Origin of the sequence: Paenibacillus sp. LK1 (assembly GCF_002750415.1) — a bacterium.
GTDB classification, from domain to species: Bacteria; Bacillota; Bacilli; order Paenibacillales; family Paenibacillaceae; genus Paenibacillus; species Paenibacillus taichungensis.
This window is the reverse complement of sequence record NZ_PEII01000017.1, coordinates 1-57671: the sequence shown is the minus strand read 5'-3', so window position 1 is coordinate 57671 and position 57671 is coordinate 1. Positions and strand designations below refer to the sequence as shown.

50 protein-coding genes and 1 riboswitch (1 of these 51 running past the window's edge) are annotated in these 57671 nt (G+C 47.1%); of the genes, 9 read left to right on the top strand and 41 right to left on the bottom strand.

Features of this window, described 5'->3' with window-relative positions:
• The 7 genes from CS562_RS28665 to CS562_RS28635 form a co-directional block, all read right to left on the bottom strand.
• Positions 1 to 652, bottom strand: the 5' portion of a protein-coding gene (locus CS562_RS28665) for an alpha/beta hydrolase (protein ID WP_257219637.1). It extends 167 nt beyond the left edge of the window; 652 of the gene's 819 nt are visible here — the first part of the coding sequence; the start codon lies at positions 650 to 652; its stop codon lies beyond the left edge, outside the window.
• Positions 649 to 1827 (bottom strand): 8-amino-7-oxononanoate synthase, encoded by a 1179-nt coding sequence (bioF, locus tag CS562_RS28660; RefSeq protein ID WP_099858990.1) that lies wholly within the window; start codon positions 1825 to 1827, stop codon positions 649 to 651. The genes CS562_RS28665 and bioF overlap by 4 nt, the downstream gene beginning before the upstream one ends.
• A gap of 13 nt (positions 1828 to 1840) precedes the next feature.
• Positions 1841 to 2839: a biotin synthase BioB gene (gene bioB, locus CS562_RS28655; protein ID WP_326101881.1), complete on the bottom strand. Its 999-nt coding sequence runs from the start codon at positions 2837 to 2839 to the stop codon at positions 1841 to 1843.
• Positions 2840 to 2841: 2 nt separating this feature from the next.
• On the bottom strand, positions 2842 to 3576 hold the full coding sequence (gene bioD / locus CS562_RS28650) for a dethiobiotin synthase (RefSeq protein WP_099858987.1): 735 nt from the start codon (positions 3574 to 3576) through the stop codon (positions 2842 to 2844).
• Complete coding sequence (gene bioA, locus CS562_RS28645; protein ID WP_099858986.1) at positions 3573 to 4931, bottom strand: adenosylmethionine--8-amino-7-oxononanoate transaminase; 1359 nt, start codon at positions 4929 to 4931, stop codon at positions 3573 to 3575. Before bioA ends, bioD begins: the two co-directional genes overlap by 4 nt.
• 332 nt (positions 4932 to 5263) lie before the next feature.
• A complete protein-coding gene (locus CS562_RS28640; RefSeq protein WP_099858984.1) occupies positions 5264 to 6043 on the bottom strand; it encodes a sirohydrochlorin chelatase in 780 nt (259 codons plus the stop codon).
• 2 nt (positions 6044 to 6045) lie between these two features.
• Entirely contained in the window at positions 6046 to 6336 is a 291-nt protein-coding gene (locus CS562_RS28635; RefSeq protein WP_017690665.1) for a YerC/YecD family TrpR-related protein, read from the bottom strand.
• 449 nt (positions 6337 to 6785) lie between these two features.
• Between CS562_RS28635 and CS562_RS28630 the strand changes: the two genes are divergently transcribed.
• The gene (locus tag CS562_RS28630; protein WP_099858983.1) at positions 6786 to 7421 is read left to right on the top strand and encodes a hypothetical protein; all 636 of its coding nucleotides are present in this window, start codon (positions 6786 to 6788) and stop codon (positions 7419 to 7421) included.
• Positions 7422 to 7598: 177 nt separating this feature from the next.
• Positions 7599 to 8690 carry a DNA alkylation repair protein gene (locus CS562_RS28625; RefSeq protein ID WP_099858981.1) on the top strand — a complete coding sequence of 364 codons (1092 nt, stop codon included), beginning with the start codon at positions 7599 to 7601 and terminating at the stop codon, positions 8688 to 8690.
• 365 nt (positions 8691 to 9055) lie between these two features.
• Here the strand turns inward: CS562_RS28625 and corA are convergent, their stop codons facing one another.
• From corA to CS562_RS28605, 4 genes are all read right to left on the bottom strand, one after another.
• Positions 9056 to 10015 carry a magnesium/cobalt transporter CorA gene (gene corA / locus CS562_RS28620; RefSeq protein ID WP_076291604.1) on the bottom strand — a complete coding sequence of 320 codons (960 nt, stop codon included), beginning with the start codon at positions 10013 to 10015 and terminating at the stop codon, positions 9056 to 9058.
• 352 nt (positions 10016 to 10367) lie between these two features.
• Positions 10368 to 11357 (bottom strand): inorganic phosphate transporter, encoded by a 990-nt coding sequence (locus CS562_RS28615; RefSeq protein ID WP_076291603.1) that lies wholly within the window; start codon positions 11355 to 11357, stop codon positions 10368 to 10370.
• A 14-nt stretch (positions 11358 to 11371) separates the two neighbouring features.
• On the bottom strand, positions 11372 to 11989 hold the full coding sequence (locus CS562_RS28610) for a DUF47 domain-containing protein (RefSeq protein ID WP_062327047.1): 618 nt from the start codon (positions 11987 to 11989) through the stop codon (positions 11372 to 11374).
• Between the two features lie 216 nt (positions 11990 to 12205).
• Positions 12206 to 13273, bottom strand: coding sequence for a DUF3048 domain-containing protein (locus CS562_RS28605; protein WP_099858980.1), 1068 nt, complete (start codon positions 13271 to 13273; stop codon positions 12206 to 12208).
• Between the two features lie 339 nt (positions 13274 to 13612).
• Here CS562_RS28605 and CS562_RS28600 point away from each other — a divergent pair, with 339 nt between their 5' ends.
• Positions 13613 to 14152: a DoxX family protein gene (locus CS562_RS28600; protein ID WP_064642274.1), complete on the top strand. Its 540-nt coding sequence runs from the start codon at positions 13613 to 13615 to the stop codon at positions 14150 to 14152.
• A gap of 157 nt (positions 14153 to 14309) precedes the next feature.
• The gene (locus tag CS562_RS28595; RefSeq protein WP_076291601.1) at positions 14310 to 14522 is read left to right on the top strand and encodes a hypothetical protein; all 213 of its coding nucleotides are present in this window, start codon (positions 14310 to 14312) and stop codon (positions 14520 to 14522) included.
• A 180-nt stretch (positions 14523 to 14702) separates the two neighbouring features.
• On the opposite strand, the gene CS562_RS28590 is transcribed toward CS562_RS28595, so the two are convergent.
• The 3 genes from CS562_RS28590 to CS562_RS28580 form a co-directional block, all read right to left on the bottom strand.
• A complete protein-coding gene (locus CS562_RS28590; RefSeq protein ID WP_099858978.1) occupies positions 14703 to 15488 on the bottom strand; it encodes a DODA-type extradiol aromatic ring-opening family dioxygenase in 786 nt (261 codons plus the stop codon).
• Between the two features lie 180 nt (positions 15489 to 15668).
• Positions 15669 to 16499 carry an alpha/beta hydrolase gene (locus tag CS562_RS28585; RefSeq protein WP_076291599.1) on the bottom strand — a complete coding sequence of 277 codons (831 nt, stop codon included), beginning with the start codon at positions 16497 to 16499 and terminating at the stop codon, positions 15669 to 15671.
• Between the two features lie 239 nt (positions 16500 to 16738).
• Complete coding sequence (locus CS562_RS28580; RefSeq protein WP_076291598.1) at positions 16739 to 16975, bottom strand: hypothetical protein; 237 nt, start codon at positions 16973 to 16975, stop codon at positions 16739 to 16741.
• 414 nt (positions 16976 to 17389) lie between these two features.
• Here CS562_RS28580 and CS562_RS28575 point away from each other — a divergent pair, with 414 nt between their 5' ends.
• Positions 17390 to 18223, top strand: a complete 834-nt coding sequence (locus CS562_RS28575) for a DUF1129 family protein (protein ID WP_099858977.1) — start codon at positions 17390 to 17392, stop codon at positions 18221 to 18223.
• A 327-nt stretch (positions 18224 to 18550) separates the two neighbouring features.
• Here CS562_RS28575 and CS562_RS28570 read toward each other — a convergent pair whose 3' ends face one another.
• Together CS562_RS28570 and CS562_RS28565 are read right to left on the bottom strand one after the other, a co-directional pair.
• Positions 18551 to 19459: an AraC family transcriptional regulator gene (locus tag CS562_RS28570; RefSeq protein ID WP_099858976.1), complete on the bottom strand. Its 909-nt coding sequence runs from the start codon at positions 19457 to 19459 to the stop codon at positions 18551 to 18553.
• Between the two features lie 438 nt (positions 19460 to 19897).
• Positions 19898 to 23053 carry a copper amine oxidase N-terminal domain-containing protein gene (locus tag CS562_RS28565; RefSeq protein WP_180287238.1) on the bottom strand — a complete coding sequence of 1052 codons (3156 nt, stop codon included), beginning with the start codon at positions 23051 to 23053 and terminating at the stop codon, positions 19898 to 19900.
• 288 nt (positions 23054 to 23341) lie between these two features.
• Between CS562_RS28565 and CS562_RS28560 the strand changes: the two genes are divergently transcribed.
• Positions 23342 to 24307 (top strand): hypothetical protein, encoded by a 966-nt coding sequence (locus tag CS562_RS28560; RefSeq protein WP_099858973.1) that lies wholly within the window; start codon positions 23342 to 23344, stop codon positions 24305 to 24307.
• A gap of 89 nt (positions 24308 to 24396) precedes the next feature.
• Here the strand turns inward: CS562_RS28560 and CS562_RS28555 are convergent, their stop codons facing one another.
• From CS562_RS28555 to CS562_RS28545, 3 genes are all read right to left on the bottom strand, one after another.
• A complete protein-coding gene (locus CS562_RS28555; protein WP_099858971.1) occupies positions 24397 to 25002 on the bottom strand; it encodes a GNAT family N-acetyltransferase in 606 nt (201 codons plus the stop codon).
• Complete coding sequence (gene ilvA / locus CS562_RS28550; protein ID WP_076291595.1) at positions 25002 to 26294, bottom strand: threonine ammonia-lyase IlvA; 1293 nt, start codon at positions 26292 to 26294, stop codon at positions 25002 to 25004. The genes CS562_RS28555 and ilvA overlap by 1 nt, the downstream gene beginning before the upstream one ends.
• Before the next feature lie 63 nt (positions 26295 to 26357).
• Positions 26358 to 27248, bottom strand: coding sequence for an alpha/beta fold hydrolase (locus tag CS562_RS28545; RefSeq protein WP_099858970.1), 891 nt, complete (start codon positions 27246 to 27248; stop codon positions 26358 to 26360).
• Between the two features lie 195 nt (positions 27249 to 27443).
• Between CS562_RS28545 and CS562_RS28540 the strand changes: the two genes are divergently transcribed.
• Entirely contained in the window at positions 27444 to 28124 is a 681-nt protein-coding gene (locus tag CS562_RS28540; RefSeq protein WP_257219636.1) for a stalk domain-containing protein, read from the top strand.
• 124 nt (positions 28125 to 28248) lie between these two features.
• Here CS562_RS28540 and CS562_RS28535 read toward each other — a convergent pair whose 3' ends face one another.
• The 21 genes from CS562_RS28535 to CS562_RS28435 all read right to left on the bottom strand — a co-directional run bounded on the left by CS562_RS28535 (position 28249) and on the right by CS562_RS28435 (position 53099).
• The gene (locus CS562_RS28535; RefSeq protein ID WP_099859048.1) at positions 28249 to 28854 is read right to left on the bottom strand and encodes an alpha/beta hydrolase; all 606 of its coding nucleotides are present in this window, start codon (positions 28852 to 28854) and stop codon (positions 28249 to 28251) included.
• Positions 28855 to 28868: 14 nt separating this feature from the next.
• Complete coding sequence (locus CS562_RS28530; protein WP_373561770.1) at positions 28869 to 29819, bottom strand: ring-cleaving dioxygenase; 951 nt, start codon at positions 29817 to 29819, stop codon at positions 28869 to 28871.
• Between the two features lie 298 nt (positions 29820 to 30117).
• Positions 30118 to 31200, bottom strand: a complete 1083-nt coding sequence (locus CS562_RS28525; RefSeq protein WP_099858968.1) for a hemolysin family protein — start codon at positions 31198 to 31200, stop codon at positions 30118 to 30120.
• A 276-nt stretch (positions 31201 to 31476) separates the two neighbouring features.
• On the bottom strand, positions 31477 to 32814 hold the full coding sequence (locus CS562_RS28520; protein WP_099858967.1) for a hemolysin family protein: 1338 nt from the start codon (positions 32812 to 32814) through the stop codon (positions 31477 to 31479).
• Between the two features lie 726 nt (positions 32815 to 33540).
• Positions 33541 to 34806 carry a phosphoribosylamine--glycine ligase gene (gene purD, locus CS562_RS28515; RefSeq protein WP_076291589.1) on the bottom strand — a complete coding sequence of 422 codons (1266 nt, stop codon included), beginning with the start codon at positions 34804 to 34806 and terminating at the stop codon, positions 33541 to 33543.
• 130 nt (positions 34807 to 34936) lie between these two features.
• Positions 34937 to 36484, bottom strand: coding sequence for a bifunctional phosphoribosylaminoimidazolecarboxamide formyltransferase/IMP cyclohydrolase (gene purH, locus CS562_RS28510; protein WP_076291588.1), 1548 nt, complete (start codon positions 36482 to 36484; stop codon positions 34937 to 34939).
• Positions 36485 to 36824: 340 nt separating this feature from the next.
• Positions 36825 to 37442, bottom strand: a complete 618-nt coding sequence (gene purN, locus CS562_RS28505; RefSeq protein WP_099858965.1) for a phosphoribosylglycinamide formyltransferase — start codon at positions 37440 to 37442, stop codon at positions 36825 to 36827.
• Positions 37442 to 38482 (bottom strand): phosphoribosylformylglycinamidine cyclo-ligase, encoded by a 1041-nt coding sequence (gene purM / locus CS562_RS28500; RefSeq protein WP_099858963.1) that lies wholly within the window; start codon positions 38480 to 38482, stop codon positions 37442 to 37444. Before purM ends, purN begins: the two co-directional genes overlap by 1 nt.
• 284 nt (positions 38483 to 38766) lie before the next feature.
• Positions 38767 to 38982, bottom strand: a complete 216-nt coding sequence (locus CS562_RS33240) for a hypothetical protein (RefSeq protein ID WP_125477343.1) — start codon at positions 38980 to 38982, stop codon at positions 38767 to 38769.
• A gap of 911 nt (positions 38983 to 39893) precedes the next feature.
• Positions 39894 to 41372: an amidophosphoribosyltransferase gene (purF, locus tag CS562_RS28490; RefSeq protein ID WP_076291584.1), complete on the bottom strand. Its 1479-nt coding sequence runs from the start codon at positions 41370 to 41372 to the stop codon at positions 39894 to 39896.
• A complete protein-coding gene (gene purL / locus CS562_RS28485) occupies positions 41357 to 43600 on the bottom strand; it encodes a phosphoribosylformylglycinamidine synthase subunit PurL (RefSeq protein ID WP_076291583.1) in 2244 nt (747 codons plus the stop codon). Before purL ends, purF begins: the two co-directional genes overlap by 16 nt.
• Positions 43578 to 44267 (bottom strand): phosphoribosylformylglycinamidine synthase subunit PurQ, encoded by a 690-nt coding sequence (gene purQ / locus CS562_RS28480; RefSeq protein WP_024633543.1) that lies wholly within the window; start codon positions 44265 to 44267, stop codon positions 43578 to 43580. The genes purL and purQ overlap by 23 nt, the downstream gene beginning before the upstream one ends.
• 4 nt (positions 44268 to 44271) lie before the next feature.
• A complete protein-coding gene (purS, locus tag CS562_RS28475) occupies positions 44272 to 44517 on the bottom strand; it encodes a phosphoribosylformylglycinamidine synthase subunit PurS (protein WP_024633544.1) in 246 nt (81 codons plus the stop codon).
• Positions 44518 to 45117: 600 nt separating this feature from the next.
• Positions 45118 to 45990: a phosphoribosylaminoimidazolesuccinocarboxamide synthase gene (locus CS562_RS28465; protein WP_099858959.1), complete on the bottom strand. Its 873-nt coding sequence runs from the start codon at positions 45988 to 45990 to the stop codon at positions 45118 to 45120.
• Positions 45991 to 46221: 231 nt separating this feature from the next.
• Positions 46222 to 47520, bottom strand: a complete 1299-nt coding sequence (gene purB / locus CS562_RS28460; protein WP_063568205.1) for an adenylosuccinate lyase — start codon at positions 47518 to 47520, stop codon at positions 46222 to 46224.
• Positions 47517 to 48719 (bottom strand): 5-(carboxyamino)imidazole ribonucleotide synthase, encoded by a 1203-nt coding sequence (gene purK, locus CS562_RS28455; protein ID WP_099858957.1) that lies wholly within the window; start codon positions 48717 to 48719, stop codon positions 47517 to 47519. The genes purB and purK overlap by 4 nt, the downstream gene beginning before the upstream one ends.
• Positions 48716 to 49201 carry a 5-(carboxyamino)imidazole ribonucleotide mutase gene (purE, locus tag CS562_RS28450; protein ID WP_063568218.1) on the bottom strand — a complete coding sequence of 162 codons (486 nt, stop codon included), beginning with the start codon at positions 49199 to 49201 and terminating at the stop codon, positions 48716 to 48718. Before purE ends, purK begins: the two co-directional genes overlap by 4 nt.
• Positions 49202 to 49386: 185 nt before the next feature.
• A riboswitch (purine riboswitch) is annotated at positions 49387 to 49488 on the bottom strand.
• Between the two features lie 270 nt (positions 49489 to 49758).
• Positions 49759 to 50193, bottom strand: a complete 435-nt coding sequence (locus CS562_RS28445; protein ID WP_024633549.1) for a universal stress protein — start codon at positions 50191 to 50193, stop codon at positions 49759 to 49761.
• A gap of 187 nt (positions 50194 to 50380) precedes the next feature.
• Positions 50381 to 50644 carry a DUF1294 domain-containing protein gene (locus CS562_RS28440; protein WP_063568208.1) on the bottom strand — a complete coding sequence of 88 codons (264 nt, stop codon included), beginning with the start codon at positions 50642 to 50644 and terminating at the stop codon, positions 50381 to 50383.
• 129 nt (positions 50645 to 50773) lie between these two features.
• On the bottom strand, positions 50774 to 50911 hold the full coding sequence (locus tag CS562_RS33140; RefSeq protein ID WP_162842470.1) for a hypothetical protein: 138 nt from the start codon (positions 50909 to 50911) through the stop codon (positions 50774 to 50776).
• Between the two features lie 58 nt (positions 50912 to 50969).
• Positions 50970 to 53099, bottom strand: coding sequence for a DNA topoisomerase III (locus CS562_RS28435; RefSeq protein WP_099858956.1), 2130 nt, complete (start codon positions 53097 to 53099; stop codon positions 50970 to 50972).
• Between the two features lie 384 nt (positions 53100 to 53483).
• Here CS562_RS28435 and CS562_RS28430 point away from each other — a divergent pair, with 384 nt between their 5' ends.
• Positions 53484 to 55418, top strand: coding sequence for an amidase family protein (locus CS562_RS28430; protein ID WP_099858954.1), 1935 nt, complete (start codon positions 53484 to 53486; stop codon positions 55416 to 55418).
• 236 nt (positions 55419 to 55654) lie between these two features.
• Here the strand turns inward: CS562_RS28430 and CS562_RS28425 are convergent, their stop codons facing one another.
• A complete protein-coding gene (locus tag CS562_RS28425; RefSeq protein ID WP_099858953.1) occupies positions 55655 to 56650 on the bottom strand; it encodes a ketoacyl-ACP synthase III in 996 nt (331 codons plus the stop codon).
• 299 nt (positions 56651 to 56949) lie between these two features.
• On the opposite strand from CS562_RS28425, the gene CS562_RS28420 reads away from it, so the two are divergent.
• Positions 56950 to 57504, top strand: coding sequence for an NADPH-dependent FMN reductase (locus tag CS562_RS28420; protein ID WP_099858951.1), 555 nt, complete (start codon positions 56950 to 56952; stop codon positions 57502 to 57504).
• Positions 57505 to 57671 lie beyond the last annotated feature (167 nt).

The window sequence follows — 57671 nt, the reverse complement described above, 5'->3', positions numbered from 1 at the left end:
AAGGACATATCCTATCCTCAGTCCCATGAATAAGAAGAACCGGACAATCGATATTGGGCAATTGAGACAAGCATTCCTCGCTTCGTAAAATCTGAAGGCCTGCCAGTAGTGATTGCGTTGTCCAGCTACCTGTATGAGGTAGACGTTCAGCAAGACCCGCCTCCCATTCTTGCTCCGTAAACATAATCTTTCGAAAATTGGCTTCAACTGCGTGTTGATCCTTTAAAATCCCTTTGATCATCTGCCTAACGTATGCATCTGCCAAGCCGCGGTCAAACTCTTCTTTTGAGCGGGTAAAACGAGCCGTTGCACCGAACAGCACAAGGCCATCGGCGTAACCTTTAACCGCTAGTCTGAGCGCCAGTAAACCTCCAAGCGACCAACCTGATATTAGAAGCGGACCTTGGGAAACTCTCTCCCTGCAAGCTATTCCTTCAATGCATAACATATCTCTAACTGATGTTTCAGTTAAATACAGCATTTCCTCTGGAGAATCCGCAGCACTATAATCTACAGAAATATGTCGAAAATCAGGCAATAACAGGCGAAGACGGTCAAACACCGCATCAGGCATGCTCCATCCCGTTAACCATAATATGGTTCCGTTTGTCTCCCGCTCTATTTGCAGTGAATTATTATCCGAGGCATTCATGAGCTCAGCACTCCTAACTGCAGTCCGATTTTGCAGATTTGTGCACTGGCATCATTCAGTTCCTTAGGAGTATGGTCGGCTGATAAGGAGAAGCGGATTCGCGCTGTGCCATCAGGAACGGTAGGCGGTCGGATGGCGATTCCAGCAATACCGCCTGCTTCAAGTGCCTCACTGAAACGAAGAGCCCTTTCATTCTCACCGACAATTATCGGCACAATAGGGGAGTCCCCAGTCCCAACGTTAAATCCGGCATCACTAAGCGAAGAACGAAATAATTGACTTGCCGAGTTGAGGCGTTCGCGGCGCCAATGATCCGCTTTTACCAAAGTTAACGCTGTTGATATACCAGCTACGAGAGAAGGCGGCAATGCCGTTGAATAGATAAGTGGTCTTGCTTGGTTAACGAGAAAGCGGATTAATGTTCGGCTGCCGCAGATATAAGCTCCATATAAACCGAATGATTTGCTAAACGTCCCCATATGCACATCCACATCATGATGCAGACCAAGCTTAAAGCAAAGTCCTTCCCCCCGTTTCCCGTAGATGCCCCCGCTGTGCGCCTCATCCACCATCAGCATTGCCCCGTATTCTTGTTTTAGCGCAACGAGCTCTTTCAAGTGTGCTTGATCACCATCCATTGAAAAGACGGCATCCGTGACAATCAACTTACGTCGTTTATCCCGATGTTTGTTCAATAATAGCTTTAGATGTTCCATGTCATTATGTCGATACCGGGCATGCTCCGCGCGGCTCAGGACAATACCGTCCACGATGCTGGCATGGTTTAATTGATCACTAAAAACGACATCACCCCGGCCCACGAGTGCACGAATGACACCAGAATTAGCCATATAACCATTTGCAAAAACAAGCGCAGCTTCACTATGCTGCCAAGTGGCCAGCGCTTCTTCCAGACGGCCATAAAGCGGTCGATTCCCAGTCACAAGGCGAGATGCGCCCGAGCCTCCTCCTTCGGTAAGAAGCGTCTCGCGAATTGTATCGATGATAGCGGGATGTCGAGCAAGTCCCAGGTAGTCATTGGAGGCCAGGTTGAGGAGCACCCGGTCTCCTCTCCACGTATAACCAGGGCTATCTGGAACCGCGGCACTATCACGTAAGTAACGTTCATTGGAGGCATCAGCCAATAACGCAAGTTCTTTTTCCATCCAATTCATAGTCCGTACCGCCTTAAAGTGCATTTAACTCAATTTCAAAACCCAAATCTTCAATCATTTGATGATCATTCGATATTTCCTGACCTGCTGTCGTTAAATAATCACCTACAAAGAGTGAATTTGCAGCATACAGTGACAAAGGTTGCAATGTACGGAGGTTGATCTCGCGTCCACCCGCAACACGAATCTCTTTAGACGGACATATGAGCCGAAATAGTGCCAGTACCTTGAGCGCCTTCATAGCCGGAGTGCGTCCAGCTCCTTCCAGAGGGGTCCCCGGTATCGCATTGAGAAAATTAATTGGAATTGAATCTGCATCAAGCTTACGGAGTGCCAAAGCCATCTCGACAATTTCCTGATTACTTTCACCCATACCGATAATGACACCGGAACAGGGGGACATGCCGTATGCTTTTACCTTTTCCACGGTTTCAATTCGCTGGTCATAGGTATGCGTCGTGGTTATCGATGGATAATTGGCCTTGCTTGTGTTCAAGTTGTGATTGTATCGGTGCACACCTGCCTCAGCCAAACGTTCTGCTTGACCGTCCTTCAAGATTCCTAGACACGCACAGATTTTAAGTGGCATCGTTTCACGGATTTCTTTTACCGCTTCTACCACTTGATCCAGCTCCTTATTCGTGGGACCTTTGCCTGAAGCTACAATGCAATAGGTTCCTGCTTTACGCGCCATAGCTTCATGTGCTCCTGCAAGCAACGTTTCTTTGTCGAGCAAGCTGTATTTTTGGATGGGCGCGGTGGATACGATAGATTGTGAGCAATAACCACAGTCTTCGGGACAAAAGCCGCTTTTGGCGTTGATGATCATATTCAGCTTCACTTTTTTGCCGTAAAAATATTGCCTCACTTGGAAAGCCGCGTGCATTAGCGGCAGTACCTCATCGTCGTTTGCTTCAAGTACGGCAAGTCCCTCTTCAATCGATAAACATTCGCCATTCAACGATCGTTTCGCAAGCGACGACCATTCTAAATTAGTTACCGTTGTTTTCAACTTCATTCCCCCTCCATGGATTGAACTGTTAATGCCTGTCTGATTGGTGTTAACTGGATCTTCTCTCGAATGACCTGGATCAACATTTCCGTATTCATTTCGTCCATCAAGCGGGGAAAACGTCCAAGAAAGGGTATCCCGCAATAACGTTCAATCAGCTCCGCGTTTGTTGTGATGCTGGAGTCGTTATTAATCTCGTCAGATTCACCATCGTTCAGAATAAAACCTACGACCTTAATCCCATGCTGCTGCAGGTATGACACTGTAAGAAGTGTATGATTAATCGTACCTAGACCTGTCCGCGCAACGATCAGGGCCGGTGTTCGAAGCTCCGAGATCAAATCTACTACAAGAGAGTCTTCGGTCAGTGGAACAGCGACGCCGCCTGCCCCTTCAATGAGTACCGACTCGTATCGATTTGCCAGTGGCTGACCCGCACTGATTATTTCCTGTAGCGTAATTTCCACCCCATCCTGCTTGGCAGCTATCATCGGGGTCAGTGGAGCTTGGAACGTAAATGGCGCCACATGCTCGGCACGCTCATCAATTCCGGTGTATTGCAACAGGCGTTCTGCATCGGTTTCTCCACTGCCAAGAAGTGCACCCGATTGTACAGGCTTCCAGACGCCTATATTCCGTTTTTCAGCACGAAGCGCAGCAACAAGAGCCCCTGTAACAATTGTTTTCCCAACCCCTGTGTCCGTACCTGTTACGAATAATCCGCGAAAACCATTCATGATTCCAAACCACCTTCGGTGACGTCAAAAATGGATTGCATCAAGATATCAATCATGGCTTCAAGCTCAGCCTCTGTGCTAGCAAGAGGAGGAATGAACACAACAACATTGCCAAGGGGTCTCGTAAGCATGCCAAGCTCTCTGGCCCGCTCCGTTACCCGAACGCCGATTCGTTCAGCCCAATCGTACGGTTCCCGAGTTGCTTTATCCCGTACAAGCTCAATTCCTAACATCAATCCCTTCTGCCTGATATCCCCGACGTGTGGAGAATCTTTAAGTACTGAGAGCTTCTGCTCAACAAAAGCCGCCTTTGCTCTTACGCCTTCCACCAGGTTGCGCTCTTCAAATAGTTTCAAGTTAGCCAAAGCAACAGCGCAGCCGAGCGGATTACCTGTGAAGGAATGACCGTGGAAAAATGTTTTTTGCTCCTCATAATCGGCATAAAATGCGCTGTACACCTCATCTGTTGCCAGTGTCGCTGCCACAGGTAAGTAGCCGCCTGTAAGGCCTTTGCCTATCACCATCAAATCAGGTGACACTTCTTCGAGGTCACAAGCAAACATAGCACCTGTTCTACCGAAGCCTGTCGCCACCTCATCGGCTATGAACAGTACATCATATGTACGGCAAAGTGCTGCCATCTCGCGCAGACAGCCGTCTGGCATAATGAGGATGCCGCTAGCTCCTTGCACAATCGGCTCCACGATAATAGCCGCGATTTCATCTGCACTAGTTTCAAGTACATTACGTAATGCGGTTAACGTAGCTTCCATGGCTTCCCGCTCGCCATCCTCATGTCGATAAACGTAAGGATACGGAATGACATGAGTAGGAAACAGCATCGGACGGAACACATCATGGTACAACGGAATTGCACCGACACTTACCGCACCAATCGTATCTCCGTGATAGGCTTGATTCATCGTGATAAACTTCGTTTTACCGGTTTCTCCTCGGTTCTTCCAGTATTGAAACGCCATCTTCACTGCGATCTCGACACCGGTTGCTCCCGAATCAGAATAAAATACTTTATTTAATCCCTCTGGGGAAATCTCTACCAGTTTCTCAGCAAGTTCAATTGCTGGCACATTAGCCATTCCGAGTAACGTAGAATGTGCAACACGTTCCAACTGATCCGTTATGGCTTGGTTCAGCTCAGGTATGTTATGTCCGTGAACATTAAGCCAAACCGAGGCGAAGCCATCATAATAAGCACGTCCCTGGACGTCATAGAGCATGACGCCTTCGCCCCGTTCAATGATGAGAGGATCGGAGTTATTGTAATCTTTCATCTGCGTAAAAGGGTTCCATAAATGGGCCTTATTTATAGCCGCAAGCCGTTCATAATGTGTCACAAGATATCACCTTCCGTTAGATTATTTCAATTGTTAACCAAAATATTTTTTTGAGGTTAACAATTGAATGTTGACATCTTATCAGACAAAAACTTTCCTGTAAAGAGAATCATTTCAGAGTTAGAATCCTCACCCTCCACTCTGTCTCCGCGGATTGAACCCGAGATTTCGCCTCGTAGAGGGTTTTGCCTAATAAAAAAAACACGCCTGATTCGGCGTGTTGGGTCTAAAGTATATGCAAAAACAAAAAAAACGGCATCTCTGCCGTTTGTGTTTAAGCTATTGTTAGAGATAACGGGAATAATCGCTAACTGCGACCTGTTTTCTCTGAATTAAACCTTAACCTCATTACATCTTTCCAGTAAAAGTTGAATTTGGCGCTCCAGCCATGTTCCTAATAACGGATGTGGAAGCAGCGTCTCACCACTATATGCGTAATCCAGTTCCTTCAATCGGCCCGGGATCACCTTCATGGTGAAATAACCGGCACTCAAAAACAGCGGCGCCACAATAACCCGGCTCCCCCGCTCTTCACTCCAGTATTTCGCCTTATCGTACACACTATCCGGATTAAGCAGCGCATAATCGGTATGAGCAACACCGCTGACTTCCTGCACCCGCTGCGCGAGTGAAGAAATACCCGCTTCCCAGCGCTGACGGAATCCATCGTGAATACTCCCATGTCCAACTAGCAGAATCGTCTCCTGTTCTGGTTGCTGCGACAGGGCCTTTACCTTGTCCCAGACCATGACCGCAATATCCGGGTCGTTATCCACAGGATAACCGAAATGAATTTGTGCTTTCACCTCGAAGGGTTCCAGATCAGTCTCACGCTCCGGAGCGCCTTTGGCACCGATGGCATACTCAATCTCATCCACATGTGTACTACCGGACGAAACAAACAGAGGCACTACCAGTATGTCGGTTACGTCCTGTGCTTCCAGTCGGTTGATACCGTCCTGGATCAGGCGTCCTTCCACAAGTTCAAGAAACCCGGCTTCAACGGGCAAGGGTTTAGGCAGATTCAACCGGGAGACCGCGTCATCGACGGATTCTACCCAGGTTTTCTCCTGAGAACCGTGACTAATGATGAGTACACCCGGTTTCTTCATCCTTAACGACCCAGGCGTTCCAGCGTCATTTTATAACCGTCATTACCGTAGTTCAGGCAGCGTTTTACACGAGAGATCGTGGCTGTACTTGCACCTGTCTCAGCTTCAATCTGGTTATAGGTATTTCCTTTGCCAAGCATACGTGCTACTTCCAGTCGCTGGGACATGGATTGAATCTCGTTTACCGTGCAGAGGTCATCAAAAAACACATAACACTCTTCAATATCTTTCAGAGTTAGAATAGCCTCAAATAATTGTTCAATGCTTTTATCATTTAGCTTTTTCAGCTGCATTTCATCATCATCCCCTAGCGGTTACTGTGTACCTTCATTGTACCCAGCCTGAGTTGGTATTTCAAGCGTTAACGATTTCACGCACTACAGAATAAAAATACATGTTACCGCTTTCATATAGCATTAATGTCCTCCCTGCGCGTACAATCCCCCTCTATCTCACGATTTATCCCATTTTTCACCGTATATTTCCGATTAATTATGTAGGAATTATCTTGTTTAAAATGTGACAAATTTGTGTCCGATCTATATAATTCCACTGCGAAGCTATCATCCTCTCCTGCGCCCAAATCCGCAAATATCCCGTTTTGCGGGATACTCGCCTACGCCGTCTCTCCGCTAATGACATACAGTATAGCAAAAGGGAGTTCCAACTCAGTCTGTTATGCACGTCCAGTCGCTGAAGGAACGCAATTCCGAAATCCAACATAGAAGGAACGTGATAGTTCATGCCACAGCATTATTATCACCGTCAGCCCGCTCCACGGCAGCGTCCGTCTTCCCATACGCAACGGCAGGCCCATACTTCTGCCTATATGCCGCCACGGGCATTGAATGAGGCACAGGTTCAGCCCATGTATCCTGGTGTAGAACCTTATTATCCTCCCCAATTCCAAGAGGTTGAAGCATCCGGACTTGTACCTTATAGTCCAGGTGGTCCGGGGGGACCTGGTGGAAACTTTTTCGGCGGGGGAGCTCCTGTTGCTTCCCCTGTTCCGGTGGAAACGCCTGCGTCTTCCTCAGGCTTTTCCCTGGCCAATCTCGGGGAATTAAAAGGAATGATCGACCGTTTTGGTGGAATCGACGGCATCGTGAACGGAATCGGCAAAATGCAAAAGGTCGTTGGTGGCTTCCAGCAGATGGCCCCAATGATGAAGCTGGTGATGGGGATTCTGCCTTTTGGAAAAGGAAAAAAAGGTAGCAGTCTTGCGGATAAAGATTATGAAGAGTATTCGCCACCTCGCTCACGCAAACGTCGTAAAAAAACGACCTCTGCTCCGCGCAAACGGAACACGAGTAGTAAAACGGGCCGGAATAAATCCAATACCACCAAACGTCGTCCCAAAAAAAGCAAAAAGCTCTAACACTTTTCCCAGGCGCCCTCTTACATAAGGGGGTGCCTTAATCCACTTCCATCTTCTTTCTCTTCAATCCACTCAATCGTTCATATAAGAGAATATTCATTACCAATTTCTTAGGAACCTATGTTCTTATTCCCGTGAATTGAGGTATACTGAGTTTATAGATAAAGGAGGCGGACTATGGAACTATTTAAAGACAAATATACTCCCGCATTAATCGACCGGACAGGAGAATGGTTACACCAATTCTACCCCAAGTTGGACAAGCAGCAATTTCGTGAACTTGTATTTGCCGAAGGCTGGGGAGAACTGGAATTCAAAGCTCGTATCCGCCGCATTACGTCGGCATTGACCGAAGTTCTGCCTGACAACTATGAAGAGGCATTACACGTGATTGAGCAGGCAGCACCACAGATGCGAGGGGTCGAGTATCTGTTCGTTCCCGATTTTATTGAAGTCAACGGACTTGCGCCGGAAAACTACGAACTATCCATGAAGTACTTGACCCTCTTCACACCTTATTCCAGTTCCGAGTTCGCGGTACGCCCGTTTATTGAACGCTACCCGATCGAAACGATGAAACGCATGATGGAATGGACGGCAAGTCCCAATGAACATATACGCAGGCTTGCCAGTGAAGGCAGCCGTCCACGTCTTCCATGGGGTTCCAAACTTCGGGGATTCATCACCGATCCAACACCAGTACTTCCCATTCTGCATGAATTGAAGCAGGACGAGTCCCTGTATGTCCGGAAAAGTGTAGCCAATCACCTGAACGACATCTCGAAAGACCATCCAGAACTGGTCCTGGATTTGGCCTCAAGCTGGTACGGACAACATGATCATACGGACTGGATCGTTCGTCATGCAAGCCGCTCATTGCTGAAAAAGGGGCATCCGAAGGCGCTGAGTCTCTTTGGTTATGTCGAGCAGGATGCGACACATATCGAGCATCTTCAGCTTGCAAGAGATACCGTTGCCATCGGGGAAGATCTTCATTTTTCCTTTAATGTCGTTAATGAAAGTGGTCAGTCACAGATGCTTCGAATCGAATATGAGATCGGATATATGAAAGCAAATGGCAAGCAGGCACCCAAGCGGTTCAAGTGCTCTGACAAAACTTTCCCTACCGGGAGAACCAAGGTTGCAACGAAGCAATCGTTCAAAGTCATTACGACGAGAAAGCATCATGCCGGTTTGCATACGCTAACGATTGTCGTTAATGGACAACCTACCGCTACAGCCACATTTGTATTGGAGCAAACAGAGTAACCTAATTCGAATGGAGCCATCCAACTTATTATGAAAACGTAGCAGGGTTCATTTCACGATAAGAATCTCATGTTAAAATTCAGCTCATGGAATCCATTCCTTGAGAAATTCCCCAAGGCATCTTCAGTACTCTTCAGTACTGAAGATGCCTTTTACTTTTTCCACCCTGTTCGTAACAGCCAAATTCCCCTAAGCCAAGTTATGCACATGATGCTTCTTCATTTATTTTATCCACATGTGGACATCTATTCCGAAAATGAATCTATATGTACTCCTATTTGCCCTCTTATACACATCATACACAGGCTAAAGAAGCGATCTGTGCAGATCGCTAACTCTTCACTTGCTATAGTTTCTATTCTTCCTTACTTAAACCAGCCCCGCTTCACAAACCAGGCCACCATGCTTCCGCCCAGAACAAACATCAACAGCAGCACCGCTCCATACCCAAACTTCCATTGCAGCTCAGGCATATAAGCAAAGTTCATGCCATAGATCCCCGCGATCAGCGTCAGTGGCATAAAGACTGTTGTAATCACGGTGAGGGTCTTCATAATCTGGTTCATACGGTTGGAATTCAGCGAAATGTAACTGTCGCGCAGGTCTGCCGTCATTTCCCGATCAGCTTCAATCATGTCTGTCAGCTTCAACAAATGGTCATAGATATCGGTAAAATATACGGTATGCTCCCCTGTTCGCTGCACATGCTGAGAATTGACTACCCGATAGAGCAGATCCCGCATGGGTACTACCGTCCGTCTAAGCTTCAGCAATCGACTGCGCAAGTCGAACACTTGATTCATCAGGTCTTCCACCGACTCCCTGCCGCCCCGGTTCTCCAGTTCAGCCAGCTCATCCTCAATGGTAAACAGAGACGGGAAATAATGATCGACCAGCTTGTCCATCACTGTATATGCCGCTGCCACCGGGCCCCGGGCCCAGATGGTTCGTTCGTGCGCATGATGCAGCAACCTCTCCCAAGCTTCATCGACTTCCTCCAGTGCCCCGTGATGAAAGGATACCAGGAAGTTCGCACCCAGAAACAGGTCCACCTCTTCCGCTTCCAATGTGTTCGGATTCAGTGCATGCAGCACGAGAAACTGTAAATTGTCATAATAATCGAGCTTGGGTCGCTGCAATACATGCATACAATCCTCAATAGCTAATGGATGAAAATGAAAATATGTATCCAGCAACTGGCTTTCCTCTTCGGAAGGCTGATTGAAATCTGCCCATACCCAGGCGTAATCCTGCAGATCCAGCTGTGTAAGCGGTACATTTACAGATACCTGATGATCCCGTGAGATGGCGAGTGTACGAATCATAAATTAGACCACGTCCTTGTCTTGTATCCTTTACGTTATTGTACAACTTTAACCATTGAACCGTCTCCTGCAACAGCCCATTATACACACGTTATCCTGCAAACGCGACAACAAAAAAAGCCAACCCTGTTGGCTTCTCTCATTTCCCTATCCACAGTCTCCTGTATCCACAGGAATATCTTCTTTTGGTTTATCATTCCACGGATGGCTATCCACATATCCAGCCTGTCCACACGTTCATGCACAGGCGTCTCTTCTTTTTGGTTGTATAATTGTCCACATATCCCGATATTCACAATGTTATGAACAGTTTGTCTGAAACCCAGATTTAGTCCAGGAACACTTTTTCGAATTAGAAAATGATCCAGTACAACAATCCTGCCAGCGCCCCGGTAATCGGAATCGTAATGAACCACGTAATAATGATACGTCCAGCTAGTCCCCATTTAACGGCTGAGAAACGTTTCGCGGAACCAACACCCAGAATGGCAGATGTGATAGCGTGAGTTGTACTCACCGGCAGGTGGAGCAACGTTGCCGAGAAAATAACAGATGCGGCTGATAGATCAGCTGCAAACCCGTTAATCGGTTCAATTTTGAAAATTTTGGTTCCCATCGTTTTGATGATTTTCCAACCACCGATGGAAGTACCGAGAGCCATCGCTGTTGCCGCAGAGATTTTAACCCACAACGGAACATCCAGATGATCCTGTACGCCTGCTGCGACCAGTGCAAAAGTAATGATACCCATTGCCTTCTGCGCATCATTGGTACCGTGCGTAAACGCCTGAAGCGCTGCTGTGAAAATCTGTACCGTACGGAAACCTTTGTTCACGTTATGCGGACTGCGTTTGGCAAAAATATATTTGAGAATGGTCATGACCACATAACCGATGGCAAATGCGATCAGAGGTGATAATAACAATCCTCCGACGATGTCAATAAATCCACTCCATTTGACTTTATCAGCCCCTGCGCCAACAAGTACAGCACCAGCAAGAGCACCAATCAGTGCATGCGAGGATGAAGAAGGAATTCCGAACCACCATGTAACGAGATTCCAGATAATCGCGGCGATCAAGGTGACTATGACGACCTCAATCCCGTTATCCAGCTTGGTGGGGTCTGTTACACTCCCCCCGATCGTCTTCGCTACTCCAGTAAACATCATGGCACCGACAAAGTTCATCACGGCAGCCATAAGGATTGCCCGGCGAGGAGTCAGTGCTCGTGTCGAGACCGAAGTTGCAATGGCATTCGCCGTATCGTGGAATCCGTTGATGAAGTCAAACGCCAGTGCAAGGAAGACGACTATACCCAATACCCAAATCGTTGTTTCCATTATTCTCTGGCTCCTTAAGAATTACGCATGATGATGGATTCGAGCACATTCGCTACGTGTTCACATGCATCCGTTGTCGTCTCAAGACGTTCGTAAATTTCCTTGCGTTTGATCAGTTCAATCGGATCAGGCACAGTAGCAAAAAGATTCTTGATACAGTTGCGCAGCACTTCGTCGCCCTGGTTTTCCAGATCGTTCAGACGAATCGTGTACTCGCGGATCGCCAGCAATTTTTTCTGAGACAGCAAATGAATGGCCTTCTGAATTTCGTAAGCTGATTGGCGCAAAATTTCAGCGAATTGAACGATATATTCGTCCGGGTCAGTCAGTTGGTACATATAGAAACGGGAAGCTGTTGCTTCGAGTCCGTCCAATACGTCATCAAGTGTCGTTGTCAGTTCCATAATATCATCGCGTTCGATCGGCGTGATAAATGTCTTGTTGAGCTCTGTAATGATGGTATGAACATAATCATCACACTGGGACTCGTACTTCTTCATTTCATTGGCAAAAAGAGTCACATCCTGAAGGTTGGAAACATGTTGGGAGAAATAATCAGCCGCTTGCACGACCGTATCTGCCATGTTCTCTAGTGTCTCAAAAAATATATCCTTCTTCTTCTTAAGCTTCATAGCTCTATCCCCTTTACGAGAAATTGCCGATAACCGATGAAACATGAAATGACAACCTTTGATATCTTATCATAAATGTTTCACGGTTTGTACATAAGGCATGATCCTTTTTTATATTCTTATCACATAAATCTGAAATGAATCTTAATTATTTGGAATGGCTGGAAAAATGATGTTGAAATTTTACACTGCGTTTACATTTCTCTTCAAATTGGATTAATTTTCAATTTCGATATGCCCCGCAAAGTCAGGCTGATTTGGAACGATACTGATAAAAGTCTTGCCAGGAACAAGCGCAACTTCGGACCCATTTTGCACAAATCGAATAATATCACCCGTTTTTTTGATCCACTGGCCTCGAACCATCTTGCCTTTTTGAAACAGCATGGCTTCACCGCCCTGTTCCAAATTAACGGAAAGTCTGCCCACATTGTCGAGCACCTTGTGATCCGCACCCGCTACAATAATATTGGCCGCTCCAATGGGATTGCCATTATCCAGATCCTGATCTGCCTTTCCGTTCACCAATCTCATATATCGTCCGCTAACTTCATCATAATCATACGTGACCCGGTAACTCTCCAATAAATAATGAATATCGAACTGCTTGGCCAACTCTCCGGCGGACGTGGCACCTTCTTCGTTATACATATATACAGGGGACTTAAAGTCATGACTATAGCCTTTGGTGTCCGCACCTTCTCTCAGCTTGTCCGCCGACGTGTACAGATTGTGCGGTGCTTTACGATCCGAGGAACGCCAGAAATAAGGGCCGCTATTCGATATCTCATCCATATGCTGTTTCTGCTGCTTTTGTAAAATGGAATAGGCATCCGGGCTGCCACCCGCATGTACCAATACCCCATCGTAACTCTCACCAAGCTCGATCAGATACGGACGGATACTGCGCACGGGCCCAACCGTATCTGCCCCGCCTTCACTTTGGAAGATGGCAATAAAACGAGTAATACCGCCCTCAGCGAGCACTTCGATAATAATATCTGCTGCACTCAGACCGGATTGAGGCCGCGCTGCAGGAGCATTGTTAATCATAACAGCCAGTGGGCGACGCGTAATTGCTTCATCAACAGGCAGACCCGTCAGCGGTGCTGTGTAGAGCGACGTGGCAGGTTCTTCCGTCTCTTGTTCTTCCTGTATGGGTGTAGGAACGGACTCCGGCTTCGGAATCTGGACCATCTCCTTATTCTGGCAAGCGACCAGACTCAGGGCCAGAATAAGCAGCGACGCCGCTGACGTCGTTTTGTTCCATTTCAATTGCTTCAATATATGTACCTCCTGAACGATATGGCTGAAATCTAGGCTGTAGTTGCTCTTATGTAAGTGACCATTTCACGTATTTCTTTCCATTTAATCACACACAGCACCATTTGTCTTCGATAAGGAGAGCATTTTCTACCCTTCATTTCACGTTTGAAACTTGAGGCAGACTGAAAAATATGTCCTAAATGTGAACTTCTCAAACCTTACTTAAAATTTGAACTAGATTGTGATTTTAATCACAAACAGAATGACTTTTGAACTATACAATAAAGACATCAAAGGTGATCACTTAGAAAAACAAAAAAAACAACACACACTAAATTCCATGAAGGAGTGGTTTATATGTTCAGCTTCAACCAATGGCTTAGAGAAAACAAAGTGGCAATGTGGATTTTGACAGTACTTCGGGTGTATATCGGTTACGACTGGATGACACACGGCTGGGGCAAATTAACAGGTGGATTCCAAGCTGGCGGATTCCTTGCAGGCGCTGTAGGAAAAGCAACGGGTGAAAACCCAACCGTTCAAGCTTGGTGGGGAACATTCCTTGAGAACTTCGCGGTACCAAATGCAGGACTGTTCGACTTCATCATCCCGCTGGGTGAATTCCTTGTAGGTCTGGGTCTCATTCTTGGATGCTTTACAACACTTGCAGCACTGATGGCGATGGTCATGAACTTCGCGTTCCTCTTCTCGGGAACAGTAAGCACGAATGCTCAATTAGTTCTGATGGAAATCTTCCTTGTAGTCGCTGGTGCGAACGCTGGTAAAATCGGTTTGGATCATTGGGTAATGCCTTACCTTCGCGGATTGTTCACTCGCAACAAAGGAAGTCAGCCTAAAGACACACCAACGATAAACCATACGCACAAAACAGCCTAAATCGTAAATAGACATTTCCGGTCCTGCTCCCCTCCCCCTGGAGAGCAGGACTTTTTTGTTTTTTTATATATGCTTGTAGGTCATCTGACTTGCCCATCGACAGAAACACGTATTATGATGAACATATCGATCGACTACAATTAAAGGAGTACATGACATGCCAACCCAGCGCCGTCTTGAGACCGATGCCGACTTCCAGGAAGCTATGGAAATGAAGCATAAAGTCCGTGTTTTCAAAGATAATCACCAGATTGATTCCGGTGGCGTCATTATCCGTTTTGACAGTAATACCGTTGTGGTTCAGTCCAGTGTAAGTGAACTGGCATATCACTCGCGTACAGCATGTGAGCTTTTCGAGATTCGCAAGTGATTATACTAATTTGCAGAATGCTCAAGTTATAGAAAAAGGTTCCTGAGGCCCATTACGCTGGCCGCAGAAACCTTTTTTGGTTCAGCTCATTCATAACCTAAGTCTGGCTGGTCGATGAACTAGGTATTATTTGCAAAGTAAAACTCAAAGACTTGTTCACATACTCTTGTCTGTTCCAAGTTATACGCCGTCACCAAACTGCCAGCAGTTTAAACTGAGCGTACCGTAAGGATACGACTGGAATAGACGTTTTGCAGATCGTGACATATCAGCCGTACCCATGGCATAAAACAAAGGCGCAATGTGCTCCGTTCCATAAGATGGAACTGCCGTGCGGGCATGAGGTGCTTTTTTGTCATATTGAAACAGCTCTCTCGTATTCCACTGCTCCAGCCGTTCGCCAATCCAGTTATCGAACTCCACTGCCCAGTCTTGCGGTTCATCATTACTGCCAAGCATGCGCAAGTTATGAACCGTTCCGCCGCTGCCAATGATCAGCACATTATCATGACGCAGCTGCTCCAGCATCCGCCCAATATCATACTGTTCCTGCGGGGAACGCAGCGAATCGACAGATACCGCAATAACAGGAATATTGGCCTCTGGATACATGTGTAACAGCGGTACCCATACCCCGTGATCCAATCCCCGACCTCGAACCGGTTGATGTGGAAGATTACTACGGGTGAACAGAGCGCAGATCTCATTCGCAAGGTCTGGCTGACCAGGCGCAGGGTAATTCATTGTATACATATTAGAGGGAAATCCGTAAAAATCATGCAAGGTCTGATGTGTATCATCCATTGTCACGGACGGTTCGGGACGATCCCAATGCGCCGTAAATACAACAATGGCTTTCGGAGCCGGCAGCCTGTCTCCAAGCTGGTTCAAAAATTGAGTGTAGTCATTGCTCTCCACCGCCAGAGCGGGAGAACCATGCGCAATGAATAGTGCGGGTAATGTCATTGCTGCCAACCTCCAGACACGGATAGGATGCTTACCCTTCTATTTTACTCCGAAGAAGGCGCTTTTCCAAGCTAACATCCCAATCAGATGCAATCTGGACGCGCATGTTGCCTTGTGGACCAATCCATGTTGGATATTGAATGTTCCAGCCTAACGATAAAGAATGATACTTAACCTCTCTTAGATCATCCAGTGCTGCCAATCCTGTTCAATCTTCTGACGTTCTCCCAGCCATTCTCTCGTACGCGTAATTAGCTGTTCACGCTCTTTACCGGAAGAGAAGGTATGATCGCCCTGGAAAATAATCTCCTTGTCGCAGCGGCCTTCCTGACGCATCCAGAATACCTTTTGATATAGGAATGCGTAATCGACAGGAATGATCTCATCCGACGTGCCGTGCACCACCAGAACATCCCCATTAAATTTAACGGCTTCCTGGAATGGCTGATGTTCAGCCAGTGATTCAAAAAATGCTGGTGTAAACTTGTAGCCGAGATAATCAGCAGACCCCAGTTTCACCCCTTCATCGTATACATCACGTCCCGTAATTTTCACAATATCATTGAACGGATATCCCACGGATGACCACATAACAAGATTCTTGACACGTTTGTCACGGACAGCAGTCAGCAGAGCAACAGCTCCACCCAGACTATGACCGATCAGCGTTACACGGGTTGGATCTACATCACTGCAGTTTACCGCATAGTCCAGCACAGAACGTGTTTGGGTAATCATGGATTCAAGTCCTTCAGCTCCGTACTCACCACTGCTCTCCCCGCAGCCGATGTAATCGAAGCGCAGTACCAAATACCCATCTTCGGCCAGCTCACGTGCGGTCTTCACAAACAGACGATCTACACCGATCCGACTTCCTACGAATCCATGGCAGATGACAGCAAGAGGCACGCGCTGTTGGTGATTTCCCTCCTTGATGTCTTTGACGACCGGATAATGAATCGTGGCTGTTAATTCTTCCTGCCCATGACGAATACTGATCTGACGCTCCATGCCCATTTCCCCTTTCCATTCTTCCCTGCTCATGTTCATTTTGTTAATTATATATAAATCCGATAAGTTTAATGTGTATTAAGATGATATTAGTATATTATCATCCTGTGAACCTCAAGTCAACGTGAATGAACGTCCATTTCCAGACGTACCTGGTCTACATTTTATCGACAATTTCGCAAAAAAAATGAGCCAAGCTGACAACAGCTGACTCGAGTCATTCCTAATAATTGAAGCCACTACTCATAACTGCGACGGAACATCTCATGGGTCTCCACTCGACCCTGCCATTCATGTTCATGAGCCGAATTCGAATTCCCCCAGAAGCTCCCTGATTGAAAGGTTCCTTGTGAATACTCTTCCGCATACTCAGCATCCTCCAACGTCTCATCCATTGGCACAACCTCATCCGTTACTCCACGGGAGTTGCTGTTCAGCAGCAGCTTCCTTGTTAATTGTTCCGTTTGTTGATCCATTCCTGCCACACTCCTATCCCTGGTTTCTGTTGGAAATGCTACTATTGTGGTGGAATCGGCTGTACTTTATTCATTCTTCACACAATCGTTAGAACTGGACGATCCCTTACGCATATTAACAGCGAACCACGGAGAACCTAAGCCATATATCATAGCCAACATTTACCTCCGATTCCTTCTGGCGAAAGGGTTGAATTCATGGAACACATCTTGGAATGGATTCGTAGTCACGGAAAACTGGTGCTGTTATGCACCTGTGTCATTCTGGCCTGCGCAGGGCTATGGTCGAATCGCAAACAGTTGTTTTATAAGGAATGACTTTGCGAAACGAGAGCCCTTCCCGTATACTAAAATACCGTCAGGGTCTCCAGATTCATCGGGGATCAGAACGTGTGTAGACAGGGGGAGCAATCATTGGGGATTTCCTATAAGAAGTTGAAAGAAATACAGAATCGGCAAATGACCGAAATGAGTAAGATGACACCGGAACATGTAAAACTGTTCGATCAGATCAGCACCATTGCGCGTCAATCACCTGCAGATGAGAGAACACAGGAAGAGTGGATTCTGTCGGCTGGAAGAGCCATCGTACAAGCTCAGCGTGACGGTAATCCAGCTCGAGAATTATATGGACCTGATCTGGAACAACATATCTATTCACAACTAGGAGTAGCAGACAATAATCCGGCTGCAACTGCTGGTGAATCAAATATGGACTCATCCAGAGCTTCAAGTACGGCCGTACGGGGCGGAAGCAAATCCAATAAAACCAGTACGTCAGCCAAGAAGACAGAAGCAGTTGAAGCCCAACCTGTGGAGACTCCGGATCAAGTGAAACGGACGCCCAAATGGTACTTCATGATCTCCTGGGCAGCTTTGTCTTTTGTCATGCTGATTCAAGGTGCGGTTGGGCTATTTATTGGCTGGACCGGTGGAGATACGGAACCATTTAGCCATATCAGCCTGTTCTCCTTGATCGTTGCCGCGGTTGGGGGTATTGCACTGGTTGAAATGCTTCGTCGCCTTGCTGAGCGTCCAGATGATCAGGGAGCAGACAAGACTGCCAGGCCACAGGTCAATCTTCGCGGAATCGTCATCTATATCGTTATCGTTGTGCTTGTCTTATTTGTAGGATATCCGCTGCGTGACAGCCTTCCTGTATTTACGTTGGCTCCGTGGATTAGTCTCGTAATCGGGATTGTAGGATTAGCTACGTTGAGACCACTCTTCGGACAAAAGAAAGCGTAAGGATGCTGGTGCCCTTTGTGGGGCACCAGCATTGGGTATATCGTACAGTTATGTAATGTGCGAAGATGAATTACGAGTGAAGTACGACAATTCGGTGATGAGATAGAATATCGAATGTCAAAAAAGGGGCCTTAATGGCCCCTAGCTAGCTGTTGAGAAGTTCTCGACAGCTATTTTTTATTTACAGACGTATAGGAAACCTCATAATGCTTTTTATCTAGCATAAGTAAAGGTAATCACTTACCACAACTCATAAGTAACCTTATATTACGGCCAGTAGCTCGTTTGAAACTGAATCCATACCCGAAAGGATGACCTTGTCATACTTCATATAGATGATCCAGAGCCCATAGAGTCTTTCTCCATTTTGAGCTGAATGCGATGCTTGATCTCCTTGCCCGGGGTCTCTCCGAATTCTCGCTTATACATCCGGATAAAGTAGTTCACTTCCATACCAACCGTCTCCGCGGCCTCTCTTACACTTGCTCGTGGGTGCTTGTCCAGCCATTCCGACGCCTTCTGCAAACGTAATCGCTGCATATACTGATGTCCCGTTATTCCATGCCTCTGGTGAAATAATCGGTTCAGGTGCTGCACCGAATAACCAACGGCTTCAGCTATATACTTCAACAGCAGATCATCCTGGTAGTGTGTATGCATCAGCGACACTGCTCGTGTGAATGCTTCATTTGCCGATTCCGACTCACGCTCAGAACGTGTTAACGACCTACTTCTTGCTTCTCGCTCTTCTGTCGCATCATGAAGCGGGAAGATGGACTGTGAAATATCCAGAATAAGCTGATAGATGATTGTTGAACTGTTCCACATTTCACTCATCCCATCACCCAGCGAGTGCCAGATGTCCGTCACTCGTGACCAGAACTGTTCAAATTCGGACAAGCGCCGTGGCCCCATGGGCAACAATCCCGCCGACCGAAGCACCGCCCCCGCCGCCTCTCCACCAATGCCAATATATCCAAGCTCCCCGTGTGTTTTGGAATGCGGAATATACTCATGGGCCACCCCCGGTTCGATCACGAACAGTTCACCTGCCGATACTGTCCACGCTCCTTCACCTGGAACCTTAAATTCCCCCTTGCCGCTGCGTAACAAAAAAAGCTGATACACCGGAAATCCATCCGGTCTAAAATGAACTTTCTCTTCTTGTGTTCCCACACAATACAGATACAGAGGTAACCGGGAATCCGGCAAGCCGGTCAAGCGAAATGCAAGCATCCCATCATTCCTTTCGGATCATGCTCTTCTTTCTCCTATTATCCATCGGTTTGCCTTGTTACAGCAACAGCCAAAGGAACCTTTTTAGTGACAGGATTTTTAAGTGGATTATATTTGATTCATACAATCTACTGGGGTAACAGAACAACTTTTAAGATCAAGAAAAACTCCCCTTCTCATATGGAAAGGGAGCCGGATTGTTAACATAACTCTGATTGATATGATTGTTTCTTTCTTTAAGAGACCGTTCCGGTTACGGATCGTTCTTCCGATCGCTGTTGTCTCCAAATTTTTTTTGATTCAACCTTTAAAAGGTTTAAATTCGGAGACAAAGGCGAGCGCTGCCGCTTCTTCAGAATCGATTCCGTCCCCTCCACTACTTCTGGAGCTCATCAAGACGAACTACTTAACTTATTAAACGTTAAACTTTCTTTATTATTATAAAGATGGTGTATCTCCAGCTGGTGCTGGTGTATTGCTGCTTCCTTGGTCTGTACCCGTGGGAGCTGCCGGTATTGGAAATGTAGCTACTTCTGATTTGTTGTTTTTATACTTCGTAATATCACTAGCCACAGAAACTACCAGAACTTTGTAATCTCCCGCTTCAAAAACTGTACCATCCGAATCATTGAAGGAACCTCCAATATTCACTGTTGCTGTTCCTGGGCTACTACCAACACTTACACTCGCTAATGCATTTCCAGCATCACCTGATCCACTCTTAGCTTTAACAATGTAAACATCATAGCTTGCAACTCCAGTTTCATTGCCAGGCTTGGTGAAACTTACACTAATCGAAGTATCGGTTGCCGTTGCCTTCACATCTGCTACCTTCTCTACAAATGTTGGTGACTGTTTTTTAGCATTAATTATGAAAGTAGCTTTAGCTATGCTTGAATCACGTTTGCTGTCGGAGGACTCTGATAAAATGTAAGCCGTGTACGACTTGCCCGATACAATATTTTGACCGTTAATGTCAAGCAGAGCATTTGAAAGTAAAACCGGACTTCCATTTAACTCTACAGATCTACTATTATTAACTAATGCAATATTCTTTGCCATACTTAGATTAAATGTGCTTCCAGTCGGGGCAACCATTAAAACATAACGACTGATCCCTACCTTTGAAGCTGGTTCAGTATATCTCAAGGTCACATCCGTTGCATCGCCAGCAGCTTGCTCTTCATTTTTAACTTCTACATCAGTGATTTTAACTGCTCCAACAGCACTTGTTACAGACAATTTAATATCAGCATAAGCTGTGGACAGCACATTGGAAGAGTTGCTGTTATTGCTTACTGCGAGCACAAATATACGATAGTTTTCATCATTTCGAATATCTGTACCATCTGTTGCTTTTACATCCTTTAAAGTCAAAGTATAATTTCCGCTTCCGCTAGCTTTATTCACAACTTTATAGTTTGGATTCCGATTTGCTTCTGCCAAATCGAACCCACCCAAATTCGCCGATTTGACTGCGAAAACACGGTAATGATAAACATTCGTCTCATTAGACGATCTATTAAATGTCACCTGCAAATCACTACCGTCTCCATTATCTCCGATGTCCGCTGCATTCACGTAGGTCGGAGCGGCCACAGTCGAGTTCTGTACTAGCGTAATTTGTGAAGAATAAGATGACAATGCATTCTGGTTGGAATTGCCGCTATTGCTTACCGACAGGACGAATACACGATAAGAAACACCATTAGAGATTCGAGATCCATTAGTATCTACCGCGTTGCTCGGAAGAGTAAATGACTGATTTCCACCCGTTTTGCTCACCTGATAATAATTGTTCGATGCGTTAGCCGCGCTCAGTGTGAAGCTGCCTGCATTGCCGGAACGGACAACATATACACGATACGCAGAAACATTGGATTCATCTGAAGCTCTGGTAAACGAAACCCGAAGATCGCGTCCATCGCCATAGTCACTCACATCAGCAACCCCAATATTGCTTGCAACGCCAGCATTACTGTTCGTTGTCAGTCTCAACAGTGTCGACGAGGAAGATAGCGCATTGGTATATCCATTCTGCTGGTTGCCTACAGCCATAACATAGATTCGATAATCTTGCAGATTCGTTACGTTATAACCACTTGTGTCCTTCATGGAGGATGGCAGTGTTGTTGTAATGTTGTTGCCTGTTTTGTTCACGTTATAGTACAAGCTGGAAGACAGATTGCTCGCCGTAGTCAGATTAAAGCTGCTGGATACCGAGTTCCGCACTACGAAAATTCGATAATTAGCAACTTTGGATTCATCGGATGAACGGTTGAAGCTCACCTGAATGTCACGCCCGTCTCCATAATCCGAATTATCTCTCACTGATGTGATAACTGGTGCTGTTGCTGTGTTTACGCCCAGCGTAAGTGAAGAGGATACTGTGGACAGTTTATTGTCTGCTGTTGCCGCATTGGAGCTCACGGATACAATATACACGACATAGGATGTGCCGTTTTTGATCAATTCCCCGGATGTATCACGCGTCGAGGAACTGAGCTGGGTTTTAACCGCTGTGCTGTTGCCTTTGTAAATAATGGTTGAATTCGAACTGGACACATTATTTGCCGTAGTCAGATTGAATGAAGAAGCATCTTTCGCCTTAACGACAAAAGCACGGTAATACGTAATATTGGATGTTGTACTCGGCTGTGTGAAGTTAATTTCCAGGTCACGTCCATCGCCATAGTCACTGATATCTGCGATCTTCAGACCTGTGACAGGCTGCACCGTTGTTTTCACATTGTTTAATTTCAAGGACTGGGAAGACCACGCCAGCTGATTTTTGTAGCTGTTGTTGCTGTTCCCCACCGTAAGTACATATAAACGATAGGTTTCACTTGTATTTAACAAATCCCCGTTCACGTCGCGTGTCTGAGCGTTCAGCGTTAATCTTGGATCAGTACCATTTGGAGAAATGGATGTATAATTGCTGGATGGAACGACTGATGCCGCAGACTCAGTAAAGCTGTTCACATCACGTGTTTTTACCAGCATAATCCGATATGCCGACACAGCCTTCTCGGACGTCGGACGTGTGAAGCTTACGGTCAGATCTCGACCATCCCCATTACTCCCGGATACAGAACCATAAATGTTCCATGCTGCATATTTCGTATCATCCACAGGAGGAGTGGACGTTGTTTTGATATCTACCCGCTGATTGCGGGAATTCCAGAATACTTTCTCCCCAAAAGCTTCACTGACAAAACGAATCGGAACCATCGTATTTCCTTTGATGGTATTTGCAGGTACATCTAGCGCTACCGCTTCTCCGTTGATGTAAGCCGTTTTGGAACCCAGCGTCAGCGATACTTCTTGGTCACCCCGGTTCGCCGTGATCGTTTTGGTTTTGTTGGTGTACTGTACAGTGGCATCTAATCCTTCAAAAATGGACCGCAACGGAACCAGTACACGTCCACCTTTCATGACAGGGGCCTGTGCGGACGAAAGCTCCGCATCGTTGATATATATACTAATTCTCGCAGCTGCATCCATAACCGACGTTGGTAGTGCAGACATCAACATAGCCGATACGGCCAGTGCTGACATCACCTTTTTCACTTGACGTCCTCCCGCTTTCTTCATATCCAATATCCCCATTCTCTTCATTGTTTGAGTTAAAATGTGATCTTTTTTTGAATTTCAATTTATTCCTGTAATTTCCTGTGCACATCTAAGACGTATGAACATGAGTAAAAGTTTCCAATCCCACAAAAAATATTTTCGCAGAAATGTCCTTGCACCATCTACCCTCCAAAGGTTAAAAATAACAGAAGAATTTGTCATTATTCCGCAACAACATCCTTCCTAAATTCGTTTAAGGTATAGTGAATAACAACCTATTATTTTTAAAATTACGGGAGGTTCACACAGATGACATCATCGTATTTATCTGGACAACGCAAAGGGGTACGATTCTATATCACAGTCCTTACCATTGCTGCAATTTTTACAGGAACCGCAGCTACATCTGGAGCTGCTACTGCCGCACCTTCAAGCCCGGATACCAAAGTAACCACCAGCAGTTCAACCGCCATATATAAAACATTTCAGTCCATGCTCAAAAAAAAGAACGGCTTACCCGCCGCTGACACCTTTCTGGAATCCAATATCAAAAAAGTAACAAAGCATCACGCTACCCTGATGGTGCTTCAATTGGAGAATGCACGCCTGAAGGCTCTAACCTCCATGACGGACCGCTTGCTCGTTCCTAACATTCAGGACAAGATGCTCAAGGCATACCAAACGAACGACAGCTTCACCAAACTCATGGGGCGTACCCAGGACTCCGATCTGCGTGTACTGTTAAAAGAAGCCCGTGACAGCGGTTATCGCCTCGTCATGCTCGAAGGCTCCCTCTATCCCATTATGAATTATGCGGCACTCGTGAAATATACCTCTGATATTACAGAAGATATCTCAAGCTACATCATGATCATGACGAAGGAAACGAAAAACTTGCCAGCGGATGACGGTGCTCTGGTCATTGGCTATCAGGAAATTCTCCTTCGGGCACTCAGCCAGGAAAGATTCCTGGAGCTGCATCCGAAATCGAATCGTGCCAAGCAGGTGCAAGATCTGTTGAACAGTTATACGCTGTATACCTTTTATGGGCTGAACAATACACCGCTGTTTGATTATGACACGAACAAAATGGTTGCGAACGCCCAAAGAGGATACAACGGCGTCTTACAGCGTCTTGCATCCGTCGATAGTGAATTCCTCACCAAGCTGGGTGCCTTTATGGATGTCGTTAAGGAAGCGAGATATGAGAAAACAGCTGCGGTGGAGAAATGGCTGGAACAGAATGTTCCGACCGGGGCGTATGCCGGCTATTAAATAATTCATGATATTAATCACCTAAAGCACTTAAAGAACACAAAGAAAACCGACATAGGATTCGCTCCCATGTCGGTTTTCTTTGTGTTCTATCGATGAATTGGCTTGACCATATGGTTATACTCATGTCCAGCAATGACAATCACTTCATCCTTGATATAACCTTGGCGTTCGTACAACATCAAGGCCCGCCCATTGTCACGTTCAACAATGAGGGATACCTGGGAGTGTCCCAGTTCCCTACCCTGCTGCTCAAAAGCAGCCATCAATGCCTTGCCGATACCCTGCCCCTGATACGCTTCGCTTACGGATAGAGTATCCAGATAATACTCCCCGGGACGGGTTTCTTTGACCAACGTATATTTCTCATCTGTACTCCGACCAGGCCGATCCAGAATCGGCTGATCCAGACGATCTGCTTCACCGCCATCATATGCCACCAGTATTCCAGCGACCTGTTCGTTCTGCTCCATTACCGTTATATTGCGATAACTGATCCGATTGTCTTCCTGCACGTAAAATTGCTGCAATATCTGCATCGCTTTCTCATGCTCACCTTCACCCGCCAGAGCATAGGCAATATCACCAATCGCCTGATAAAGCAGAGGAATGACTTGTGCCGCATCTTCTATGCGAGCAGGTCTCAACAGAGGCTGCGCCTCACTACGGTCCGACTTCACATTGGATTGATTCATCAGATTAACATGTTGAACAGATTGAGATTTTTGTTCAGCTCGGTATACGCGAGACCTTTACGATTCATACGTTCAATCAGCGGCTGGTAGTCTTCCTTGTACATCAACTCGATGCCCACCAAGGCAGGTCCATTTTCCTTATCATGCTTCTTCGTATATTCAAAACGGGCAATGTCGTCATTGGGTCCCAATACTTCCACAAGGAATTCACGCAAAGCTCCCGCACGCTGTGGGAAATTGACCATGAAATAATATTTCAGACCTTCATAAATCAACGAACGTTCCTTGATTTCCTGCATCCGATCGATATCATTGTTGCCGCCGCTAATCACACAGACAACCGTCTTGCCCGCAATTTGTTCGCGATACTGCTCGAGTGCAGCAACCGCCAGAGAACCGGCAGGCTCCACAACAATCGCATTTTCATTATATAGCTCCAAAATGGTGGTGCAGGCTTTGCCTTCAGGCACCTTCAGGATGTCATCCAACGTGCCGCTACAGATGTCGAAGGTCAGATCACCGACGCGTTTTACCGCAGCACCATCCACGAATTTATCAATATCATCCAACGTCACAACCTGCTTGCGGAACATCGCCTCACTCATGGAAGCCGCGCCAAGTGGTTCTACGCCAATAATGCGGGTTTCCGGGCTAACCGTCTTCATGTAAGTTCCAACACCAGCAGCCAGACCGCCGCCACCAATAGTTACGAAAACATAATCCGCTTTTTCATCCAGACTCTCCATGATCTCCATCGCTACCGTACCATTACCCGCAATGATCTTCGGTTGATCGAACGGATGGATAAACGTCATGCCCTGTTCATTACACGCACGCATAGCTTCTTCATAAGCATCGTCATACGTATCACCTGTCAGCACCACTTCAACATTATCTCCACCAAATCGACGGACCTGTTTTACCTTCTGGTTTGGAGTTGTGCTCGGCATGAAGATTTTGCCGTGGATGCTAAGCGCATTACAGGAAAAAGCAACTCCCTGCGCATGGTTACCCGCGCTCGCGCAGACAATGCCTTTCTCCAGTTCAGCTGGAGTCAGACTACGAATCATGTTGTATGCTCCACGAATTTTAAACGAACGGACTACCTGTAGGTCTTCCCGTTTAAGATACACATTACAGTTATATTTGGCCGACAATACAGCATCCCGCTGCAATGGCGTTCTTACAATGACTTCACGCAGCACATGATGTGCGCGCACGATATCTTCCATGCCAACACCGGTACGGCCGGAATTGGCAGTTCCCGTTGGTTCTTGTTCCACTGGTTTCATCTCTTATCCACACTCCGCTTATCTTGGTTGGCAATGCAAGCATTGCTTTTTCTTTTTATTGTATCACTTTTGTTCTGTTCTTGCGCCTGAGCTCGCATCAATTACCATTCGCAATATTTCATCAACAATGACCTGTGGATCTGTAAACATGACCATATGGCTGGATCGATCGGCTCCGATCCATTTTGCATTCGTTAAAGTACTCGCAGTCCGGCGGTGTGCCTCGATAATAGCAGGTCTTATTTTATGTTCTCCCGTGCCTATTTTCGTACCCGAGATGATGCTGACCTCCAAATCACCAAGATCGAGAGGAGTAATCAGCAAGGAAGCCAAGTCAGTCAGAAAAGGTTTCGACTCTGCAACCATTGTCTTAGCCGCCTGTACAGTGAAATCCTCGGAACGGTGATCCCTGACAACATCGTCAGGCTGTACACTTCCAGGTCTGCTGCCTAATAATCTGTACAATCCTGTACGTGCCATGAGTGGAATAAGGAGACTGTTCAAGCCAAAATTGAATTTGGCTGCTTTGGAAAAGTACAATTGGCAATGCTCGTCTGAAGGATCAACTAGGATGATTCCCCTTAATCTTGATAGGTTTGAGGCCGCAGCCGCTCGTACAATCGGGCCTCCCCAACTATGCCCTACCAATATGAACGGACCAGACCCCAATGCAGTCAGCAGATCGTCCAGGTCTTCTGCTATTCTCCGGAGATTGCGCGCAGACGAATCGACTTCACTTCGTCCTGTCCCCGACCTGTCGTACACGACGGCACGTGCATGTTCAGCAACAACAGGTGCTACCAGCCCCCAGGTCGATCGTGAGAAGCCCATACCGGACTCAAATACAACGGTCAGATCGCCTGTTCCTCTGGACATATAATGTAGTTTGCGACCATCCCGGGTCTGAATAAATGCACTTGAACCAAAAGAATGTGAGCTATGGTTAGGCTTCATCTTCCCCTCCTGATTACACGCATAGTCATAACAAACCGAATCTAATTGAAAATGATTATCAATTACTTGATTATAGATTATTCCACACTTTAGGACAAGGCATAGGTCTTTAAGACCAACAAAATCATTGTCACACCATGTCTAAAGTAATATAATTACATTGAATTCATATATTTACTTTAGGAGGAATAATTTGTGAAGAAGAAAAAGTTTATTATCGCTTTATCAAGTTTTACACTTCTCGGTGGTATGGCTATCGGAGCAGGAGCCGCGCCTATCTTGGAGAAAATTACTGCCAATCTTAACTGGGGAATTAACTACAGCATTTCAGGTAAAACATGGAGTCCAGTAGATCAGAATGGTAAAAAACTAGCAGCAATTACATATAACAATACGACATATCTACCTGTTCGATCTGTAGGTGAAGCACTTGGGGTCGCCGTAGATTATAACAACAGTAGCCAGACCCTTATGCTTGGTGAGAAAACAGATACAACACCTATTACTTCCGAAAAAATTGAAGTGAAGCATGATTCCTTCGTAACAAAAGACAAACAATTTACAGTTCAAGACAAAGATTATCAATCTGGAGTAGTTATCAAAGAAGTTTTTTTAAGTCAAGAATTCACTTTAATTCCAGAAGGGAAATATCAAACGATAGAACTTTCTGTATTTCCCGTTAAAATGAATAATACCGTTAGTCTAAAAGTATTCGATGGAGATACCCTTCTTAAAGAGTTCGAAATAAATGCTTCTAGCGGAAAACAAACGGCTTCGTTTGATATCGGAGGAGTTAAAAAACTTAAATTTACTGCTGATCTACCAAATATAGGATTTGATTCACAGTCCGTTTTTGTAACTGGTAGCTACAAATAAATTATCAATGATACATCTAAGTTTGTATAGACTATAGCAATAAAAAAGAACACCATTACCTGTACGGTTAACGGTGTTCTTTTGCTATCAATAACATATTACCTCTGCATACAGTCACTTCGACTCAAGCCTGAGTCTTAAACCAAACCGCTGCAGCCTCCACCTCGGTACGAGTCAACTGATGCCCCTGACGTTCCCAGTGCATATGCACGACTGCACCTGCTCCACTAAGCAATGAAGCGAGTTCATCCGTTTCTCGTTTCGGCACAATTGGATCGTTCTCTCCTGCGCCGATGAATACAGGCAGCCCCTTCAGGTCTGGCAATTCCAAACCGCGAAGCGGTACCATCGGATGGTGCAGAATCGCTCCTTTAAATACGTCAGCCTGGTGGAAGATCAGACTTGCTGCGATATTTGCTCCGTTGGAGTAGCCCAGTGCGAAAACATTGGCACGATCAAAGCCATACTCCACAGCAGCTGCATCCACAAAAGAACCCAATTCCGCTGTCCGTGCAATGAGATCCTCTTCGTCAAACACCCCTTCCGCCAAACGGCGGAAGAAACGGGGCATTCCATTTTCGGATACGTTACCACGCACCCCCAGAATACCTGCTCCTGGGGCAATCATCTCGGCCAGACCTACCAGATCGTTCTCTGTTCCACCTGTGCCGTGCAGCAACAAAAGGGTGGGTGCATCTGGCTGAGAACCTGCTTTATAAATATGTTTCATTGTATTGGTAGTAGTCATAATTTGGACTCTCCTTTCCATTCACGTACTTGAATAGGTGGCAGCAGCTGTTCAATCTGCTCACGCTGTGGTTCATACCATTCAGGCAACATCAGCTTTTGACCCATGCTTTCCTGTGGTTCATCCCGTGCAAATCCTGGAGGATCAGTAGCCAGTTCAAACAGTATACCTCCCGGTTCCCGGAAATACACAGCGTTGAAGTACTGACGGTCAATGACCGAAGTTGGATGATAACCGGCTTTTTGAAGCTCCTGCTGCATTTGTTCATGCTCGACATAATCTTTTGCACGCCATGCGATATGGTGAACCGTACCTGCTCCGCCAATTCCCCGCTGGATTCCAGTTGATTGAATGTCGATCAGTTGACCGATATCACCGCTCGCCTGCAGACGAATGATTCCACCCTCTTCCCCTACCTGTTCCAGACCGAGCATCGTTGTCAGCACTTCCGTTGTTTTGTCAGGTACATGGCTGAATAATACAGCTCCACCAAAACCTTTGATAGCATGTTCCGACGGTACACCGTTGAATGCCCACTGGCTTGGCTGGCCTCCTTTTCGCTCGACCAATTCGAGCAACAGACCGCCTTTATCGAAGAAGCGAATGTACTGCTCGCCAAATCTTGTTTTATTTTCAAATGGAATATCGAAAGAGGTCAGACGTTCTTTCCAGAATGGCAAACTGCCCACCGGAATTGCATATACAGTTACGCCAGTCTGTCCTGCACCGATGACACCTCTTCTGGCATTTTGTTGAGGGAAGAAGGTGATGATGGTACCCGGTGCCCCATCCTCATTGCCATAATACAGATGGTACACATCCGGTGCATCAAAGTTAATCGTTTTTTTCACCAGTCTCAGTGCCAATACACCTGCGTAAAAATCAACATTTTTCTGTGCATCATCTACAAAAGCCGTAACGTGATGGATTCCTGAAGTTCTGAACATAATCTCCACTCCCTTGGTTTTATTTGGTTCATTGTTATATTTAGAATTTTGTTATGCATCGCTTTTTGTTATTTATCTTTAAATTAAGATTCTTTAAATTTATATTAATCCATTAGGACTAAATAAGCAAGCTTTTGTTTTAAAGTTAAGATATTACTGGGCTTTAACCTGCTAATTGCCGCTTGAGTATACTGAGATGGGCAAAAAAACAGGCCCCGATCACTCGGAAACCTGTCTTCATTGAAACTTATTCAATTGCCGCCGCACAACATCAATCCTTACAATCTCGCATTACGTTTTAGGTTAATTTTAATCGCTTAGGCGGTTGAACCAGATCTTTGCCATCATACTCGTCCTTAATATCTCCAACAATTTCTTCAAGAATATCCTCCATCGTAACCAGACCAACTGTTTCCCCTTCTTCATTATGAACTGTTGCGATATGGGAACGACTTTGCTGCATCTGGACCAAGACATCCTTAATTGGCGATAACTCAGAAAATTTCAACATGTCGTGTACAAACGTATCCATGTTGAACTCCCGGCCTGCGGCAACACTCGTAAGCATTTCCTTTGTATGGATAAATCCAATGAATTGATCCTGATTTCCTTTTTCGATCACCGGGAAACGTGTATATTCATGCTGCCTTAGAACCTCGATCATACGATCCAGCGGCATTTCTTTGTCCAGCGTAATGATTTTCTCTTTGCGAATCATAATCTCCTGAAGCAAACGTTCATCAAAAGCAAAAATGTTTTTGAGATAGTCCAGCTCTGTCTGATTAATTTCTCCACTCTCGTAACTCTGCGCCATAATCAGCTTCAGTTCCTCTTCGGAGTGAACCGTATCGTGACCGGCAGGTTTTATACCAAAGATGCCAAGCAATAGACGTGCAGCCCCATTCAGCGCGTAGATGAACGGATTCATGATCTTACCAAACCAGTACAGCGGTGGTGCAAGCAATAGTGTCATCTTCTCTGCAAACTGGATCGCCAGTGTTTTCGGTGCCAATTCACCGATAACGACATGCAGGAACGTGATGATTGCCAAAGCAATCCCGTACGAAAGTACCGTAGACAACGCCGCTGGGACTTCCAGTCGCTCAAACAGCGGATGAAGCATTTTCTCAACAGTGGGTTCACCCAACGCACCCAATACCAGTGCTGTGATCGTGATACCCAATTGACACGCAGATAAATAATAATCCAGATTGTGAGCCACTTTTTTGGCCAACACCGCTTTTTTGTTTCCTTCCAAGATCAACTGATCTATTCGGGACATCCGTACTTTCAGAATTGCAAATTCCGCTCCAACGAAAAAGGCGGTCAGACCTATAAATACGGCTACTAAAAATAAGTTTAAGGCTATTATTCCGTCCAATGATTTCCCTCAATATGAGGGATTCACCTCCAAGTTTTAATTAAGTGATGCACGAGTGATGTTCCGGTGACGGTTCGTTCTTCCGATCGCCATTGCCTCCAAATTTTCCTGATTGTTGTTTTCAAAGGTATAAAATTGGTTTGCAAACGCGAACGCTACGCTTCTTCAGAATCGTTTCCGTCCCCTACACTGCTACGTTGCCAAAACATTTAAATTCTGAGGGCAGTAGCCAAATGGGCAGTCATACCCTAGATTACAGTCATGATCGAACCAACATCACGCCAGGTCACTGGCAGATTCATCGACCTCAGTACCGTTTACACGTTCAAGCAGAACCTGCTTAATGTGAAAATTTTCTGCGTCCACAACGGTCCAGACATAATCACCGTGTTCTACCGTATCGCCTTGTTCCACACCGACACCCTTCTGGAACTGAATCCATCCAGCCACGGTATCCATTTCTTCATTACCTTCAAATACAAGCCCAAACTGTCGCTCCAACTCATCCAGCAGCACCCGGCCGTTAATGAGATATTGGTTCTCTCCGGTTATCTGAATGTCTGCAACTTCATCAGCATCGAACTCATCCCGAATCTCGCCGACAAGCTCTTCCAGAATATCCTCCATTGTAATGATTCCCGAAGTACCTCCGTACTCATCCACCACCACAGCCATGTGCACGCGTTCCTGCTGCATCTTGATCATGGCATCCTGGATACTTGTAACTTCAGATACGAACGGAATCTCCCGAACAAAATCGATAAGTTGGTGCTCCCTAAGGGCGACCATGTCAGGCAAAATCTTTTTCACATTCACTACACCAACAATTCGATCCTTATCCCCATCCTCGATAACGGGATAACGTGAATAATTATGCTCATCCAATATCGGAATGATATCGTCGTAAGTCATATTCTGATTCAGTGTCACAAGCTCTGTCCTCGGAACCATGATGTCTTTGGCATCACGCTCATCGAACACGAATACGTTTTCCAGATACGAAAGCTTAGTCTTGTTGTTCTCGTCTCCTTCATAGCTCTGGTTCATGATGATTTTGATCTCATCCTCCGAGTAGGCCTGTTCATGTCCGGCAGGCTTCACGCCAAATGTCCGAAGAATTACCCGGGATGCACCATTCAGCGCCCAAATGAAGGGATACATAATTTTTCCGAACCAATATAGCGGCGGCGAGAGCAACAGCGTCAATTTTTCCGAAAATTGAATCGCCATCGTTTTGGGAGCCATCTCCCCAACCACCACGTGCAGGAACGTGACTAGGATAAAGGCAATCGCATAGGAAGCAACCGCCGATATGGAAGCTGAAACGTCCAGATAATTAAATACCGGGTATAACAACCTTTCAACGGTTGGCTTACCGAGCGCCCCCAATCCAAGGGCAGTTACGGTAATACCAAGCTGGCAGGCTGACAGATAATAATCGAGGTCCGAGACTACTTTTTTGGCCAATATGGCTTTTTTATTCCCCTCGGCAACCAGTTGATCCACTCTTGATGTACGAATCTTAACCACAGCGAACTCAGATGCAACGAAAAATGCGGTCAACGCAATCAAGATAATGAGTAATACAATATTTAATATGGTGATTATGTCCAATGATTTCCCCGCTTCTCAGGGATTCACCTCCAGAGATAGTTACAGCGTCATCGGTTAACTTGGTTAACCATTCAACAGCTGATTGACGTTCAATATGGCGTATGCCTTATATGAAATCGATAAATGATAAATTGTGTATAAGTAGTACTTTGACCTTGTAAAATTGCAAAACAGGAATTCAGGATGAAGTCAATCACTTATAGAAACTACTTCACTAAAAACAGGGTTCCCCCTCATGCTGTCATTGTTTCTCGATTTACTCCACCAAAATTCTCCATTTGGACAGTTTACAATATCGCCTTCCCAATAGATATCCACCTCCCCTCTTGTTCATTCCTGTTTCAGAAAAGTATAACATGTTCTACGCCAAACCATCCAGTTGCACGTTATGGTTTGGAATATAGATAATAAAATGAGTTCACAAAATAAACTTTTATGTATGTGGTCTTTCTCGATCTACAGTTTTATTTTATGTGATATGGTTCACATAATTAGTATAGAACAGTTTATAGAAATGGTACCCTTTACTTTAGTCGATTAAACCTACTACAGGCCTTTAAGTACAACCATTCTTCTTTGCCTTATCCGGACCATGACAAGTCCAGCAATGAAACGATAATGATGTATACGTTGAAAAGGGCCCGCAGGATGCAAACACCTTTTTCGGTGTACACCTTTACGGGCCCTTTGGTTTCACTTTATCAAGTTACAATGAATTAGAATTAGTTATACCAACGCTTTGGCAGCAATATCAGAACGTTGATGTTTACCGTCAAAATGAATACGTTCCGCTTGAGCGTAGGCTTTGTTTCTGGCTTCGGCAATATCAGAACCAAGACCCACAACGCCTAGAATCCGTCCACCATTGGTGACCCATTCTCCAGATTCATTACGTGCCGTTCCAGCATGGAATACCACTGCTTCGTCGACTTGATCCAGGCCTTCAATAACTACACCTTTTGCATATGGACCAGGATAGCCTCCAGATGCAAGCACCACACATACAGCGGCTTCGTCGCTCCACTCAATCTCGATATCCGCCAATTTCCCGTGCACAGTTGCCCAGAAAATGTCGAACAGATCACTCTTCAGACGCGGCAATACGACCTGAGTCTCAGGATCACCGAAACGAGCGTTGAACTCAATCGTTTTGGGTTTACCATCTGGCGAAATCATCAGCCCGGCAAACAATACACCTTGGAACGGGCGCCCTTCGGATACCATCGCTTTGGCTGTTGGTTTAATAATCGTCTCTACCGCTTCTTCAATGATGGAGGCCGGGATATGTGGCAATGGTGAGTATGTACCCATTCCGCCCGTGTTTGGTCCCTGGTCATTGTCGAATACCGGTTTGTGATCCTGTGCAGCAGCCATCGGACGAACGGTCTCCCCATCGACAAACGCCAAAATCGACATTTCCTGACCTGCCAGGAATTCTTCGATAATGACTTTGGCTCCTGCTTCACCAAATACTTTGTCCACCATAATGCTGCGGAGTGCCTGGTCAGCCTCATCACGGGAATAGGCTACGGTAACACCTTTTCCAGCTGCCAGCCCATCGGCCTTGATTACCACAGGAATGGCCTGCTCATTCAGATAAACCTGCGCTTGCTCGTAATTGTCGAACTTCTCATAGGCTGCAGTCGGAATATTATATTTGTGCAGTAAGTCTTTCATAAACGTTTTGCTGCCTTCAATCTCTGCTGCATTGCGGCGTGGTCCAAATACCGGAATGCCTGTTTTATCAAAAGCGTCTACAATGCCATCAGCGAGCGGATCGTCTGGCCCAATAACAACCAATCCCACGTTAAGCTCAACGGCAAGCGCCGTCAGTTTATCGAATTCATTTACCGCAATCGGATGACACTCGGCAAGCTGTGCAATGCCTGCATTTCCCGGAGCACAATGAATCTTGCCTGCCTTCGGACTTTTCGCCAGTGCCCATATGATTGCGTGTTCCCGGCCACCGCCGCCCACTACCAGAATATCCATTAGTGTTGTTCCCCCTTCGTGCATAACTGGTTTTGTTATACTATTACATATTGAAATAGCTTAAAAAAGAAGGGGTGTACCATAAGTCATAAGCATGACAGGCGACACCCCTTATTAAACCTTTTTCGTTCTAGTGTTTGAAGTGACGAACGCCTGTGAACACCATGGCAATACCATATTCATTCGCTACTTTGATAGACTCTTCATCTTTGATCGAACCACCTGGTTGAATAACGGCCGTAACTCCAGCTTTCGCTGCAAGTTCCAGTGTATCGCCCATTGGGAAGAACGCATCGGACGCCAGAATGGCTCCCTTGGCTAGTTCTCCAGCTTGTTCAATAGCAATCTTAGCTGCGCCCACACGGTTCATTTGCCCTGCGCCTACACCTACAGTCATGTCGTTTGCTGCAAGCACGATTGCATTGGATTTCACGTGCTTAACCACTTTCCAGCCAAACAACAGCTGTTTCAGTTCTTCTTCGGATGGTGCACGATCTGTAACTACCTTTAACTCGCTCGCTTCAATGGAATGCACATCGCTTTGTTGCACGATCATGCCGCCGTCGATGGAGGTTACTACGAAGTTACTTTCCCGATTGCGGGCAGCGTTCAGTTCACCCGTTTTGAGCAAACGAATATTTTTCTTTTTGGTCAGGATGTCGAGTGCCTCTTGTGTAAAATCAGGAGCCAGTACGATTTCCAGGAAAATCTCACTCAGTTTAGCTGCTGTATCGCTATCGATAATGCGGTTGGCTGCCACGATTCCACCAAAGATAGAAGTTGGATCAGCCGCATAAGCTTTTCCATAAGCTTCGTAGATGCTTTCGCCAATACCCACGCCGCAAGGATTCATATGTTTAACCGCCACAACTGCCGGTTCTTCAAATTCTTTCACAATCTGCAATGCTGCGTTCGCATCGTTGATATTATTGTAGGACAACTCTTTGCCATGCAATTGCTCGGCTGTTGTCAACGTATCTTGGGCTGCCAGCGGTTTGCGATAGAATGCCGCCTGCTGATGTGGATTTTCGCCGTAGCGCAAATCCTGGAGTTTTTCGTAAGTAACCGTCAGACGCTCTGGCAGTGGATCACCGTTCAGGTTGGAGAGATAATCGGAAATAACTGCATCGTATGCCGCTGTATGGCGGAACACTTTTGCCGCAAGCCGTTTGCGTGTCTCGAGTGTGGTGTCCCCATTGCTGCGGACCTCTTCAAGCACCTTGCCATAATCTGCTGTGTCTACAACGACACTAACATAAGCATGGTTTTTGGCAGCAGAACGAAGCATGGTTGGACCACCAATATCGATGTTCTCGATTGCGTCCTCATACGTTACGTCCGGTTTGGCGATGGTGTCCTGGAACGGATACAGGTTTACAACAACGAGGTCGATATAATCCAGTCCATTCTCTTCCATCTGGCGCTTGTGCTCTTCGCTGTCACGTACAGCCAATAAACCACCATGCACTGCCGGATGTAATGTTTTAACACGTCCGTCCATAATCTCCGGGAATCCGGTCACATCCGAAATTCCGATGACAGGTACGCCTTCCTTCGACAACAGACTGCTTGTACCTCCTGTCGAAATAATCTCCACACCCATTTGCGACAGCTCGCGGCAAAAGTCCACGATGCCTGTTTTATCCCACACGCTGACCAGCGCTCTTTTGATACTCACAATATGCTCCTCCTTTAATGTCCCATGGCTTCGCGTTTCATGGCGAAACACAACCGATTTATTTCCCGAGAAATATCACAAAATGCGTACCAATTTTCGACTTCTGTTATATAAGTTGAACGAATGAGTTTACACTAAAACACTACGAGTCCAGAATAATCTTTCGATCGCTGCTATTCCCAGATTTTTTGATTCCCTTTTCTTAAAGGGAAAATCCGGTGATAAAAGCGAAGCATATGCTTCCGATGCAGCTTTCTTTCAGAAAGCTTTTAGGCGAGCGCTTCGCTTCTACAGCTTATTTCTGGCCTCTCCATTAACGTGTAAAAGATTCCAACTTGTATCAAACCGGTTTCCGTACCGTAACTTGTCGACCTTCGAGTTGAACCCATCCCTGAGCAAACCAGGATACAACCTCAGGGTACAGCTGCTGTTCGGCAGCATGGATGGACCGACTGACGGATTCAGCCGTGTCCTCTGGCAAAATGGAAACCGGATGCTGGGCAATAATCGGCCCTGTATCCATGCCCCCATCCACAAAGTGGACGGTAACACCGGTGATTCTAACGCCATATTCCAGTGCCTGCCCTATGGCATCTTTGCCTGCAAACGCTGGCAACAAGGACGGATGAATGTTAATCAGTCGTCCTGCATAGCGATCCACGACTACTGAAGTCAACAATCTCATGTATCCGGCAAGAACAACCAGGTCAATGTTTCTGGATTCAAGCACTTCCACGATCTCGGCCTCGTAGGCTTCGCGGGAATCATAATTTTTGGGAGTAAACAGATGGCATTCCACACCTGCATCCTGCGCCCGTTGCACCACACGTGCAGCCGGTTTGTCACATACCAGCAGATCTATGGATGCCCCCAGCCCTCCGTTCCGTGCTGCATCAACCAATGCCTGAAAGTTCGACCCTTCACCAGAGGCAAATACAGCAATACGGTAGTTCGCCATTAAACATCCGCTCCCGTGAAGGTTACTCGCGCATCTCCTTCGGTCACACGTCCAATGATGTACGCTTCTTCACCGGATGCTTTCAATTGTTCCAATGCTTCACCTGCATCTGCTTCGTTCACGACCAGGACAAGTCCGATCCCCATATTAAACGTGGTGAACATGTCGCGGTTTGAGACAGATCCTTTTTCTTGCAGCAGGCTGAAGATTGGAAGAATCGGCCAAGAACCATAATCAATATCTACATTCACGCTGCTTGGCAGCATACGCGGGATGTTCTCGATGAAGCCACCACCCGTAATGTGGGCCATGCCTTTTACTTTTACCTTTTCAAGCAGGGACAGGAGTGGTTTTACATAAATTTTCGTTGGTTCCAACAGTGCATCACCCAGCTTGCCGCCCAATTCAGCGACTTCATCCTTCAAGCCCAATCCGGCTTGTTCCAACAAAAGTTTGCGTACCAAGGAGAATCCGTTACTATGCACACCGCTGGATGCAAGTCCGATGACCGTATCGCCAGGAGCAATCGTTGTACCGTTAATGATTTTCGCTTTGTCCACGATACCTACAGTAAATCCGGCAATATCGTATTCACCTTCACTGTACATACCCGGCATTTCAGCCGTTTCGCCACCGATCAGAGCACAGCCCGACTGATGACATCCTTCTGCGATTCCCGCAACAATGGCTTCGATTTTCTCCGGGATGACTTTGTCACAAGCCAGATAGTCGAGGAAGAACAGCGGCTCTGCGCCCTGTACCACAATGTCGTTCACACACATGGCTACAGCGTCGATTCCGATGGTATCATGACGGTCCATGGCAAATGCGATTTTCAGCTTGGTTCCTACACCGTCTGTACCGGATACAAGCACCGGCTCATCATATTTATCTTTGTTCAAACCGAACAGGGCGCCAAAGCCTCCCAGATCTGTCATCACTTCCGGACGGAAGGTACGCTTCACGTGTTTTTTCATCCGTTCAACCGCTTCGTTGCCTGCCGCGATATCGACGCCGGCGTTTTTGTATGCTTCGGACAAGTGGAATCAGCTCCTTTTTTTTCGCCCCTCCTAAATCCTCCCGCCCGGGAGGACCCCAAAGGACCTTGGCAGGCCCTCTGGACACCCGCCAAACAAGCGGTGCAGGGGTGGCTGGTATGATCTTGCTATGGTTGGTTCGTTCGTGTGCTCGCGTGGTTGTTCGCCGATTCCGTTGGCCGCAGGCCACCGGTCGGCGAACCCCGCTTGGCTGCGCTGCGGGGTTCGCCCGCGGGGGCAGCTGCTTCGCACCGCTGCCCGGGCCCCTGTTGCTCCGCAAGGCGGGGCTAAGGGCTGGGCTGCGCCCGGAGGGCAGCTGCTTCGCCTGGCTGCCCTGGCCCCTGTTGCTCCGCAAGCGGGGCTAAGGGCTCGGGCTGCGCCCGGGGGCAGCTGCTTCGCTTGGCTGCCTGAGCCCCTGTTGCTCCGCAAGGCGGGGCTAAGGGCCGGGCTGCGCCTCGAGGCAGCTGCTTCGCACTGCTGCCCTGGCCCCTATTGCTCCGCAAGGCGGGGCTTATGGGCTAGGGCTTTGCCCGGGGGCAGCTGCTTCGCTTGGCTGCCCTGGCCCCTGTTGCTCCGCAAGCGGGGCTAAGGGCTCGGGCTGCGCCCGGGGGCAGCTGCTTCGCTTGGCTGCCTGAGCCCCTGTTGCTCCGCAAGGCGGGGCTAAGGGCCGGGCTGCGCCTCGAGGCAGCTGCTTCGCACTGCTGCCCTGGCCCCTATTGCTCCGCAAGGCGGGGCTTATGGGCTAGGGCTTTGCCCGGGGGCAGCTGCTTCGCTTGGCTGCCCTGGCCCCTGTTGCTCCGCAAGCGGGGCTAAGGGCTCGGGCTGCGCCCGGGGGCAGCTGCTTCGCTTGGCTGCCTGAGCCCCTGTTGCTCCGCAAGGCGGGGCTAAGGGCCGGGCTGCGCCTCGAGGCAGCTGCTTCGCACTGCTGCCCTGGCCCCTATTGCTCCGCAAGGCGGGGCTTATGGGCTAGGGCTTTGCCCGGGGGCAGCTGCTTCGCTTGGCTGCCCTGGCCCCTGTTGCTCCGCAAGCGGGGCTAAGGGCTCGGGCTGCGCCCGGGGGCAGCTGCTTCGCTTGGCTGCCTGAGCCCCTGTTGCTCCGCAAGGCGGGGCTAAGGGCCGGGCTGCGCCTCGAGGCAGCTGCTTCGCACTGCTGCCCTGGCCCCTATTGCTCCGCAAGGCGGGGCTTATGGGCTAGGGCTTTGCCCGGGGGCAGCTGCTTCGCTTGGCTGCCCTGGCCCCTGTTGCTCCGCAAGCGGGGCTAAGGGCTCGGGCTGCGCCCGGGGGCAGCTGCTTCGCTTGGCTGCCTGAGCCCCTGTTGCTCCGCAAGGCGGGGCTAAGGGCCGGGCTGCGCCCCGAGGCAGCTGCTTCGCTTGGCTGCCCGGGCCCCTTTTGCTCCGCAAGGCGGGGCTTGAGGGCTAACAGCTACAGCCGAATTTCTCTTCGCCGCCGAAGTCGAGGCGGGTTGGGTAATCATTATCAAAACATGCGAGGCAAAGCCCGCCTTTGTAGTCATCCTGATTATCTCCCTGAATCGACGTAATCAGCCCATCGGGGCTGAGGAACGACAGGGAGTCCGCGTTGATTTCACGGCAAATTTCTTCCACCGACAGCTGAGATGCAATCAACTCCCGACTGTCAGGCGTATCGATGCCGTAGAAGCACGGGTTTTTGAACGGTGGTGAGGTAATACGTACATGTACTTCGGTTGCTCCGGCATCACGCAGCATGTTCACGATCCGGCGGGAAGTGGTTCCCCGTACGATGGAGTCGTCAATCATGACCACGCGTTTGCCTTCTACCACACGGCGCACAGCACTCAGTTTCATTTTCACGCCTTGTTCCCGCAGTTCCTGGCTTGGCTGGATAAACGTACGTCCGGTGTATTTGTTTTTGATCATACCCATCTCATACGGAATCCCTGTCTGCTCGGCGTAGCCGATTGCCGCGGAAATACTGGAGTCCGGTACACCTGTTACCAGATCTGCATCGACAAACGACTCAATCGCCATCCGGCTACCCATCCGTTTACGCGCAGCATGCTGGTTTGCACCATTCATGTCACTGTCCGGACGGGCAAAGTAGATATACTCCATCGCACACAGTGCCTTACGGTGTTTGTGATGATCGAAGCGGTCCTCGTGAAGACCATCCGCATCCAGCACCAACAGTTCACCCGGTTCAATGTCACGAATCAACTCTGCACCAATCGTCTCCAATGCACATGTCTCAGATGCGAACAGATACGCATCTCCCAATTTACCCATTGTGAGCGGACGCAGACCATGGGGATCAGAAGCAACCAGCAATTTGTCGTTGGTCATGATCAGAAATGCATAACCACCCACAATACGCTGGAACGCATCCTTCGCGGCTTCTACCAATCCTTTGGAAGATCTCGCGATTAGATGGGCAATAACTTCGGTATCACTGGTCGTTTGAAAAATAGATCCGCTCTGCTCCAGCTCGCGCCGGATCGTTGGTGCATTCACAATGTTACCGTTGGTTGCTACTGCCAAATCGCCATCACGGTATTTGAATACCAATGGCTGTGCGTTTGTCAGTTTACTATCACCACTTGTTGAATAACGGACATGCCCAATGGAAATATCCCCGGTCAACGTCTGCATCAGGTCTTTGGTGAACACTTCCTTCACCAGACCCATGCCGCGATGATAGTTAAACTGGCTGCCATCACTCACACACATGCCTGCACTTTCTTCGCCCCGATGTTGCAGCGCATGCAGTCCATAATAGGAGAGCGAAGCTGCGTCAGGGTGTCTGAACACCCCGAACACGCCGCATTCTTCCTTCAATTTGTCGAGTCCTTCCTTGCCGGACCCTTCATTATAATAATCGCCTGTCCACAACGGTCCTGTCGTCAGTTCATGAGACATGGAATCGCATCCTCCCAGACCTGAGCCAAACCTCCTACAGGTTCGCTCACGGCTGATGTTCCGTTCAATTCAATCGTCAGGTTACTTCCTTCTACACGTCCAATCACAGCTACAGGTACACCGCGCTCACGTACAAATGCTTCAAGTTTCCCCGCTTGCTCTGGCGTAGCCGACAACAAGATACGGGATTGGCTCTCACTGAACAGGGCGTGATCTGCACGCAATGCAGTCTCCACATTCACCTGTGCGCCTACGTTACCGCTGATACAAGACTCTGCGAGTGCAACAGCCAAGCCGCCTTCAGACAAGTCATGTGCAGAGCGAACGAGACCGGATTGAATAGCTTCCAGCACGGTTCCCAGCAATGCTTTTTCCGTTTGCAAGTTCAATTCTGGTGGACGACCTTCCGTCTGACCATGAACCGCGTATTGCAGCTCGCTACCACCCAGTTCAGCTTTTGTTTCACCGAGGAGGATGATAACATCACCTTCGGATTTGAATGCTTGTGTCGTGATATGATCCGTATCATGAACGAGACCTACCATACCGACAACTGGCGTTGGATAGATGGAGCCTTTGGCGTTTTCGTTATACAGACTTACGTTACCACCGATGACCGGTGTATCCAGCACACGACAAGCTTCCGCCATACCGTCTACCGCTTTCTCCATTTGCCAGAAAATATCCGGCTTCTCCGGGTTACCGAAGTTCAGGTTGTCCGTAATCGCGAGTGGCTCTGCACCGGAACATACAATATTACGGGCAGCTTCGCTGACTGCAATCCGTCCACCTACTTCAGGATCAAGGTAAACATAACGTCCATTACAGTCCGTTGTCATCGCGAGACCTTTGCGTGTACCACGAATCGTAACTACGGCTGCATCCGAACCAGGACGAACGGCAGTGCTTGTACGCACCATGTAGTCATATTGATCATAAACCCATTTTTTACTTGCTACTGTTGGTGAAGCCAGCACTTGTTTCAAAGCTCCGCCGAGATCCGACACTTCGTCGTAACGAAGCGTGTCGATGGAAGCACTTTGCTCGTAGTAGGCAGGTACAGAAGAAGGTTTGTCATACACAGGGCACTCGTCAACCAGTGCTGTTACCGGCATGTCTCCAACCACTTCGCCGTGGTGAATCAATTTCAGACGACCATCATCCGTTACTTTACCGACTTTGGCACAGATTACGCCCCAACGTTCAAAGATTTCCATCGCCTGCGCCTCATCCTTCGGCTCAACGACGAACAACATCCGTTCTTGGGACTCGGACAACATCATCTCGTAAGGTGTCATGCCTTCTTCACGCTGTGGCACCTGATCCAGATACAGTTCCAGACCATTACCTGCTTTACTCGCCATCTCTGCACTCGAACATGTCAGACCAGCGGCACCCATATCTTGAATTCCCAGCACGATTCCCGTGTCGATCAATTCCAGACAGGATTCCATCACCAGTTTCTCCATAAACGGATCACCAACCTGAACCGCTGTCCGTTGGGACTCGGATTCTTCCGTCAGTTCAACCGATGCAAAGGTTGCTCCATGAATACCATCCCGGCCTGTTGGTGGCCCAACATAATACACTGGGTTCCCCACACCTTTAGCTACACCGCGCTGGATCTTGTCATGATCAATCAGTCCCACACACATCGCGTTAACCAGCGGATTGCCTTCGTAGCTCTCATCAAACATCACTTCACCAGCAACGGTAGGAATACCGATACAGTTCCCGTATCCTGCAATACCTGCTACAACATGTTCGAACAAATATTTAACGCGATCGCTCTCCAGCTTGCCAAAACGAAGGGAGTTCAGCAATGCAACCGGTCTTGCGCCCATGGAGAAAATATCACGGATAATTCCGCCTACACCTGTTGCAGCACCTTGGTAAGGCTCAACCGCGGAAGGATGGTTATGGCTTTCAATTTTGAATACAACGGCCTGGTTATCACCGATATCCACGATACCGGCACCTTCACCAGGTCCCATCAGGACACGTGGCCCACTTGTTGGGAAACGGCGCAGCAATGGCTTGGAGTTTTTGTACGCGCAATGCTCGGACCACATTACACTGAAAACACCAATTTCCGTGTAGTTCGGCTTACGCCCCATGAACTCACAGATCAGCTCATACTCGCTGTCAGACACGCCCATTTGTGCGTAAAGTTTATGTTCTGCGACCTGTTCTGCCGTCGGTTCCTTAGCGGATAGCTGCTGCGTCATGCCGATCCCTCCATGCTTTCAAAATAGATGTAAACATACGTTTGCCGTCTTCCGAACCCAGTAGTGAGTCCACCGCGCGCTCTGGATGTGGCATCATACCAACCACGTTTCCACCCTCATTACAGATTCCCGCGATATCACCCAGGGATCCGTTCGGGTTGCTGCCATACGTAAAGACAATCTGGTTATTAGCCTGCAAACTCGCGAGCGTTTCCTCGTCACAGTAATAGTTTCCTTCACCGTGAGCAATCGGAATAACAATCTCTTCCCCAGGTGCATAGTCACGTGTAAATGGAGTATCTGCATTCGCTACTTTCAACACCGTATCGTGACAACGGAATTTCAGCGACATATTCCGGATCAAAGCACCAGGAAGCAATCCTGCTTCAGTCAAGATCTGGAATCCGTTGCAAATGCCCAGAATATATTTACCTTGTTCAGCAGCCTTAGCTACCTCGTTCATTACGGGTGCAAAACGGGAGATCGCTCCGCAGCGCAGATAGTCTCCATAAGAGAAACCACCTGGAACTAGGATACAATCATAAGCCGATAGATCTGTAGCCGTGTGCCATACATAATCAACCTCTTGTCCAATCGCATCTTCTACTGCTTTGTAACAGTCGATGTCGCAGTTGGAGCCAGGAAACACAAGAACTGCAAATTTCATGGGATTAACCCTCCAATTCGTAGCGGTAATCTTCAACAACGGTGTTAGCCAGCAGCTTCTCACACATTACTGTCAATCGTTTCTCCGCTTCCGCACGGTCTGTTGTATCCAGAGTCAGTTCCATGACTTTACCAATCCGTACACTTTCCACTTCATTGAATCCCATCGAGTGCAGGGCACCTTGAACAGCTACTCCTTGCGGGTCGAGAACGCTTTGCTTAATAGTGACATAGACGGTTGCTTTGATCATGATCCTTATGTTCCTCCTCAGTAATGAACGGGATAAATGCTTTATGCTGTTAAAAAGGTGGCTTTGGAGCTTGCTCCGGGACGGATTGTTCTTTCCGGTCGCTTGTTGTCCCCAGGTTTTTTGGATTGTTTTGAACCGCTCTGCGGTCAAAACCCGGGGACAAAGGCGAACGCTATCGCTCCTTTAAGAACAATTCCGCCCCTCCGCTAGTCCATGCGACGTTTTTTAAAGGCCAAAACCTTTTACGTTGCACGGTGTGTAATGGTCGGGACTGACCATTACGTGAAACCAGTGAATGGTTTTTAAGTTACTTGTAATTAATGAATTTAATTCTCGTAATCTTTTCAGGCTTCCCTACCTGTGGGAAGCCATCGCTCTTAATTGCCTCATCCCCCAGTTTGACACTGGCGGAGGGAAAGATTTGAGCTGGAGAAGCGTAAGCGTTCGCCTTTGCAACCGGAATGTTTCCTTTTGAAAAAAGGATTCCAATCAAAACATTCCGGGGGCAACAGCGATCGTAAGCCAAACTTTCCCGTAGCCTACACTCAAACGTTAGCCTCCTCAAACTTTCCCGAAGCTCACTCCAAACGTTACAACCTATTATTTCGTTAGACGATTATAAATATCGACGTATCTTGCGGTTGTGGCCTCCACTACCTCTTGTGGCAGCGGGTCAGGTTTGCTGTTCTTGTCCCAATCGCTGCCTAACAGATAGGTGCGCACTGGCTCTTTATCCATGCTGTCGATCTCGATATCGAGTGCATAATTCTCCTGGGCCCAGAAGCGAGAAGCGTCTGGCGTGAAGATTTCATCGATCAGAATGACTTTGCCATCGACCATGCCGAACTCGAATTTGCAGTCTGCGAGAATGATGCCCCGCTGATCGCAATAGTCGCGAGCGAATTCGTAGAGACGCAGGCTCTTTTCCTGAAGCTCAATCGCGAGAGTATCTCCCACAATTTCTTTCATTCGATCCATCGAAATATCTTCGTCATGACCGACATCGTTTTTAGCTGCTGGGGTGAAGATGGGAACGTCGAGCTTGGCGTTTTTGCGAAGTCCATCCGGCAGATTGATGCCGTTGACCTCTCCGCTTTTCTCATATTGTCTCCATCCACCACCGGTAATGTATCCACGCACCACACATTCAATATCAATGCGCTCGGCTTTGCGGGTCACCATGATGCGGTCTTTGAGCAGTCCAGGATCAGTAATGATATCGCCCAATTGGTTTACATCCGTATGCACAACGTGGTTATCCATCATGTCGCCCGTCAGTTCAAACCAGAAGCTGCTCAGTTTATTAAGCACATTGCCCTTTTCGGGAACGGCTGGGTCCAGCACATAGTCAAATGCCGAAATCCGGTCCGTAACCACGATGAGAAAATGTTCACCCAGATCGTACAACTCACGTACTTTTCCCTTATATAACAAAGGAGCTTTAACGAGATCTGCCGCAGTGGACAGTGCCATGGAGGCTCACCTTCTTTCAGGAGATGTAAAATATAAGTTCCATTTCCCTAATCTCGCTAACCACTCCGAATGCAGAACAACCTTTCGATCGCTGTTATTCCCGAATTTTTTTGATTCCACTTTTCCAAAGTGAAAATCCGGGAATAAAGGCGAGCGCTTCGCTTCTCCAGGTTTTTTCTGCCTTCTTCGTTCCAAGCGTGATCACATAATCAACCTATATTTAAGTAGTAATTAGTCGTTCAAACCAAGCTTTTTGAAGATGGTGTCTACGTGCTTCAGGTGCCATGATGGGTTGAACGCATCTGCGATTTCCTCTTCGCTCAGCACTTCCGTGATTTCCGGTGTGGATTTCACGATATCCTGGAACTGGCGTTGTTCTTCCCATGCTTGCATCGCACGTGGTTGAACAGTATCGTACGCCTGCTCGCGGCTGAAACCTTTGTCGATCAGCTTCGTCATGACGCGACCGGAGAATGGTACACCGAAAGTGCGCTCCATATTGCGTTTCATATTTTCAGGGAATACCGTCAGGTTCTTCACGATGTTACCGAAACGGTTCAGCATGTAGTTCAGCAGCATCGTTGCATCCGGCAGAATGATACGCTCTACGGAAGAGTGCGAGATATCACGCTCATGCCACAGTGTCACGTTCTCGTATGCCGATACCATATGTCCACGAATGACGCGGGACAGACCGGAAATATTTTCACTGCCGATTGGGTTACGTTTGTGCGGCATTGCAGAAGATCCCTTTTGACCTTTCGCAAATGCTTCTTCCACTTCACGGAACTCACTCTTTTGCAGCGCACGTACTTCTGTAGCGAACTTGTCCAAAGATGTTGCGATCAATGCCAGTGTAGCCATGTATTCTGCATGACGGTCACGTTGCAGCGTTTGAGTTGAGATTGGTGCAGGCTTCGTACCCAACTTCTCGCAGACAAACTCTTCAACAAATGGATCGATGTTCGCGTATGTGCCAACTGCTCCAGAGATTTTACCGTACTGTACGTTGTCTGCCGCGTGGCGGAAACGCTCCAGATTCCGTTTCATTTCTTCATGCCAGAGTGCCATTTTCAGACCAAATGTCGTTGGCTCCGCATGCACCCCATGTGTACGTCCCATCATTGGCGTGTGCTGATAAGTCTTCGCTTTGTCACGTAAAATTTCGATAAAGTTCACGATATCACGTTCCAAGATTTCGTTTGCCTGACGGAGTACATATCCGAGAGCCGTATCAACGACATCCGTGGAAGTCAGTCCGTAGTGCACCCATTTCCGCTCTGCTCCCAGACTTTCCGATACCGTACGTGTGAAAGCAATAACGTCATGACGTGTTTCCTGTTCAATCTCGTAAATGCGGTCGATGTCAAAAGAAGCGTTCTGACGAAGCAATGCTGCTTCTTCCTTAGGAATGACGCCAAGCTCTGCCCAAGCTTCACATGCACAAATTTCAACTTCCAGCCATGACTTGAATTTGTTCTCCTCAGTCCAAATAGCTCTCATTTCGGGTCTGCTATAACGTTCGATCATAAATTTGTATTCCTCCAAAGATTAGTTTGTTCAATCCATTGTAATCCTTCTTCGACATCCTGACAGAGCAGATTGACATGCCCCATTTTCCGTCCTTTCTTCGCTTCGGATTTACCATATATATGAAGCTTAGGAATCACACCGAGTTCCAACGCTTCCGCGTCAGCCTGACCCGTTCTGGCAATTATACCTTCCAGATGTTCTCCAAGCACATTGACCATAACAACCGGGCTCAATAATGAAGTATCTCCAAGCGGCAATCCGCAAATCGCACGAATATGCTGTTCAAATTGTGATGTGGCACAGGCCTCCATCGTATAGTGGCCGGAATTATGCGGCCTAGGTGCCAACTCATTCACATACAGTCTTCCATCTGCCGCAACAAACAACTCCACTGCGAGCAATCCAACGGCTTGTATGGATTGAGCCACTGCTGCTGCCAACTTCTGCGCCTCAATCTGTATTTCAGTCGCCACTCTTGCGGGTACAATCGAAGCATGCAAAATGTTGTTCACATGAATGTTCTCCGCAGGCGGGAACGTCTTAATTTCTCCATTCGTGCTGCGTGCAACAACGACTGAAATTTCGCAGTCAAACTTGATAAATTGCTCCAATACCAGTTCCGCACCGGTAGCTGCGAGTTCTTCATAAGCAGCTACCGCCTGATTGGTTTCGCGAATAACTCGTTGCCCCTTGCCGTCGTATCCGCCGGTCACCGTCTTCAGTACACAAGGAACACCCAGTTCACTCACTGCTGCCTTCATGGTGTCCTTGCTTGTAATTTCCCGGTAAGGAGCTACACGTACACCAGCCGCCTCAATGGCTCGTTTTTCACGCAAACGATGCTGGGTTGTGTACAATAACGCACTTCCTTGCGGTACATAGGATTCCCGTTCTAGGAGAGAAGCAACATCTGCATCTACATTCTCGAACTCATAAGTGATTACATCACATTGCCGAGCCAGGTCGAGTGCAGCTTTTTCATCGTCATATCCCGCTTCAATCTGATCGGCAATTTGTCCACAAGGAGCATCTGCTGCCGGATCAAGTGTAACGAACCGATAACCCATCGCTGTTCCGGCAAGTGTCAGCATCCGTCCAAGCTGCCCACCTCCAAGAACACCGATGGTTGTTTTTCCTGGGAGCAAGACACGTTCTGCTTCGCCTGCTGATCCGGATTGAATTTTTGTATTCGTCATATTTCGTCACTGCTTTCGAGCACTTCTTGTTTGATTCGCTCTCTGCGGGCTTCGCTGCGACGCTGGACATCCTGGTCAAAAGCACCAATGATCTGAGCCGCAAGCAATCCGGCATTCGTTGCACCTGCCTTGCCAATCGCTACCGTTGCGACGGGAATGCCACCAGGCATCTGAACAATGGACAGCAAGGAATCGAGACCATTTAGCGCCTTGGATTGCACGGGAACTCCAATGACCGGAAGCATCGTTTTGGAAGCGACCATACCGGGCAGATGTGCCGCCCCGCCCGCACCTGCAATGATGACCTTGAATCCACGGTCAATCGCTTGCTCCGCATATTCAAACATCAAATCTGGTGTGCGATGCGCAGATACGACCTTTTTTTCATACCCAATCTCCAGCTCGTCCAGCACCTCACAAGCATACTTCATCGTTTCCCAATCCGACTTACTGCCCATAATTACAGCTACCTGTACTGACATGAATACATCCAACTCCCGTCTGAGCGTTTTGGTTTCATCCTGTTGCATCTCGTTATTGTGAAATGAAAAAATCCGCTACCCGCGAAAACATCACATTTTCTCCGGACACCGGACTCCAAGAAATACGTATCCCGCATTTGGGCATGCCAAAGGCAGGCTTGCTGTCCGCATCTGATTTCATGCGTCTCTCAGCCGTATCTCCTCGTAGTCCGGAAATTTACGGTTCCCGGGTAGATACTTCCGGGCCCTATTCCCGGCGTTATACGAGCAAATATCTATTTCAACAAATTAATTCATTAATATTGAAGATTCCACATCTTTCGAACCTACTCGACCTTATATATAACTGATCGACACATCTAACATTCTAACAATCCCCTACAGCTAATGTCAACTTAAAGACGAACATTTAACATATTGACAAATGTAATGTTCGGAAATAACCGATCATTCGAAGATACAGCAACCCTTTTATTCCAAAAAAGAAAGCCGACCCCTCTTCAACCTATCGAAGACAGCCGGCTTTTCTCTATTATGTGTATACACACATTCTATAATTATTTCACGATAAGTACCGGAACCTGAGCATGCTGCACCACGTTGTGACTAACGCTGCCCAAGACAAATTCCCGGATTCCACCAAGGCCGCGGCTACCAATAATGATAATGTCCGATCCGTTTTCTTTGGCATAATCGAGAAGAACCTCGGCAGCAGCTCCTTGAATCAGATCCACGTTCGCTGTAACGCCAGCAGCCTGAATCCGCTCTTTCGCTTCATCCGTTGTTTGCACCGCCAGATTATAGTAGTCATTATTCAATGAAGGTGGCAAAGGTGCCAATCCTTCCCCGATGAATACACGTGGAAAGTCAAAGGCATGAATAACATCCAAGACTGCACCCGGAGAAACTTTGGCTAACTCAATCGCACGATCAAGTGCTTTATTTGAAGCTTTCGAACCATCATAAGCAACTAGTATTTTGGAGAATAACATGTAAATCCCGTCCCTTCCTTTATATGTAGAACATTCGAAGCCAGCTTCGGTCTGACATAAAATACAAGAACCATGTAACTCCTTAAACGTCCCCAGGTCTAAATGAACCATTTATAAGAAACATTTTACATAATCATTCTAGTCATTCACCTGGAGTACAGCAGATCCTAACCATTCAATCCTTACCTTATTGCAGGAAATACCCATAGATTACCGCATTTAGGAATAACAACAACGGAATGCCGATCGTAAAACTGGGATGTTTGGTCTTGTGACGTTTACGATACATTGCAATCCATACCCCCAATGCCCCACCAATAAAGGCCAGCAGAAACAGCGTTCGTTCGGGTGTACGGTCTCGACGGCGCTGAGCGCGTTTCTTGTCATCTGACATGACCAGGTAACCTACTACGTTGATAAATAAAAACCACAGTATCAATCCAGTTTGCATATAATTCTAGCGGTCCCCCTGTCCCGGGACATCTCCCTGTACCTCCATTATAGTCCTCTGAAGGAACATGATCAACGCGAGAAGGGAACCGCAAAGATATTTAGAAGCAATGAATCCCGAATACCGAACCTATGACTCCTGTTTAGGAATACCATTCAGGTTTGGTGCTCTTTTTGCTGCCTTTTCGGGACGTACAGAGATACTCTCTTCCTGAATGCTGTCTTTGTTCTGTTGGTTATGAATCTTTTCTGGTTTGTTATGTGGCATCTACGTATCACCTCCTAGGCTTACGTTGCCTGAAAAAGGAGAATCTTATACGACTGTCTTACTCTCCCTTTTTCTCCATGGCTGCCTTCAACAGTTCTCCCAGATTGGAGCCGATCGACTCCTGTTTCGCATATTGTTTGACCAGCTTTTGCTGATCACGTTTGTTCACATGCTGTTTGTCTTTATCCAATGTTTCCGTTATGCCGCAAGGCAGACATTGCACGTATAAACCTGCCTTACCCTCTTTAATTTCCATCTTTTTGTGACACTGTGCACAGCGACGGTTGGATAATCGTTTTTCAGCCGAACGACGATATCCGCAATCCTCTGTTGGACATACGAGGAACTTGCCACGTTTACCCTTCTTCTCAAGCAAGCGTGCATTACAATCCGGGCAGTGACTATTCGATACATTATGCGGCTTATACTCCGCTTTGCTTCCTTTTACCGTAGATACAAGCTCTTTTGCCATTGAACGGATGCTCTCCAGGAAAGGCTCTGGCTTCCCTTGTCCACGAGCAATACGCTCCAGCTCAGCTTCCCAGCGGGCTGTTAACTCCGGTGAACGCAGCTGTGGAGCTGCCAGTTCAATCAGCTGTTTTCCTTTTCCCGTTGGATGCATGCTGTTTCCTTGACGATCGATGGTGTCGGAACTTACAAGCTTCTCGATAATATCCGCTCGTGTAGCCGGAGTGCCCAGTCCATGCTTCTCCATTTGAGAAAGCAAAGCTGCCTCGGTATACCGTTTTGGCGGCATCGTCCGTCCACTTTTGATATGACAACGTTGAACCGTCACGGACTGACCTTGCTGCACGTCTGGCAAAAGCGCACGCTCATGGTCTGAGGAATCTTCAGCACGATCATCATCCTCATCGCTATAATCTCCGCCGTACACTTCCCGCCAACCGCTTTCTTTCACCGTTGTGCCTTTCACATGGAAGGAATCGTTACCCACCTGAACAGTAATCGCAACAGAGTCGTACTTCGCAGCCGGATAGAACAAGCTGATAAAACGGCGTACGATCAGATCGTATAACTTACGTTCCTCTGGATTCAGCTGATTGAGGAGAACCGTCTGTTCTGTTGGAATGATCGCGTGGTGATCGGTTACCTTGCTGTCATCCACGATACGTTTGGTGATATTCAGATTTTTACGCAACAACGGACGAGCCAAAGACGCATAGGGGCCAATCGCAACACTATCCAGTCGTTCTTTCAGCGTTCCCGTCATATCCGATGTCAGGTAACGGCTGTCTGTACGTGGGTAGGTTACGAGCTTGTGCTGTTCATAAAGGCGCTGCAGCACGTTCGATGTTTGCTTGGCGGAAAAACCGTATTTTCGGTTGGCATCCCGTTGTAATTCCGTCAGGTCATAGGCCAGTGGATGCGGCTCAACCTTTTCACTTTTTTTCACTTGGGCAATTGTACCCTTACGACCCTCTATACGTTTCTTCAGTTCTTGTGTCTCTTGCGGATCGAAGATGCGTGAATCGCCACCAGCAGCACGCCATACCGCCTGAAAACCTCCCAGATCGGCCGTTAACGTCTCATACTCCTGCGAACGGAAACCGTTGATCTCATTTTCCCTGTCCATAATCATGCCAAGTGTGGGGGTCTGTACCCGTCCAGCTGACAATTGTGCATTAAATCGAACCGTCAATGCACGCGTCACGTTAAGACCGATCATCCAATCTGCTTCTGCCCGGCAACGTGCCGATTCATAAAGACGATCAAACTGGCTGCCTGGCTTCAGTGATGCAAATCCATCCTTGATTGCCTTGTCCGTCTGGGATGATATCCACAGCCGCTTGAACGGCTTTTTCCACTGCGCCATTTGCATAATCCAACGAGCCAGCAATTCACCCTCACGTGCGGCATCCGTTGCAATGACCAATTCACCAACATCCTGACGTTTCATCAACTGCTGTACGGCTTTGTATTGATGGTTTGTCTCTTTGAGTACCTTTAGCTTGGTGCGTTCAGGCAGAATCGGCAGATCCTCCAGATTCCAGGTTGCATACTTTTTGTCATAGTCCTCTGGTTCAGCCAACCCAACAAGATGCCCAAGCGCCCAAGTCACGATATATTTCGGGCCTTCCATATAACTTTTATGTTTATCACGCGCCCCCATCACTCTGGCTATTTCACGTGCCACAGATGGTTTTTCTGCGAGTACTAATGTTTTCACTCCATCTCTTCCTTTCCTTAATAAAACCTATAACTTTATTGCTTCCATCAATGATTAAGATAATCTTCCACTTCTATCTTTTCATTATATCATTTCATGGTATTGGTTTGCTTTGGCTTCACAAATAACGATGTCCCTCATGAAATGTCTATCTCGCGACTTTTATGTCACATTAGTTGACACAATATTCTTCGACAATTTCCTTCTGTGAATGGAATTAGGAGCATTTGATAGGATCTATAGCGATAATATAGTATGTATACGTTTTTTTGGATAAATATGAGTGTTGTAAGAATACCTTACATGTATTTAGAATGTGACAAAAGCAACTATATCAGATTCGCTAACACACATCATTGATACACAGGAAGGGAGCGTGGATGCATGACTTATCATGGATCTGTATTGAAAAAAAGTGGGGCCTTGTTACTGGCCGGAGCAGTTGTTGCCACAACATGGGGAGGAGCGATTCCCGCAGCGTCAGCTGCGACAGCAACGCCTTCGAGCAAAACTACGGTTGCAGCCGTAACAGCTGGTAAGGCTCCTGTCACTGGAATTGCATTTGTTCAAGCCATGGAAGAAGCGGCTACACTTGCAGGTGTTCCTTTTTCCATGGACAAGCTTTCCGGCTCGACAGTACAGCGTAAGGATGCTGCTTTAGCTTTGCAAACCTGGCTGAAGCTGGAGTCCACTCCAGAATCGTTCAAGGATGTGCCGGATCAGGCGAGCTTTGCCGGTGCTGTTGGTGCGCTGAACAACGCTGGGTTGATGAAAGGATATACCGACTCCCTCTTCCTTCCTAATGCAGTACTTACCCAAAATGATGTCGCCATATTGAAAGACCGCATTTATAACTACATAAAACCATTTGTTCTAGAGGAAGCCACCATTACGGATCTCCAGGCTGCCATGACGCAAGGAAAGCTGACATCCAAAGAACTTGTGCAGAAGTACCTGGATCGCATTGAAAAATACGATGATCAGGGTGTGAGCATTAACGCAGTCCTGACCTTGAATCCGGATGCCCTCAAAATCGCTGAAACGTTGGACGAAGAACGTGCAGCTCAAGGCCCACGCGGACCTTTACATGGTATTCCGGTTTTAGTTAAAGACAACTTCGATACCAACGATATGCCTACAACCGCAGGCTGTATCTGTCTGAAAGATTCCATACCTGCTCACGATGCTGAACAAGTGAAGAAACTCAAAGCAGCCGGGGCCATTATTCTGGGCAAAACCAATCTGCATGAATTCGCATTCGGCATTACCACGTCCAGCTCGCTGGGTGGACAAACACTGAATCCTTATGCGCTGGATCACTACCCAGGTGGGTCAAGTGGTGGTACGGGTGCAGCCATCGCCTCAAACTTTGCAGCTGCAGGCATGGGTACTGACACGGGTGGATCAATTCGTATCCCTTCCAGCTTCAACAGCCTTGTCGGTATTCGTCCAACGATCGGACTGTCCAGCCGTGAAGGGATCATTCCTCTTGCATTGACACAGGATGTCGGAGGGCCTATGGCTCGTACCGTGAGTGATGCCGCAATCATGCTGGATGCTACAGCTGGCTATGATAAAAACGATGTTGCTACAGCTTATGCTGTAGGCAAAATCCCTTCCAGCTATACAGACTTCCTGGATGTAAACGGTCTGAAAGGTGCACGGATCGGTGTGGCCACCGAACTCATCCCAAGCACCAAAGCTGAGGAAAAAGCTGTCGCTGATGTGATTAACAATGCTGTAGATGAACTCAAAACGCTCGGAGCTACGGCAGTCCCGATCAGCATTCCAAACCTGGCGGAGATCAACAAATACCCAAGCTTGAGTGGATACGAGTTCAAATTCCAACTTAATGACTATCTGGAGTCTCTTGGTGACAAAGCACCTTATCACAGCTTGTCCGAAATTATTGCTTCCGGACAGTTCGACAAGTCACAAGAACAGTCGATGAAGACTCGTGATGCACGGGAGACATTGGAGACTGCCGAATATAAGGACATCGTCCTGAAACGTACCCAAGTCACACGTGAGTCCTTGCTGAAAGTTATGGCGGACAATAACCTGGATGCCATCATCTATCCGACGTCCACGCAAGCCGCTGGTGTTATTGGCGAAGGACAAAACTCCGGTGGTAACAACCGCTTGAGTCCATTCTCTGGCTTCCCGGCAATTACCGTACCTGCTGGATTTACAACTGAAGGTCTGCCAGTAGGTATGGAATTCCTGGGCCGCGCCTTTGATGAAGGAACCTTGATCAAGCTGGCTTACAGCTATGAGCAAGGGACTCATCACCGCCAAGCACCAAAGCTCACGCCATAATTCGTTAATGCGAATAATTTAACTACGATTAAAATAACGCAAACATTTATACTAAATTGTCTGCTTCGTAGGGATTGGCGGTATCAGATACAAAGCCCAATCGCTATCGATCTAGATAACCTTATCTTTAATCATTCTGCTACACAAAAAAGTACACCCTTTTCATGCGTTCATGGAAAGGGTGTACTTTTTTCTGTTATCTCAATTCATGCATGAAAAGAGTTATATCTGGTTCTTTAATTGGTATCAGGTACGCTCCATCTAAGCACAAGACCTGCGTAGGTCAAGCCGCCTCCAAAACCAAATAGGGCTATTTGATGCCCACTCTTTAATTTCCCTTCGTCTACTGCAAGTTGTAGAGCAAGAGGAATGGAAGCTGCGGATGTATTTCCTCGGTATTCCACACTTGTTAAAGTTCGTTCCAGCGGAATAGGACCCCGTTCACACACCGCTTCAATCATTCTTAGATTCGCACTATGGGGTATAAACCAATCGATCTGCTCCGGTTTCATCTCTGCTTTGGCTATAAGCCCACTCAATTGTTCTGGAATCGTGCGTACTGCCCACTTATAGATCTCTCTGCCATTCTGAACAAGGCATCCCTCACCCTGTAGAGGTACGCCATTCATCTCAGAAGAAAGACCCGTCTTATAGAGATGAATACCGCCTTCTCCACTCGTACCTGAAATGGCTGCCATAAAATCACCTTTCTCAGCAGCTCTTTCTACCAAAAACGCCCCTGCCCCATCGCCGAACAATACACATGTCGTACGGTCTGTATAATCGGTAATCTTGGACAACGTCTCTGCTCCAATAACCAACACTTTATGGTACATGCCACTGGTTACCAGACTGTCAGCCAGCTGTAATCCATACGTAAACCCCGCACATGCCGCATTCAAATCAAGCACTCCCGTATGTGGAATCTTGAGATTCGCCTGTACTCTGGATGCTGTGCTCGGGAATGAATATTCAGGTGTGCTGGTAGCAACCAAAATCATATCCACATCTTCTACACTAACTTTATACCGACGTATCATATCTTCTACAGCCTTGGTGGCCAGATCAGATACAAACTGATCCTCAGCTGCTATGCGCCGTTCTCTCATTCCTGTACGCTGTACAATCCATTCATCACTCGTGTCGACCAACTTCTCCAAATCAGCATTACTTAATATTCGATCCGGTACATACGTACCCATTGCGGTAATGGTTGACATTGATTGATTCATACCGGTAGTCACCTCGTTTGTTTTTTACCATTATAGCACTAAGTATTAGTACTTGGTACTAATTTTAAAAAATATTTATTATGATTCATTCTCAGTTGTTTATTTTAAGCGCTCTATTCAACCTATTACCCAGAGTCATACAAACTATCGCATGCAGTTTTAATGAAGAATTGTGGATATCCTCTGAGTAACATGAAGAATGCCTTAATTAAATACGTTTTCTATAGACAGTCCATTCCAACAGGAGGAAAATAAACAGATTGCCCTACATTACTAAAGAATAGAGATGATGTATACCTATGAAAAAAGAATATAATATCCTTGCGATTTCCGGCAGTCTGCGCAATCAGTCCTCCAATACGTTACTAATGCATGCCATAATTAAGCTGGCTCCTTCTTACCTTAAGTTTGGAGTATATGGTGGATTAAATGATTTACCGCATTTTAACCCTGACCTCGATATTGAGAAAGGTCCTGAGTCCGTGCAGAATTTGAGAGCCCAACTGAAGAATTCTGATGGAGTTCTGATTAGCACACCGGAGTATGGAAATGGAGTTCCTGGAGTCTTAAAAAACGCATTAGATTGGATTGTATCTTCTGGAGAATGGCTCAATAAACCCACCGTTGCCATTACTGCTTCTCCAAGCCCCATGGGCGGTGACAAAGCCCATGCTTCACTATTGCTGACGTTAAACATGATTAATGCCCAAATCTTACATGAGGCTTCTCTAACCATTCCTCATATTACATTGAAGATGAACAAACAAGGAGTCATCATTGATTCAGAAACCCAGCATGCATTGGAAAACTCCCTTTTATGCCTAGGGCATGCATGCAACCAAATGGATAAATAGACAGACAGTCTACTTAAATTAAACTGACTATAAAGAAATGGAAAACCTAAAAAGTTTTTAGTACTTCGCATAAATTGGAATAAAAAAACAGCCCTGGATTTCCTCCGGGCTGTTACGGTTTATATTAGAAATATAATATTAGACAAATAAAAACCACCACCGAATAA

Excerpts from the sequence above, each read along its gene's own strand:
- CS562_RS28565 (WP_180287238.1), bottom strand. The coding sequence starts at position 23,053 with ATGAAGAAAGCGGGAGGACGTCAAGTGAAAAAGGTGATGTCAGCACTG.
- CS562_RS33140 (WP_162842470.1), bottom strand. The coding sequence starts at position 50,911 with ATGCCACATAACAAACCAGAAAAGATTCATAACCAACAGAACAAAGAC.
- CS562_RS28530 (WP_373561770.1), bottom strand. The coding sequence starts at position 29,819 with ATGTTCAGAACTTCAGGAATCCATCACGTTACGGCTTTTGTAGATGAT.
- CS562_RS28535 (WP_099859048.1), bottom strand. The coding sequence starts at position 28,854 with ATGAAACATATTTATAAAGCAGGTTCTCAGCCAGATGCACCCACCCTT.
- purE (WP_063568218.1), bottom strand. The coding sequence starts at position 49,201 with ATGTCAGTACAGGTAGCTGTAATTATGGGCAGTAAGTCGGATTGGGAA.
- CS562_RS28615 (WP_076291603.1), bottom strand. The coding sequence starts at position 11,357 with ATGGAAACAACGATTTGGGTATTGGGTATAGTCGTCTTCCTTGCACTG.
- CS562_RS28590 (WP_099858978.1), bottom strand. The coding sequence starts at position 15,488 with ATGACATTACCCGCACTATTCATTGCGCATGGTTCTCCCGCTCTGGCG.
- CS562_RS28420 (WP_099858951.1), top strand. The coding sequence starts at position 56,950 with ATGAAAAAAGAATATAATATCCTTGCGATTTCCGGCAGTCTGCGCAAT.
- CS562_RS28570 (WP_099858976.1), bottom strand. The coding sequence starts at position 19,459 with ATGCTTGCATTTCGCTTGACCGGCTTGCCGGATTCCCGGTTACCTCTG.
- purB (WP_063568205.1), bottom strand. The coding sequence starts at position 47,520 with ATGATCGAACGTTATAGCAGACCCGAAATGAGAGCTATTTGGACTGAG.
- CS562_RS28625 (WP_099858981.1), top strand. The coding sequence starts at position 7,599 with ATGGAACTATTTAAAGACAAATATACTCCCGCATTAATCGACCGGACA.
- bioF (WP_099858990.1), bottom strand. The coding sequence starts at position 1,827 with ATGAATTGGATGGAAAAAGAACTTGCGTTATTGGCTGATGCCTCCAAT.
- purN (WP_099858965.1), bottom strand. The coding sequence starts at position 37,442 with ATGGCGAACTACCGTATTGCTGTATTTGCCTCTGGTGAAGGGTCGAAC.
- CS562_RS28635 (WP_017690665.1), bottom strand. The coding sequence starts at position 6,336 with ATGCAGCTGAAAAAGCTAAATGATAAAAGCATTGAACAATTATTTGAG.
- CS562_RS28440 (WP_063568208.1), bottom strand. The coding sequence starts at position 50,644 with ATGCAAACTGGATTGATACTGTGGTTTTTATTTATCAACGTAGTAGGT.
- CS562_RS28445 (WP_024633549.1), bottom strand. The coding sequence starts at position 50,193 with ATGTTATTCTCCAAAATACTAGTTGCTTATGATGGTTCGAAAGCTTCA.
- CS562_RS28425 (WP_099858953.1), bottom strand. The coding sequence starts at position 56,650 with ATGAATCAATCAATGTCAACCATTACCGCAATGGGTACGTATGTACCG.
- CS562_RS28555 (WP_099858971.1), bottom strand. The coding sequence starts at position 25,002 with ATGAATCAATCCAATGTGAAGTCGGACCGTAGTGAGGCGCAGCCTCTG.
- CS562_RS28595 (WP_076291601.1), top strand. The coding sequence starts at position 14,310 with ATGCCAACCCAGCGCCGTCTTGAGACCGATGCCGACTTCCAGGAAGCT.
- corA (WP_076291604.1), bottom strand. The coding sequence starts at position 10,015 with ATGATTCGTACACTCGCCATCTCACGGGATCATCAGGTATCTGTAAAT.
- CS562_RS28560 (WP_099858973.1), top strand. The coding sequence starts at position 23,342 with ATGACATCATCGTATTTATCTGGACAACGCAAAGGGGTACGATTCTAT.
- bioD (WP_099858987.1), bottom strand. The coding sequence starts at position 3,576 with ATGAATGGTTTTCGCGGATTATTCGTAACAGGTACGGACACAGGGGTT.
- purQ (WP_024633543.1), bottom strand. The coding sequence starts at position 44,267 with ATGAAATTTGCAGTTCTTGTGTTTCCTGGCTCCAACTGCGACATCGAC.
- CS562_RS28585 (WP_076291599.1), bottom strand. The coding sequence starts at position 16,499 with ATGGAGCGTCAGATCAGTATTCGTCATGGGCAGGAAGAATTAACAGCC.
- CS562_RS28610 (WP_062327047.1), bottom strand. The coding sequence starts at position 11,989 with ATGAAGCTTAAGAAGAAGAAGGATATATTTTTTGAGACACTAGAGAAC.
- CS562_RS28545 (WP_099858970.1), bottom strand. The coding sequence starts at position 27,248 with ATGAAGCCTAACCATAGCTCACATTCTTTTGGTTCAAGTGCATTTATT.
- purS (WP_024633544.1), bottom strand. The coding sequence starts at position 44,517 with ATGATCAAAGCAACCGTCTATGTCACTATTAAGCAAAGCGTTCTCGAC.
- purD (WP_076291589.1), bottom strand. The coding sequence starts at position 34,806 with ATGGATATTCTGGTAGTGGGCGGCGGTGGCCGGGAACACGCAATCATA.
- CS562_RS28630 (WP_099858983.1), top strand. The coding sequence starts at position 6,786 with ATGCCACAGCATTATTATCACCGTCAGCCCGCTCCACGGCAGCGTCCG.
- purF (WP_076291584.1), bottom strand. The coding sequence starts at position 41,372 with ATGTCTCATGAACTGACGACAGGACCGTTGTGGACAGGCGATTATTAT.
- purK (WP_099858957.1), bottom strand. The coding sequence starts at position 48,719 with ATGACGAATACAAAAATTCAATCCGGATCAGCAGGCGAAGCAGAACGT.
- CS562_RS28580 (WP_076291598.1), bottom strand. The coding sequence starts at position 16,975 with ATGGATCAACAAACGGAACAATTAACAAGGAAGCTGCTGCTGAACAGC.
- CS562_RS28600 (WP_064642274.1), top strand. The coding sequence starts at position 13,613 with ATGTTCAGCTTCAACCAATGGCTTAGAGAAAACAAAGTGGCAATGTGG.
- CS562_RS28465 (WP_099858959.1), bottom strand. The coding sequence starts at position 45,990 with ATGGCACTGTCCACTGCGGCAGATCTCGTTAAAGCTCCTTTGTTATAT.
- ilvA (WP_076291595.1), bottom strand. The coding sequence starts at position 26,294 with ATGAAACCAGTGGAACAAGAACCAACGGGAACTGCCAATTCCGGCCGT.
- CS562_RS28430 (WP_099858954.1), top strand. The coding sequence starts at position 53,484 with ATGACTTATCATGGATCTGTATTGAAAAAAAGTGGGGCCTTGTTACTG.
- CS562_RS28640 (WP_099858984.1), bottom strand. The coding sequence starts at position 6,043 with ATGAAGAAACCGGGTGTACTCATCATTAGTCACGGTTCTCAGGAGAAA.
- purL (WP_076291583.1), bottom strand. The coding sequence starts at position 43,600 with ATGACGCAGCAGCTATCCGCTAAGGAACCGACGGCAGAACAGGTCGCA.